General features: G+C 70.0%; 58 protein-coding genes and 2 pseudogenes. 32 read left to right on the top strand and 28 right to left on the bottom strand.

The window, feature by feature from the left end:
- Positions 1-254 precede the first annotated feature (254 nt).
- From ACFY0I_RS38310 to ACFY0I_RS38330, 5 genes are all read left to right on the top strand, one after another.
- Positions 255-1,019 carry an alpha/beta fold hydrolase gene (locus tag ACFY0I_RS38310; RefSeq protein WP_388904328.1) on the top strand — a complete coding sequence of 255 codons (765 nt, stop codon included), beginning with the start codon at positions 255-257 and terminating at the stop codon, positions 1,017-1,019.
- A gap of 219 nt (positions 1,020-1,238) precedes the next feature.
- Positions 1,239-1,394: a hypothetical protein gene (locus ACFY0I_RS38315; protein WP_388904330.1), complete on the top strand. Its 156-nt coding sequence runs from the start codon at positions 1,239-1,241 to the stop codon at positions 1,392-1,394.
- A gap of 38 nt (positions 1,395-1,432) precedes the next feature.
- Positions 1,433-1,633 carry a hypothetical protein gene (locus ACFY0I_RS38320; RefSeq protein WP_388904331.1) on the top strand — a complete coding sequence of 67 codons (201 nt, stop codon included), beginning with the start codon at positions 1,433-1,435 and terminating at the stop codon, positions 1,631-1,633.
- Between the two features lie 658 nt (positions 1,634-2,291).
- Entirely contained in the window at positions 2,292-2,732 is a 441-nt protein-coding gene (locus ACFY0I_RS38325; protein WP_388904333.1) for a hypothetical protein, read from the top strand.
- A 674-nt stretch (positions 2,733-3,406) separates the two neighbouring features.
- A complete protein-coding gene (locus ACFY0I_RS38330; protein ID WP_388904334.1) occupies positions 3,407-3,934 on the top strand; it encodes a DUF6584 family protein in 528 nt (175 codons plus the stop codon).
- A gap of 227 nt (positions 3,935-4,161) precedes the next feature.
- Here ACFY0I_RS38330 and ACFY0I_RS38335 read toward each other — a convergent pair whose 3' ends face one another.
- A complete protein-coding gene (locus ACFY0I_RS38335; protein WP_388904335.1) occupies positions 4,162-4,437 on the bottom strand; it encodes an isoamylase early set domain-containing protein in 276 nt (91 codons plus the stop codon).
- 205 nt (positions 4,438-4,642) lie between these two features.
- On the opposite strand from ACFY0I_RS38335, the gene ACFY0I_RS38340 reads away from it, so the two are divergent.
- From ACFY0I_RS38340 to ACFY0I_RS38350, 3 genes are all read left to right on the top strand, one after another.
- Complete coding sequence (locus tag ACFY0I_RS38340) at positions 4,643-4,837, top strand: hypothetical protein (protein WP_388904337.1); 195 nt, start codon at positions 4,643-4,645, stop codon at positions 4,835-4,837.
- Positions 4,838-5,369: 532 nt separating this feature from the next.
- Complete coding sequence (locus ACFY0I_RS38345; RefSeq protein WP_388904338.1) at positions 5,370-5,789, top strand: hypothetical protein; 420 nt, start codon at positions 5,370-5,372, stop codon at positions 5,787-5,789.
- Positions 5,786-5,998 carry a helix-turn-helix transcriptional regulator gene (locus tag ACFY0I_RS38350; RefSeq protein WP_388904339.1) on the top strand — a complete coding sequence of 71 codons (213 nt, stop codon included), beginning with the start codon at positions 5,786-5,788 and terminating at the stop codon, positions 5,996-5,998. The genes ACFY0I_RS38345 and ACFY0I_RS38350 overlap by 4 nt, the downstream gene beginning before the upstream one ends.
- A gap of 398 nt (positions 5,999-6,396) precedes the next feature.
- Here the strand turns inward: ACFY0I_RS38350 and ACFY0I_RS38355 are convergent, their stop codons facing one another.
- On the bottom strand, positions 6,397-6,942 hold the full coding sequence (locus ACFY0I_RS38355) for a hypothetical protein (protein ID WP_388904341.1): 546 nt from the start codon (positions 6,940-6,942) through the stop codon (positions 6,397-6,399).
- Positions 6,943-7,288: 346 nt separating this feature from the next.
- Here ACFY0I_RS38355 and ACFY0I_RS38360 point away from each other — a divergent pair, with 346 nt between their 5' ends.
- The gene (locus ACFY0I_RS38360; protein WP_388904342.1) at positions 7,289-7,738 is read left to right on the top strand and encodes an SRPBCC family protein; all 450 of its coding nucleotides are present in this window, start codon (positions 7,289-7,291) and stop codon (positions 7,736-7,738) included.
- Between the two features lie 164 nt (positions 7,739-7,902).
- Here the strand turns inward: ACFY0I_RS38360 and ACFY0I_RS38365 are convergent, their stop codons facing one another.
- The 3 genes from ACFY0I_RS38365 to ACFY0I_RS38375 form a co-directional block, all read right to left on the bottom strand.
- The gene (locus ACFY0I_RS38365) at positions 7,903-8,307 is read right to left on the bottom strand and encodes an STAS domain-containing protein (protein WP_388904398.1); all 405 of its coding nucleotides are present in this window, start codon (positions 8,305-8,307) and stop codon (positions 7,903-7,905) included.
- 1,191 nt (positions 8,308-9,498) lie between these two features.
- Positions 9,499-9,834, bottom strand: a complete 336-nt coding sequence (locus ACFY0I_RS38370) for a PRC-barrel domain-containing protein (protein ID WP_388904400.1) — start codon at positions 9,832-9,834, stop codon at positions 9,499-9,501.
- A 35-nt stretch (positions 9,835-9,869) separates the two neighbouring features.
- On the bottom strand, positions 9,870-10,169 hold the full coding sequence (locus ACFY0I_RS38375) for an isoamylase early set domain-containing protein (RefSeq protein ID WP_388904344.1): 300 nt from the start codon (positions 10,167-10,169) through the stop codon (positions 9,870-9,872).
- A 254-nt stretch (positions 10,170-10,423) separates the two neighbouring features.
- Here ACFY0I_RS38375 and ACFY0I_RS38380 point away from each other — a divergent pair, with 254 nt between their 5' ends.
- Positions 10,424-10,735 (top strand): STAS domain-containing protein, encoded by a 312-nt coding sequence (locus tag ACFY0I_RS38380; protein WP_388904345.1) that lies wholly within the window; start codon positions 10,424-10,426, stop codon positions 10,733-10,735.
- 22 nt (positions 10,736-10,757) lie between these two features.
- On the opposite strand, the gene ACFY0I_RS38385 is transcribed toward ACFY0I_RS38380, so the two are convergent.
- Positions 10,758-11,084, bottom strand: a complete 327-nt coding sequence (locus tag ACFY0I_RS38385) for a hypothetical protein (protein WP_388904346.1) — start codon at positions 11,082-11,084, stop codon at positions 10,758-10,760.
- 545 nt (positions 11,085-11,629) lie between these two features.
- Positions 11,630-12,253, bottom strand: a complete 624-nt coding sequence (locus ACFY0I_RS38390; RefSeq protein ID WP_388904348.1) for a flavodoxin family protein — start codon at positions 12,251-12,253, stop codon at positions 11,630-11,632.
- 233 nt (positions 12,254-12,486) lie between these two features.
- Here ACFY0I_RS38390 and ACFY0I_RS38395 point away from each other — a divergent pair, with 233 nt between their 5' ends.
- Positions 12,487-12,813 (top strand): STAS domain-containing protein, encoded by a 327-nt coding sequence (locus tag ACFY0I_RS38395; RefSeq protein ID WP_388904349.1) that lies wholly within the window; start codon positions 12,487-12,489, stop codon positions 12,811-12,813.
- Between the two features lie 249 nt (positions 12,814-13,062).
- On the top strand, positions 13,063-13,455 hold the full coding sequence (locus ACFY0I_RS38400) for an ATP-binding protein (protein ID WP_388904350.1): 393 nt from the start codon (positions 13,063-13,065) through the stop codon (positions 13,453-13,455).
- A gap of 60 nt (positions 13,456-13,515) precedes the next feature.
- On the opposite strand, the gene ACFY0I_RS38405 is transcribed toward ACFY0I_RS38400, so the two are convergent.
- Both ACFY0I_RS38405 and ACFY0I_RS38410 read right to left on the bottom strand, forming a co-directional pair.
- On the bottom strand, positions 13,516-13,848 hold the full coding sequence (locus ACFY0I_RS38405; protein WP_388904352.1) for an STAS domain-containing protein: 333 nt from the start codon (positions 13,846-13,848) through the stop codon (positions 13,516-13,518).
- A 755-nt stretch (positions 13,849-14,603) separates the two neighbouring features.
- The gene (locus tag ACFY0I_RS38410) at positions 14,604-15,254 is read right to left on the bottom strand and encodes a TetR/AcrR family transcriptional regulator (protein ID WP_388904353.1); all 651 of its coding nucleotides are present in this window, start codon (positions 15,252-15,254) and stop codon (positions 14,604-14,606) included.
- Between the two features lie 117 nt (positions 15,255-15,371).
- On the opposite strand from ACFY0I_RS38410, the gene ACFY0I_RS38415 reads away from it, so the two are divergent.
- The 3 genes from ACFY0I_RS38415 (at position 15,372) to ACFY0I_RS38425 (ending at position 18,400) form a co-directional block, all read left to right on the top strand.
- Positions 15,372-16,067 carry a hypothetical protein gene (locus ACFY0I_RS38415; RefSeq protein ID WP_388904354.1) on the top strand — a complete coding sequence of 232 codons (696 nt, stop codon included), beginning with the start codon at positions 15,372-15,374 and terminating at the stop codon, positions 16,065-16,067.
- A gap of 145 nt (positions 16,068-16,212) precedes the next feature.
- Entirely contained in the window at positions 16,213-17,205 is a 993-nt protein-coding gene (locus tag ACFY0I_RS38420; protein ID WP_388904355.1) for a hypothetical protein, read from the top strand.
- 949 nt (positions 17,206-18,154) lie between these two features.
- A complete protein-coding gene (locus tag ACFY0I_RS38425) occupies positions 18,155-18,400 on the top strand; it encodes a hypothetical protein (RefSeq protein WP_388904356.1) in 246 nt (81 codons plus the stop codon).
- 468 nt (positions 18,401-18,868) lie between these two features.
- Here the strand turns inward: ACFY0I_RS38425 and ACFY0I_RS38430 are convergent, their stop codons facing one another.
- Positions 18,869-19,462 (bottom strand): sigma-70 family RNA polymerase sigma factor, encoded by a 594-nt coding sequence (locus ACFY0I_RS38430; RefSeq protein WP_388904357.1) that lies wholly within the window; start codon positions 19,460-19,462, stop codon positions 18,869-18,871.
- Positions 19,463-20,890: 1,428 nt separating this feature from the next.
- Between ACFY0I_RS38430 and ACFY0I_RS38435 the strand changes: the two genes are divergently transcribed.
- Positions 20,891-21,706, top strand: coding sequence for a hypothetical protein (locus ACFY0I_RS38435; RefSeq protein WP_388904358.1), 816 nt, complete (start codon positions 20,891-20,893; stop codon positions 21,704-21,706).
- A 24-nt stretch (positions 21,707-21,730) separates the two neighbouring features.
- Here the strand turns inward: ACFY0I_RS38435 and ACFY0I_RS38440 are convergent.
- Positions 21,731-22,158, bottom strand: a pseudogene (locus tag ACFY0I_RS38440) (transposase); the annotation flags it as partial.
- Between the two features lie 17 nt (positions 22,159-22,175).
- Between ACFY0I_RS38440 and ACFY0I_RS38445 the strand changes: the two are divergent.
- Positions 22,176-22,385, top strand: a pseudogene (locus tag ACFY0I_RS38445) (molybdopterin-binding protein); the annotation flags it as partial.
- Between the two features lie 18 nt (positions 22,386-22,403).
- On the opposite strand, the gene ACFY0I_RS38450 reads toward ACFY0I_RS38445, so the two are convergent.
- Entirely contained in the window at positions 22,404-23,633 is a 1,230-nt protein-coding gene (locus tag ACFY0I_RS38450) for an APC family permease (RefSeq protein WP_388904359.1), read from the bottom strand.
- Positions 23,634-24,288: 655 nt separating this feature from the next.
- On the opposite strand from ACFY0I_RS38450, the gene ACFY0I_RS38455 reads away from it, so the two are divergent.
- Positions 24,289-24,996 (top strand): hypothetical protein, encoded by a 708-nt coding sequence (locus tag ACFY0I_RS38455; RefSeq protein ID WP_388904360.1) that lies wholly within the window; start codon positions 24,289-24,291, stop codon positions 24,994-24,996.
- Between the two features lie 634 nt (positions 24,997-25,630).
- On the opposite strand, the gene ACFY0I_RS38460 is transcribed toward ACFY0I_RS38455, so the two are convergent.
- Complete coding sequence (locus ACFY0I_RS38460; protein ID WP_388904362.1) at positions 25,631-25,936, bottom strand: hypothetical protein; 306 nt, start codon at positions 25,934-25,936, stop codon at positions 25,631-25,633.
- Positions 25,937-26,103: 167 nt separating this feature from the next.
- On the opposite strand from ACFY0I_RS38460, the gene ACFY0I_RS38465 reads away from it, so the two are divergent.
- The gene (locus ACFY0I_RS38465; protein WP_388904363.1) at positions 26,104-27,426 is read left to right on the top strand and encodes a hypothetical protein; all 1,323 of its coding nucleotides are present in this window, start codon (positions 26,104-26,106) and stop codon (positions 27,424-27,426) included.
- Between the two features lie 399 nt (positions 27,427-27,825).
- The gene (locus tag ACFY0I_RS38470; RefSeq protein ID WP_388904365.1) at positions 27,826-27,999 is read left to right on the top strand and encodes a hypothetical protein; all 174 of its coding nucleotides are present in this window, start codon (positions 27,826-27,828) and stop codon (positions 27,997-27,999) included.
- Positions 28,000-28,557: 558 nt separating this feature from the next.
- Here ACFY0I_RS38470 and ACFY0I_RS38475 read toward each other — a convergent pair.
- A protein-coding gene (locus ACFY0I_RS38475) for an IS5 family transposase (protein ID WP_388904401.1) occupies positions 28,558-29,324 on the bottom strand; the annotation gives its coding sequence in 2 pieces (ribosomal slippage) (positions 28,558-29,030 and positions 29,030-29,324; 768 coding nt in all).
- Here ACFY0I_RS38475 and ACFY0I_RS38480 point away from each other — a divergent pair.
- The gene (locus tag ACFY0I_RS38480; RefSeq protein WP_388904367.1) at positions 29,314-30,042 is read left to right on the top strand and encodes an aldo/keto reductase; all 729 of its coding nucleotides are present in this window, start codon (positions 29,314-29,316) and stop codon (positions 30,040-30,042) included. The two genes, ACFY0I_RS38475 and ACFY0I_RS38480, sit on opposite strands and share 11 nt — an antisense overlap.
- On the opposite strand, the gene ACFY0I_RS38485 is transcribed toward ACFY0I_RS38480, so the two are convergent.
- A complete protein-coding gene (locus ACFY0I_RS38485; RefSeq protein WP_388904368.1) occupies positions 30,019-30,861 on the bottom strand; it encodes a helix-turn-helix domain-containing protein in 843 nt (280 codons plus the stop codon). The genes ACFY0I_RS38480 and ACFY0I_RS38485 overlap by 24 nt on opposite strands.
- Before the next feature lie 145 nt (positions 30,862-31,006).
- On the opposite strand from ACFY0I_RS38485, the gene ACFY0I_RS38490 reads away from it, so the two are divergent.
- From ACFY0I_RS38490 to ACFY0I_RS38510, 5 genes are all read left to right on the top strand, one after another.
- Positions 31,007-31,747 carry an SDR family oxidoreductase gene (locus ACFY0I_RS38490; RefSeq protein WP_388904403.1) on the top strand — a complete coding sequence of 247 codons (741 nt, stop codon included), beginning with the start codon at positions 31,007-31,009 and terminating at the stop codon, positions 31,745-31,747.
- Between the two features lie 39 nt (positions 31,748-31,786).
- Positions 31,787-32,143, top strand: coding sequence for a nuclear transport factor 2 family protein (locus tag ACFY0I_RS38495; protein WP_388904369.1), 357 nt, complete (start codon positions 31,787-31,789; stop codon positions 32,141-32,143).
- A gap of 146 nt (positions 32,144-32,289) precedes the next feature.
- A complete protein-coding gene (locus ACFY0I_RS38500; RefSeq protein WP_388904370.1) occupies positions 32,290-33,780 on the top strand; it encodes an FAD-dependent monooxygenase in 1,491 nt (496 codons plus the stop codon).
- A gap of 26 nt (positions 33,781-33,806) precedes the next feature.
- The gene (locus ACFY0I_RS38505; RefSeq protein ID WP_388904371.1) at positions 33,807-35,078 is read left to right on the top strand and encodes an amidohydrolase family protein; all 1,272 of its coding nucleotides are present in this window, start codon (positions 33,807-33,809) and stop codon (positions 35,076-35,078) included.
- Complete coding sequence (locus ACFY0I_RS38510) at positions 35,018-35,590, top strand: VOC family protein (RefSeq protein ID WP_388904372.1); 573 nt, start codon at positions 35,018-35,020, stop codon at positions 35,588-35,590. The genes ACFY0I_RS38505 and ACFY0I_RS38510 overlap by 61 nt, the downstream gene beginning before the upstream one ends.
- A 57-nt stretch (positions 35,591-35,647) precedes the next feature.
- Here the strand turns inward: ACFY0I_RS38510 and ACFY0I_RS38515 are convergent, their stop codons facing one another.
- The 3 genes from ACFY0I_RS38515 to ACFY0I_RS38525 form a co-directional block, all read right to left on the bottom strand.
- Entirely contained in the window at positions 35,648-36,256 is a 609-nt protein-coding gene (locus tag ACFY0I_RS38515; RefSeq protein WP_388904373.1) for a TetR/AcrR family transcriptional regulator, read from the bottom strand.
- A gap of 58 nt (positions 36,257-36,314) precedes the next feature.
- On the bottom strand, positions 36,315-36,608 hold the full coding sequence (locus ACFY0I_RS38520) for a hypothetical protein (protein ID WP_388904375.1): 294 nt from the start codon (positions 36,606-36,608) through the stop codon (positions 36,315-36,317).
- A gap of 72 nt (positions 36,609-36,680) precedes the next feature.
- On the bottom strand, positions 36,681-38,390 hold the full coding sequence (locus tag ACFY0I_RS38525) for an acyl-CoA dehydrogenase (RefSeq protein WP_388904376.1): 1,710 nt from the start codon (positions 38,388-38,390) through the stop codon (positions 36,681-36,683).
- A 162-nt stretch (positions 38,391-38,552) separates the two neighbouring features.
- Between ACFY0I_RS38525 and ACFY0I_RS38530 the strand changes: the two genes are divergently transcribed.
- On the top strand, positions 38,553-38,750 hold the full coding sequence (locus ACFY0I_RS38530) for a hypothetical protein (protein ID WP_388904378.1): 198 nt from the start codon (positions 38,553-38,555) through the stop codon (positions 38,748-38,750).
- A gap of 235 nt (positions 38,751-38,985) precedes the next feature.
- The gene (locus tag ACFY0I_RS38535; RefSeq protein WP_388904379.1) at positions 38,986-39,966 is read left to right on the top strand and encodes an AraC family transcriptional regulator; all 981 of its coding nucleotides are present in this window, start codon (positions 38,986-38,988) and stop codon (positions 39,964-39,966) included.
- Positions 39,967-40,023: 57 nt separating this feature from the next.
- On the opposite strand, the gene ACFY0I_RS38540 is transcribed toward ACFY0I_RS38535, so the two are convergent.
- Entirely contained in the window at positions 40,024-40,257 is a 234-nt protein-coding gene (locus tag ACFY0I_RS38540) for a hypothetical protein (protein WP_388904381.1), read from the bottom strand.
- Between the two features lie 491 nt (positions 40,258-40,748).
- On the opposite strand from ACFY0I_RS38540, the gene ACFY0I_RS38545 reads away from it, so the two are divergent.
- The gene (locus ACFY0I_RS38545) at positions 40,749-43,055 is read left to right on the top strand and encodes a cytochrome P450 (RefSeq protein WP_388904382.1); all 2,307 of its coding nucleotides are present in this window, start codon (positions 40,749-40,751) and stop codon (positions 43,053-43,055) included.
- Between the two features lie 237 nt (positions 43,056-43,292).
- Here the strand turns inward: ACFY0I_RS38545 and ACFY0I_RS38550 are convergent, their stop codons facing one another.
- The 9 genes from ACFY0I_RS38550 to ACFY0I_RS38590 form a co-directional block, all read right to left on the bottom strand.
- Positions 43,293-43,601 carry a hypothetical protein gene (locus ACFY0I_RS38550; RefSeq protein WP_388904383.1) on the bottom strand — a complete coding sequence of 103 codons (309 nt, stop codon included), beginning with the start codon at positions 43,599-43,601 and terminating at the stop codon, positions 43,293-43,295.
- A 52-nt stretch (positions 43,602-43,653) separates the two neighbouring features.
- Entirely contained in the window at positions 43,654-43,998 is a 345-nt protein-coding gene (locus ACFY0I_RS38555; protein WP_388904384.1) for a hypothetical protein, read from the bottom strand.
- A 355-nt stretch (positions 43,999-44,353) separates the two neighbouring features.
- A complete protein-coding gene (locus tag ACFY0I_RS38560; protein WP_388904385.1) occupies positions 44,354-44,782 on the bottom strand; it encodes a hypothetical protein in 429 nt (142 codons plus the stop codon).
- A gap of 136 nt (positions 44,783-44,918) precedes the next feature.
- The gene (locus tag ACFY0I_RS38565; protein WP_388904386.1) at positions 44,919-47,171 is read right to left on the bottom strand and encodes an NAD(P)/FAD-dependent oxidoreductase; all 2,253 of its coding nucleotides are present in this window, start codon (positions 47,169-47,171) and stop codon (positions 44,919-44,921) included.
- A 214-nt stretch (positions 47,172-47,385) separates the two neighbouring features.
- The gene (locus tag ACFY0I_RS38570) at positions 47,386-47,799 is read right to left on the bottom strand and encodes a DUF3052 domain-containing protein (RefSeq protein WP_388904387.1); all 414 of its coding nucleotides are present in this window, start codon (positions 47,797-47,799) and stop codon (positions 47,386-47,388) included.
- A gap of 169 nt (positions 47,800-47,968) precedes the next feature.
- Positions 47,969-48,361: a hypothetical protein gene (locus tag ACFY0I_RS38575; protein WP_388904388.1), complete on the bottom strand. Its 393-nt coding sequence runs from the start codon at positions 48,359-48,361 to the stop codon at positions 47,969-47,971.
- 1,083 nt (positions 48,362-49,444) lie between these two features.
- A complete protein-coding gene (locus ACFY0I_RS38580) occupies positions 49,445-50,233 on the bottom strand; it encodes a hypothetical protein (RefSeq protein ID WP_388904389.1) in 789 nt (262 codons plus the stop codon).
- Complete coding sequence (locus ACFY0I_RS38585; protein ID WP_388904391.1) at positions 50,122-50,781, bottom strand: heavy metal-responsive transcriptional regulator; 660 nt, start codon at positions 50,779-50,781, stop codon at positions 50,122-50,124. The genes ACFY0I_RS38580 and ACFY0I_RS38585 overlap by 112 nt, the downstream gene beginning before the upstream one ends.
- 199 nt (positions 50,782-50,980) lie before the next feature.
- Positions 50,981-51,490 carry a hypothetical protein gene (locus ACFY0I_RS38590; protein WP_388904392.1) on the bottom strand — a complete coding sequence of 170 codons (510 nt, stop codon included), beginning with the start codon at positions 51,488-51,490 and terminating at the stop codon, positions 50,981-50,983.
- 571 nt (positions 51,491-52,061) lie between these two features.
- On the opposite strand from ACFY0I_RS38590, the gene ACFY0I_RS38595 reads away from it, so the two are divergent.
- The 3 genes from ACFY0I_RS38595 to ACFY0I_RS38605 all read left to right on the top strand — a co-directional run bounded on the left by ACFY0I_RS38595 (position 52,062) and on the right by ACFY0I_RS38605 (position 54,553).
- Positions 52,062-53,699 (top strand): PP2C family protein-serine/threonine phosphatase, encoded by a 1,638-nt coding sequence (locus ACFY0I_RS38595; RefSeq protein WP_388904394.1) that lies wholly within the window; start codon positions 52,062-52,064, stop codon positions 53,697-53,699.
- Between the two features lie 78 nt (positions 53,700-53,777).
- The gene (locus ACFY0I_RS38600; protein ID WP_388904395.1) at positions 53,778-54,062 is read left to right on the top strand and encodes a hypothetical protein; all 285 of its coding nucleotides are present in this window, start codon (positions 53,778-53,780) and stop codon (positions 54,060-54,062) included.
- A gap of 224 nt (positions 54,063-54,286) precedes the next feature.
- Entirely contained in the window at positions 54,287-54,553 is a 267-nt protein-coding gene (locus ACFY0I_RS38605) for a hypothetical protein (protein ID WP_388904397.1), read from the top strand.
- Positions 54,554-55,022: the final 469 nt, after the last annotated feature.

Consider the following 55,022-nt stretch of genomic DNA (forward strand, 5'->3'; position numbering starts at 1 on the left):
GAACACCTCCATCAGCCGCTCGGGCAGTTCGTCGGGGGAAAGCGGTCGGCCTGCCGGGGTCTCGTTCACACCATCATCATGACACCTTGGTTGTCGTGATCCCAAAAACATGACACCTTGGTTGTCATGACCGACAACGCGACCACCCCCCCCGCACACCAGTTACCGAGCCCTTCGACACCGTCGAGGCCTTCGAGTCCGCAGACGGCCCGCTCGCCTACCGCGACGCAGGCCCCCGCGACGCCCGCCCCCTGGTGCTGCTCCACACCGGCTTCACCGACCACACCCAGTTCGACAACCTGATCCCCGAACTGTCCCGGCACCACCGGATCATCGCCCCGGACGCCCGCGGCCACGGCTACTCCGCCAACGCAACCGAGCCGTTCCGCCAGACCGACGACCTCGCTGCCCTCCTGGGCCACCTCGACCTTGCCGAACCGGCGGTCCTGGTAGGCATCTCGATGGGCGCCCTGACCGCCATCGACACCGCGCTGGAGCACCCCGAACTGGTCCGCGCCCTGGTCGTCAGCGGCCGCGGCATCGGCGAACCCGACCTCACGGACCCCTGGTCCACCGTGGTCGGTCAGGCCCAGTCCGCCGCCCTCGCGACCGGAGACATACCCGGCTGGCTCGACGCCTTCGCCCAATGGGCCCCCGGACCCCACCGCACCCTCGACGACGTCAACCCCGAAACCGTGCGCCAAGTAAAGGAGATGGCGCTGCGCACGCTCATGAAGCACACTCCCGACGAACAGGACCTCACCGTCGCGGTCGCCGGTGTGGCGGAGCGCGCGAAGAACGAGCTCACCCTCCCGGTCCTCGCCATCAACGGCGCCCTCGACGCCCCCGGCACGGTGGCGACCGCCGATGCCCTGATCCGTTCCGTTTCGAATGGCCGCACCGTCACCCTCGATGGCGTCGCCCACTACACGACCATGGAGGCCCCGGAAGCGTTCACCCGAGCCCTGGAGCAGTTCCTGCACGAGCTCGCCGACGCCGACACAGCCGACGCCCGCTAGGGGCCGACCGACCCTCGACACCGCCACCGTCCCGACCGCCGGATTGATCCGCCAGCCACCCGCCGCCGCCGGATCAAACGGTCACCCGCGCGGGGCGGTGCCACACCGCGCCCCACGTTGGCCGGGGTTCGTGGAGCTGGGCGTGGCGCTCGGGCGCCCGCTTGCGGCTGCCGCCGGGGCCGCCGTCCTCGGCGCGGCAAGGCGGACCGGGACCGGTCCATGCGACGCATGAAGGCGAGCGACGAAGCGAGCGACGCCGATCCGGGCGAGGTGGCGAAGCTCATGCGGCAGGCGCCGCCGATTCTCAATGAGCCTGTCACCGTGATCTTCACCGCCCGGGTTCGGGGTGATGGAGGGGCGGACAACCGCGTGTGAGGCGCGCGTGTGAGGCGGTGAACTCCTACCGTGTTGGGGTGGATCACTTCGCGGGTCGGCGCCGGGGCTGCCGGAACCTGAACGACGTGCAGGTGGAGCTCGCTCGGCGGCTGGCGGTGCGGGCGGAGCGGCTGAGGGCCGAGGCGGTCCTGGACGGCGGGGAGGGGTTGTCGGTGGTGGAGGCGGTGGCCTTGGCGGCGGTCCAGCTTGGTCCGGGCCCGCCCGCACTCACGTCCTGACCTCTGCCCGGCTGCACGTTGGGCTGCCCGGATCTGCTTCTGGTGGTGCGCGTTCACTTGTACGCCGACACGTGGCACTGGGAGGGTCGTATCCGGTGGTCGGGCGGCGGAACCTGTGGCGTGCCGGGTCGTTGAAGGGTTCGGGATGCACACCGCTCTTGCGGGCTCGACCCTGGTTCCCCCCAGGGCCTTCCTGAGTCGGCCCCGGGTTCTGACATTTGACAGTTCCCGCCCCCGCCGGACCTGGCCGGGGGCGGGTTTCACCGCGAGCGGCGGTGTCGGTGTCAGGTGTCAGGACCCGCCCCGACGGGGCGTCGGGCCGGCGCCCGCGCGTCCCGGCCGGGGCCGACTCCGGCGTCACCGCGGATGTCATCGCGAGGGCCTGTGACATCTCCGACCTGGGCGCGGCTGGCCCGGCGGCGTGGATGTCGCCCGGAGCCACCTGGCACGCGGGACGCTCGCCTTCGAGCTCGGGGCCGGGTACGAGAGGAGCGCATTCATCCCTATCCTTGCCGGCGGCACTGGGCGCTCGTACCGGCGTTCGTCCACCGCTTCCTCACCGAAACGGGCGCCACCCGGTGCGGACGCGGGGCTGCCACGCCTTCCCGGCCCGGCGCGTGAGCCGCCACCGCGACGGGCCCCGTGCGATCGTGACCGGATGAGCGAGCCGACCAGTCCACTGCCGGGTTATCTGCGACTGATTTGGGTCGGCGACGCCGACGACAGTGGGCGGCGCAAGATCTTCTCCGACCGCCTCAGCCGCTGCACCTGGACCACCCCCGCCACCTGGGACACCACGGGCCGCCTCCTCGCGCGCGGCGCCCTCGGCCAGGAGGCCCGCGCCACCCCGCCACTGAGCACAGGGGTGATCTCCCGCAACGGCGACGGCAGCGAGACTCTGCGCAGTACCTGCGGCCACCTCCTCTACCTCGACGGCCGCGGCGGAGCCGTAATCGACACCCCCGACGGCATCCGGGACGCCCCCGGCATCAGCGTTTTCTTCATCCACGACCCCCAGCGCACCCCCGGCCGCCGCGTTACCATCCCGCAGCGGTCCACGGTCGAGGAACTGTTCATCGCTCCTGCGGGCGCGCCATGATCTCCGGTGCATCCGCGGGGCGAGAGCACCGCAACGCCTTGACCCTGCCCGCAACGACCCCGGAGCGGCCGGTTCCGTGAGGCACGGGCCTGGGCCGCCAGGGTGATCGGCGGGTGATGTCCTGATGCGGTCCCGTGTGGTGGAGGGCATTGGTGTGGCGCTGCCGTAGCGGTGACCGCCGCGTGTCCCTTCTTGGCAGCCATACCGGAGGTCCGTGACGGTTCCGCTTCCCCCGCCCCGGAGCCCGGCGTTGGTGACGGCAAGCCCGGGGCCGAGGGGCGGTGAGCCGCGGAAACCCTTCCACACCGGCGGAGCACCGTTCACCACTCGGCCGCCGCACCCCAGGACCCGCACTGCGCCCGTCGGTCCGATCGCTCAACCATTGCTGCGAGACCGCTTCGGGACCACATCAGAAGGCAGACAGCCCAGCCTGGGGGTCCAGCTGACCACCCCTTGGCCGCTGCGCCCCGTAGCGTTCAAGGGCGGCGGCGAGGACGCCTCCCCTGGACCACATGGGAGGTGACCGGCGTCATCGGGGCGGATTCGGACTAACAGGGGCTGACCCGTAACTGATGGTGTGTCTCAGTGGGGTTCAGCAGATGCCGTTGAGAGCGAGCGAGTGCTGAGCGAAAAGCAGGTCGACGTAGGTCAGTGCGGTACCCGATCATCCGTTCATGCCCCTGAACGAGACCCTTGCCCGCGTCGATGCAGACCTGGCCGCCGGCCGGGTTCCCGTCGCGCGCCAGCGCTTGCGCGGTCTCATCTCTTCCTTCCCGCACGACCTGGCGCTCCGCCGTCGCCTGGCCGAGGTGTACCGGCTCTTCGGCGACGCCGCCGAGGCCGGACGCTGGATGTACCTGGAAGAGGACCGGAACGCCGACGAGACCGCCGCCTTCGAGGCGCGGTACGGGTCTCCCGGGTGGCGGATGAAGGCCCTTGCCTGGCACGGCCCCGAGGCGAAGGCCGCCACCGCCTTCGCAAAGGGGCAGTTGGTCGCGGTGCGGACCGCCTGCGCTGAGGAGCTGGGGCACCCCGTCGACTGGGACGACCCCGCCTCCTACCGGGACGACCTGGAAGAGGAGTGCCAGGCGCCCTCCGAGCCGTGGACGGTCGGCGGTGTGCTGGCCGGCGTTGGCTTCCTGGTGGCGAGCCTTGTGTTCCTCGCGATCTGGGTGAATGGACTCGTTGCACTCTTCGACTGACTCGGGTCACCGGGCCCGGCGACTCCCGAGGCAGCTCGGAGATCATTTACGGGACAGCTCTTGGTTGGGTGGATCCGCTTCCGCAGGCCTGGGCGGGGACGGCGGCCCCGCGGCCGGGCGAGGTGGCGGGGCCGCCACACGGATACCGGCCCGGGGCGGATGGGCCGGTGGGCACGTGTCGTCCCTCAACGGCCGCGGTCGCTCGTGCGTTACGCCCGTTGGGCCGTTCAGGTGTGCAGGCGGCTGTTGGCGCCGTCCTGTGCCTCGGCGTTTTCGTCGTTGAACCAGTAGTCGCCGGCGGCCAGGTAGCGGAAGGAGTGGGTGCTCGCGGCGGGCAGGGCGACGGTGACAGCCCGGTTGCCGTCCTTGCGGGGGACGAGCTGGTGGACGCCGGGCTGCCAGTCGTTGAAGTCGCCGACGACGCTGACCGGCCCGGGCGGGGTGTCGGCGGGCAGGACGAACGTGACCTCGGTGCGGTCCTTGAGCGGGGTGCGCTCCAGCATGGCGATCGGCTCCTGACGAACGAGAGGGAGTGGGGTTCGCGCTCATCCTCGGCATCGGGACCGCGGCCCGCACTCCGACGCGGCCGCACCCTGCCGAACATCACCACGACAATCCGTAGCCGAAGAAATGCGGAAAGCGAAGACCCGTGGCAGTTTTGGCGGGAGGCGGAGGAATCCGCACCCCACGCATCAAGGAGTGGCCGTCATGGGCGGTAAGCAGGACAAGCGCCAGGAACCGGGCAAGGGCCGCGAAGAGCAGCAGCGTCCGCAGCGGCCCGGGCAGGACCCGGTGCGCCCGGTGCCGGGCACCCCCGCGCGTGGGGGTGAGCGCCCGCAGGAGATGGAGCGGCACCGCGAGGAAGATCTGAGCGACGAGCGTCTGCGCAACAACGCTTTCTGAGTCGCAGCGGTATCCCACGCACGCAGAGCCCGGCCGGGCCCGTAGTCACCAGGCCGGGCTCTGTTCTGCCATGTCGCGAACCGTGCCGGTAAGCCCGCCGCGCGGGTCGGGGGATAGCGCGTCCGGCCCAACCCATGAGCGGCGCAACGTGGCCCCTGGGCAGGACAACCCGGGGGTAACGCTCAGCGGGCCCGCGCCTCGGGTGCTGAGAAAACGCGTGGCCAGCATGCCGGATGCCGCCCCGCGGCGTCGGGCGGCTCGCCGTACGGCCGGCCGTTTGCGAGTCCCGGTAGGTGTATCGGAACTGGCCGTCCGCTGTCGAGGCCGACGACGGGAGGGCCGGCAGGGGCATGAGGGTACTGAAAGTTGCACCTGCCTCAGTCGTGCGGGCCGAGGTGTGGACCGTCTGACTTGTGGATCCGGGTACGGATCTTGAAGCGCTGATGAGGTGGGCGGTCGGCAGCCGTGATCTCCGTCGACTCCTTTGACAAGGACCATTTACATTATGACAAGCTCCCGTTACGTTGACCGTATGGGGAAAACATCGGAGAACCGCCAGAGCCGAAGTGACATGGTCCGCACCCGAGAGTGGTTCGTCGACTGGTTGCCCGCGGCTGTCGCTCTCGGGCTGCTCGCCTTGATCTCGGAGTTCGGCCTGTTCGGCTCGGACGGCTCATGGAAACTGTTCTGGTCGCTGCTGAACATCGTCCCCGGACTGTGGATTGTCCGGGCCGTGCTCAGGAGCCTTCGCCGGGCCGATGAGTACCAACGGCGTTGCCAGCTTGAGGCCCTGGCGATCGGGTTCGGCGTGCTCGTCATGGCGATCTACACCGTCGGGCTGCTCCAGGCCGCCGGCGTCGGTGAACTGCGTCAGCTGGTCCAGATCAGCTTCCTCGGCAGCATCCTGGTCTGGATCGCGGCCCTGCTGTTCAAGACCCCGCGCACCCGGTGAAGAACCGACTCAGGGAACTGCGCGCGGCGCGCCGATGGAGTCAGACCGACCTCGCGGACCGCCTTGAGGTGTCCCGACAAACCGTCTACGCCATCGAGGCGGGCCGCTACGACCCGAGCCTGCCGCTCGCGTTCAAGATCGCTGCCATCTTCGCCGAACCGATCGAGGCCCTCTTCTTCCCCGACGAGAACACCGACAACACACCATGAACTTCGAGGACAACGGGCTGGGCAGGTCGCACCGATGCTGCCCCAGCATCGCCGCCCGGCACTGCGGACCCGGGTCGGACCGTGCTGCTTGAAATGGGTCCTGCCCACCGTAGGAGTCGGTGGGCAGGACCCATTTCCCGTCCACCCGGTGGCTGCCGAGCATCCCGCAAGGTCTTTGAGGCCTTGGGAACCGGCGAGACGACGGACATCCCGTACATGGAACCCGCACCGCGCCGGTAGCCACGTGCTCCGGGGCCTGTCGTGACCGCACCCGCCTGGTACGGCACGGACCACGTTCGAGTGGCTCGGCGCGCGGGCGGATCCCACGAGGGAGAAAGGCCTTGCGTCGCGGGTCCGACGCTCTTCGCCGCCGGAACCCGGGCTTCCGAGGCAGTCGCTCAGGGCTTGATGACGGCGGTCCAGCCGAGGGTGCAGGAGAGTGCGGGGGCGGTGCAGGAGGTTTCGTAGAGGTCGCCGCTGGTGGTGAGGACCTTGACGTGGACGCGTTCGCCGTTGAGCTTGATGCCGACGCTGCAGGTGTTGCGCGGGTATCCGGGGGTGACGGGCAGCGTCAGGTCGCGCCAGGTGTAGGCGCCGGTGAGGCTGGGCCGGTAGCCGACGAAGGTCTTCCCCCGGGTGAGGGCGGCGCTGTACTCGCTACCGGGGGCGACACCGGCTACGACCGCGACGTCGACGCACGGCCCGGCGGGCCCGGCCGGACCGCGATCACCCTTGGGCCCCTTCGCGCCCTGAGGCCCCCGCGGTCCGTCGTCGCCGCGCGACTCGTACGGTCCCTCGGAGGCCTGCGCCGTGCCCGCCCCACCGGTCCCGGCGCCGGGTGCGGCGAGAGCCGGCGCCGCGATCGCGGTCAGGCTCAGAGCCAACGGGACGGCCCAAAGGGCCAGGGGCCGCACGCGCCGAGTGGTCTTCAGAACTTCCTGCATTGCTGCTCCTCGTTGATGGTGATGGCCGAGGGGAGCATGGAGTGCGGTGCGGGTAGCGGGCCGATGACAGGCCGATTGTCGGACCAACGTCAACGGATCGGCGTAGGCGAACGATTCTCACGCCCGCTGTTTCGACGTAGGGATGGCTATCCGCGTCTCCCGCGCAGGGCGGACCGCGTCGTGCTGCCCGTTTCTGAGGTGGCCGCGTTCGGGCCCGGACGGAGGATCGTGCGGCTGTTCGTGGGTCATGGATGCAGGGAACGGGGGCAAGGGCGAGGCCTGGGGAAGACTTCCCCGGGTACGGCCGGGCACCCCCGTCCGGCCGACGCCAAGGAAGGATGTTGTTGTGTCGAAGGTCGAGGAGTCCGTCGAGGTCGACGTCCCCGTGCGCATGGCCTACAACCAGTGGACGCAGTTCGAGTCGTTCCCCCACTTCATGGAGGGCGTGGAGCGAATCGACCAGCTCACCCCCACACTGACGCACTGGGTGACGAAGTTCGGTGGCGTGGACCGGGAGTTCGACGCCCAGATCACCGAGCAGATTCCCGACGAGCGCGTCGCTTGGACCACCGTGGACGGCGAGGTGAAGCAGGCCGGTGTGGTCACCTTCCACCACCTGGCCGACAACAAGTCGAAGGTGATGCTGCAGCTGGACTACGACCCCGAGGGCTTCGCCGAGAACGTCGGCGACAAGCTGGGGTTCGTGAAGCGGCAGATCACCGGGGACCTGAAGCGGTTCAAGGAGTACATCGAGGAGCGCGGTACCGAGACCGGTGCCTGGCGCGGCGAGGTCTGAGAGACCCGCTCTTCGCGACTGAGGCGACGCGGCGTCCCGGCGGTTGCGTCCGGCCGCCGCCGGGGGGACCGCGGGCCGGGATGGAACGGCCCGCGGCACGGTGACCAACGCGCCCACCCCCGGGATGGTCACGGCGGTGGGTGCAGGGTGTTGACGGCCGGCGTTCAGCCGGCCGGTCCGGTCGGTGCCGTCTCGTCGGTTGCGGTGAGGTCGCGGGCCTGGTGGACGCGTTCCTCGAGGAGTCGCCGGAACCCGGGAAGCGTGTAGCGTTCTCCGGTCGCGGCGTGGCGGCCGGGAATCCCGGCAAGGTCGGCCATGACCTGCTGCGGTTGGGCCTGCCAGCCCACCACCAGCACTCGTAGTCCGTGGCATTCCGCCCGGTGGTGCAGGTCCAGCAGGTGCAGGAGCCCCTCCCGGTTCATCAGGGTCACACCGTGCAGGTCCAGCATGAGGACCCGCTCGAAGCCGCCGTCACGCTCCAGTACCCGTCCCAGAGCGGCGCCGCCGCTCTCGTCGAGTTCGCCGCCGACGACGGCCCAGAGGGTGCGGTCCCGGTGCTGGACGTCCACAGTGATCAACGCGTTGCCTCCCGTCACCCGGCAAGCGGGTGCTTGCGGGGCCTCATCCTGGCGTTGAGGCGGCTGCGGCGGGGCCGTGACCCGCCGGCCATACGGCGCCTCGTGTTGACGGCGGTAGGAAGCTCGCCGATGGGGCTTGGTGCGAGGGTGCCGGCCCATCATGTTGTTGGGACGGCCTGCCGGGGGCTTCTCGCCTTCCGGATAACGCCCGGGAGGAGCGGTGGCCCGCGTACTGCCGCGGCCTGCTTCCCGGCCGGTGCCCTGTCCGATCGGTGGCTCCGCTGTCCACGCGTGTGACCCGTCGGAGAATCCACAAACGGGCCTGGGGGATGATTCTTTGGGACTTTTGACCAACGATCAGGACCTGCCACCGCCCAGCCGGCGGCCGAACTCTCGGCAACGGCGCCGGGCCCTGCCGGCGACCCTTCGCACACCTGGAGGTTCTCGTGCCCGCACAAGCGATCGGGCTGACTTTGACCGCGGCCGGCGGCGCCCTCACACTCGCGGGCGCCGCACTGTGCTTCCTCCCCGGCCCTGGCACACCCCTGCTCGCGGCCGGGCTGCTCCTTCTTGTCGCGGGCACCGCCGTGCAGGTGTTTCGCCGAATACGAGGCCGGGACCCCGATCGCCGATGACCCTGGCGGTCCCTGCCGCGTCATGTTGACCTACCGTGCGGGCTTGGAGCTGCGCTCGGGCCATCAGCTCGTTGTTCCTCTCGGCGCCCGGATCGATTGGTGCCCCGCCCTGGGCCGTCTGCTTACGGATGGGACGCTGACGAGCCTGCACAACGTGCGCATTGTCGCGACCTGTCGTCCGTCGGGGTGGTTCCTCGGTTCGTCTCCTGTGCGTCGGGTTCGTGGCCGGGGGTGCGGGGGGTTGGAATGGGCGTGCGGGGAGTGGACCGGACCCTGCTCCCGGCTCCGTGGCGCTGCCGGTCGCGGCTGGCCGGCAGCCGTCACACGCGCCGTACGCCGCCGCGATCGGCAGCATTCATCCGCCGGTTGACCAGGGGGGATTGAGCTTCGCTTGTCGCGGGCGCCGAGCCCTGGTTCGCCGGCCCGTGAACCGCATCAAGGCCCGACGCTCCGGCGACGCCGCTCTCGACGGGCGGGGGCAAGGACGGTGGGACTGCGGCCCCTTTCCTGCGTGGTGGGGGAGCCGCAGCCGTCGGTGGGGTGCTGCCTAGAGGCGGCCGCCGTAGTAGTGGCCGACCTGGTCGCGGTAGCCGGCGTCGCCGCGGTGCTTGTCCTTGTCGTATTCGGGGGAGTCCTTGATCTGGTCCTTGGTGAGGTTGACGTGGATCTTCTCCTCCTTGGCGTCGACGCGAACGATGGTGCCGGCGGGCAGGAGGACTTCCTTGCCGAAGATCCAGGGGCCGGTGTCGACGACGATGTAGGAGGAGCCGACGTCCTCGGTGTGCTCGTCGACCTTCCCGATGTTGCCGTCGGTGGCTTCGACCTTGAAGCCGACCAGCCGGGTGCCGGGCACGTAGTGCGACTCCGGGTTGTAACTCCACATATCGGTCACAGGGGTTCTCCTTCGTGTGATGGTGCTCAGGTGTGCAGGAGGCTGTTGCGGCCGTCGTGGCCGTCGGCCTCCTCCTCGTCGAGCCAGTTGCCGCCGTCGGCGAGGTAGCGGAACCCGTGCCGTTCCCCGGCCGGGAGGGTGACGGCGCGGTTGCCGTCGGGGCGTTCGGCCAGTGGATGCAGGCCGGGTTGCCACTGGTTGAAGTCGCCGACCACGCTGACCTCACCGGCCGGATGGCCGGCGGGCAGGACGAACGTGATCTCGGTCCTCTTCTTACGCCGCGTCCGTTCCAGCACTGTGGGCGACTCCTCACCAACGGGGGACATGACGTGCCATCCCTGCCCCGGGCCACGGGCACGCTCGCGGGCACTACTCCGGGCGCGCCATGGGGATCACCCGCACGGCCCCGAACGCGTGTTGCACGGCCTGTCTGCTGGCGTCCGGTCTGCTGCTGTCGGGAAGGCCCCGTCACGGTCGGATGTGGCCGCCAAGTGTTGATGCGGCGGATTCCGGCGGGGTGGCGATCTTGTGCGGCTGGGTACGGTGAAACCGTCGACAACAGTCCGGACGGGAGGAAGAAATGGGACAGGACCGGCAGGCCGGGACGACGGTGGTCCGGGTGACGGGAGAGACGGACCTCGAAAGCGCCCAGCGGCTGCGGACCGAACTCGAAACCGCGATCGTCCAGGCTCCCGGTGACGTCGTGGTCGACCTCACCGGCCTGGTCTTCTGCGACTCCTCCGGCCTCAACGCCCTGCTCGCCGCCCGCCTGCTGGCCCAGGAGCGAGGCCGCGTGCTGCGTCTGGCGGGTCCGTCCCGGCAGGTGCTGAGGCTGCTGGAGATGACCGGCGCGAAGGACCTGTTCCCCATCGACGCGGCACCACCCGCCTGACGAGCCCCCGTACGGCCCGGTCCTACGGCTTGTCGGTGGTGGAGTCGAGGACGAGGAGCCATTTGTCGTCGCGGGTCTCGATGGTGAAGCCGGCGCCGCGGAGCGCGGCGGCCAGGGCGAGTCCGAAGGCACGGCGCAGGCCGGGCAGGTCGGGTTCCGGTGTCGTGTTGTCGTGGGGGCCGTGTCCGTAGGGCGTGGTGATGTCCCGGGGCATCCAGCCGATCATGACGCCGCGGGCGTGCTCGATGAGGTGGACGCCCTCCGCTCCGGTGGCGATTTCCTCGAATCCCAGCTCGGTCAGTGCCCGCCGCAGTCGGACCAGCAGTACCTCGGCCCCTTGATCACTCATGGCCGCAGCGTAGGGGTCCTGGACCGGAGTGCGACGGCTGGGTGGTATGCCGTTCGCCCACCCCTGGCCGGATACGGAGGCCCGGCACATCCGACGAAGGAATCCGCTGCGTGTCCTGGCTCGCTCTGACGGTCCGGTTCCTGGTCCATGATGTTGCCTTGGCGGGCGGCGTCGCTTGTGCCGCCGACCGCCATCCGACCCTCGCTGTGCCGGTCACGGCGGCCGGGATGGCCACCGCGCTGGCCGTGGCCCGTGGCGGTCTGATCGGTACCCGCCGAGGCAACGAGGCCGGCTTCGGTGCCTGCCGGCCGATCCCGATGCCGTGCGTGCGGCGCTTTGACCGATGGTTCTTCGACCTCAGCGGGTTGATCAGCTCATGGAAGTCGCCCGGACCAGCGGTCTCCGCACGGTCGCCGACGATCTGGGCGCCGCGAAGGCACTGCCCGATCGTAGGTCACGGTGTGAGTAGGAGAGGAGTGTCGGGATCGGGTGCGGCGGTGTGGGCGCCGGCCGGACCTGCACCTCCGGCTCCGGGGTGCTGTGGTTCAGGCGGACGGGTAGACGTTGCGCTTGAGGCGGCGGGCGAGGTGGGCGGTGTTCGCGGCGAGGGTTTTGGTGGTGGCGGCGGTCTTCTCGGGGGTCTTGTCGAGGTCCTGGTAGTCGGTGCCCTGCATGGCTTCGCCGACCCAGTAGGTGACGGCGTTGGGGGCGAGGGTGAACCCGACGTCGTTCAGGCCCTGGAAGAGGTCCGCGCTGACCTTGTGGGCGCCGTCCTCGTTGCCGACGACGCAGACGGCGGCGACCTTGCCGTAGGTGAGCATGCGTCCCTCGTCGTCGGTCTCGGAGATTTCCGCGTTCAGGCGTTCCATGACGCGCTGGCAGATGCTGGAGGGGTGGCCGAGCCAGATCGGGGTCGCGAGGATCAGGATGTCGGTCCCGAGGATGGTTTCCCGGATGTCCGGCCAGGCGTCATCGTCGCCCAGGTCGGTCGCCACACCGGTCTTCACGTCATGATCGGCGATCCGGATGGTCTTGCCGGTCACGCCGTGCTCGGCGAGGGCGTCCAGGGTCTGCTGGGCGAGGAGCTCGGAGCTGGACGCGGCCGGGGAGGGGGACAGGGTGCAGACGAGGGCGACGGCACGCAGCGGAGTGTTCTCAGTGGCTTCCATGACATTCCGACTACCCACGGTCCTCCGGTCAATCCCGGCATTCCCCCACCTGCCACCACCCTGGCGTACGCCCCGTATCCCGATTCCATGTTTCGCCGCTCAGGTCACCGCCGTGTAGCTTCGGAGCCTTCGATCCCGTCGCCGACAGGGGGCACGGGCATCGTGGTCTGGCGTACGGGGACGGGTTTGGGCAGGCTGTGGTTTTCATGTCTGATCGTGCGTGAGGGGTTTCGATGCAGCCGACGGTGACGGTACTGCCCGATCGGGGTGGCGTGCGCGTGGTGACGTGTGCGGGTGAGTTCGACGCGGACACCCAGGGTCTGCTGCGGGCCGCTTGCGAGACGGCCTGCACGGCGCCCGAGGTCGTGCGGCTGGTCCTGGACGTGCGCGGCGTCACCTTCGCCGATTCCTCATTCCTGAACCTGCTCCTGGCCACCCACCAGAAGTCCGATCTGACGTTGATGGGGCCGCCTCCCGCGCAGTTGGCCCGATTGCTTCGGATGACCGGTGCGGATCAGCTCTTCGCCATCGACGACGGACCCGCCCAGGCCGCCGGATAGCGAGAAGCGCAGCCTCGGATCGGCAGGATGTCCGTTTGGTTCTGCCCCGCGGGGTGAGGCCCTGTGAGCGGTCCTTACCCTTGTGGCCGTGCGGATCACTGACTCCTGGCAGGGCGCGAGGAGTTATCTTTCCGGACCCCGCCCGAGCGTATGCGTCGGGCGAGCATCGCTTGGTGGGGGTGGGGAACCGTCGCCGGGGCGGATGACGTGGCTGGGAAGGGGAAGGCGAGAGGTGTGAGAGGAGCGGCGATGCCAGGGACGTCACGTCACGCGGCTGGTCTCAGAGGCGTGGACGCCCGGCGACTCGCTCAGGAGATTTTGACTCCCCACGGTGTGGGTGAGCGGGTCCTGGACGACGTGTTGACGGCGGTCGCCGAGTTGGTGTCCAACGCGATCCGGCATGCGGGCGGAGTGACCGCCTTCGACGTGCGCCACCTTCACGACGAGGTGGCCGTCGAGGTGTCGGACGCCTCCCCGCTCCTGCCCATCTCACCGGGAACACCGGCCACGGTCCCGGGCGGCTTCGGCTGGCTCCTGGTGAACAAGATGGCCACCCGCACCGAAATCCATGCCGGCCACGACGGAAAGACGATCACCGCCTACCTCGCCCTCACCGGCCCGGCGCCCGTCCCCGGCGTGTGAGTCGCACCGTTTCCCCCGCCCAGGGTTCGCTGCCACTCCCGTTGCCGGCGAAACGGCGGGTCACAGGGCGCGTGCGGCCTCGACGCTGTCGACGATTGTGAAGATCTGGTCGGCGGAAGTGAGCTCGAAGAGCCGGGCCAACTGGGGCGGGAGAGGGCCGGCCAGCACCAGCGGGTGACCGGTGCGCCGGATGCGCACCAGCTCGTTGAGCATGGAGGAATCCGCGAAGGCGATGGCGCTCACGTCCAGGACGAGCGCGCGCACCGCCGGGTCGGCGAGAGCCTCGCTGGTGGCCTGCCGGAGCGGCTCCAGGGTGTCCTGGTCGTATTCCCCGGTGCAGGTGATGACTCGGATGCCGTCGATGTCCGGCAGCACGGTCACACGCTGTTCCATGGGAAGCCCCCTGTGGTTGTGTCTCGGGGAGCCAAGGGTTCCCCGGTCGGTCTGCGGTCGTGGTCGGATCGTGCGGGGACGATCAATGTGAAGGTTACGTGCAGACGGCGGGCCATGGGGACGCCGATCCTGTGTGATCGATTGCGCTGGACACAAGCCGATGTCGGCACCGGTCGCGCGGGCCCCGGTTATCAACGCTGTGGGTCGTCGCGCCACCGCCGAGCCGGCATGTGCATGGCCCGCGACGCCTACCGGGCGTGACCATCGCGACAACACGGGGACGGAGGCCGGGCGGCCGCGTCAGCGGGCGTTGCGTCCTCGGCGCATCGACGCCGGCGAATCACCCGCACCGTGGGGTTCGTTGCCGGCGCCGAGGATCTCTTGTGGGGTGCCGGTGTTTCGTGCGAGGGGGGTGCGAACCTGGTTCGTGGGAGTAGTGGGAGGCCCCGGCGATGCGGCGTAGCCCCCAGCCGTCCCGGCGCGCCTCGGTCACGCCCTGGACGAGGGCGTCGGCCAGAAGTGTGTCGCAGGAGTCCCGCAGGCCCGCGACGGTGGTGAGGCGGCTGTGCGGGTCCGCCTGGACGGGGACATGTGGTGGTGATCAGCATGTGGTGGTGATCACCGGCTTGGCGTCAACCACCTCCTGCGCTGCGGCCGCCGCTCGCCGGCCCCCTGGGGGCCGTGGCCGACCTCGACGACGACGAGGAGGTGCCGGCGTCTTGGCGCGGTGAGAGCCATGCGGCAGTGCGTCGGGCTCAGGTCTCGGTGTCGCGGTGCCGGTCGGGGGTGAGGAGGTAGGCGATGGCCATGTCACCGAGTTCGTCGGCGTACCGGTGTCTGGCCGTTTCGTCGGTGGCGGCATCGGGGCGCACCGAGTTGTGGAAGCAGGCGCCGAGAATGGCGCGGGCCGTGGTGTCCAGGGCCGCCTGCCGGTCCGAGCGGCGGATCTGCTCGGTGTAGGGGGCTGCCGCTTCGAGCAGCAGGCGGTGGAGTTCGGTGATGGTGCGGGCCCCGCGCTCCAGGGACCTGGTCCCGCGCCGGCGCAGCAGCTCGGGGAAGACGCTGCTGTCGTCGGCGAAGGATTGCAGCAGGGCATGCGCGTACGCGTCCATGACACCTGGGAGCGAGGGATCGGCCGCGCGCAGTCGCTCGGCCACGTACTCCTCACGGCGTTCCAGCATCCGCTCGGTCAGGGCGCTGATCAGCTGGTCCTTGTCCTGGAAGCGGCGGTAGATCGTGCCGACCGCGACGCTGGCGCGCTTGGCGACGCCGGCGATCGTCATCGCCTCCAAGCCTGAGGTGGAGGCGATCTCCTCGGCCGCCCGAAGCACACGTGCCAGGGTCGCGACGCTGCGGGCCTGCTGGGGCTCCCGGTGGGCCGCCGGGCGCTGCGGCTCTTCGGTCATGCCCCGCATGCTATCCGCGGCGCTCTCAACAGGATCTTTTGACAACTGGTGCACTCCTCGGCGTACCCTCACGATGTGAACGTGAATTCACATTCACATATTATCGGAGGTTCGACCATGACCGACAACCAGAAGACTCCGTCCGTCACCGTGACGCTGGAGTCCGGGCCCGCCGGAGCCGGAAGCATCGACGACTTCGAGCTCTTCTACGCCCGCCGCGCGCTGAACCGCTTCCGGACGCTGCTGGGCCGCCAAGGTCTCCTCGACCTCCTGGCCGCGGACATCGAGGCGGGCAATGCCTTCCTGCGCGAGAGCGCCCGCACCTCCGACGGCGCCTTCAAGGCGGGCACCACCGTGCTCCAGGCGAAGGGTCTGACCTCGAGTGAGTTCCTGGCCTGGATGGACAAGGCCTTCACGGGCGACGAGAAGCCGCTCCTCGCCGCGCACCCCGAGCACTACGTGATGGGCTCCGACGAGACCGGCGCGCGCGTGGTGGAGAACATCGGCCCCCACGTCGCCGACTTCTACATGGGCGGCTGGGGCACCGACGCCCTGGACTGGGCCAAGGACGCGGCCGAGCTTCTCCCGGAGTCGCAGTTCCCGCGCAAGATGTCCTCGAACCTGTTCCTGGCCGACGGCACCGTCATCGGGCGGGCGCTCATCCAGTTCGGCGACACCGCCGACGGCTTCACCGCGAACCTGACCGTCTACTTCCCCGTCACCTGCCCGGACGAGGTCCTGGACCACCACCTGCGGCACTACGCCGTCGAGTTCCGCAACTGGATCGTCGCCGCCGCGGCAGCCCGCGTCTGACACTCCTGCCGGACGCCGAGGCTGCCCCGGCGTCCGGCGGCCGCCGCATCCGGCCCGCACAAGCAGACGGCCCGCCTCCCGTGACACGACGGAAACGGCAGAGCCCTCTACGCACCCTGCGAAGAGCAGAAACGAAAGACCCACGATGTCGAACCACACTCTGCCCGCCACGAGACGCAAGCTGACCCTGGTCGTCCTCGGCCTGGCAGCCCTGATCATCACCATGCTGTGCGCCTTCGCGCTGCCCTCGCTCCACAGCGGCCCGCACCGCGTTCCCATCGGCGTCACCGGCACGGAGGAGGCCACAAAGGCCCTCCGACAGAACGCCGACACCGACGCCTGGGACATCCGCGTCTACCCCACAACCGCAGCCCTCCACAATGCGGTCAAGGACCGGGACATAGCCGGCGGCCTTGCCGTCACCGCGCACCGCGTCGACGTCTACACGGCCACCGCGGGCGGCCCCTCCGCCACCGGCGCCCTCACCGCCCTGGGCGAAAACGTCGCCGCACAACAGACAACCAGGGCCACCGTCCACGACCTGGTCCCCTTCACCACGAACGACCCCCGCGGCGCCGGAATGACCGCCGCACTCCTGCCCATGATCTTCGGCGGAATCTTCCCCGCCCTCATCCTCGGCAACGTCTTCCCCGGACACCGCGGACTGCGCACCCGCATCACAGGAGCCCTCCTGTTCTCCCTCGTGGTAGGCGCCGCCATCGCGGCCGTCCTCCAGTTCGCCACCCACTCCGTCGACGGACGGTACTGGCTCACCGCCCTTGGCCTCATCCTCGGCACGGCCGCCCTGTCCACCACCCTCTTGGGCCTCCAAGCCCTCCTCGGCATGCCCGGCTTCGCCCTCGGCGGCGCGCTGATGATGCTCCTGGGCAACCCACTCTCGGGACTCGCCACCGGCCCTCACTGGCTCCCCACCGGATGGGCCACCCTTGGCCAGCTCCTCCCCCCGGGAGCCTCCGGCAGCCTCCTGCGCGCCAACGCCTTCTTCGACGGCCAAGGCGCCGCCCTCCCCGCCCTGACCCTCACCGTCTGGGCCGGCATTGGAATCGCCCTTGCCTTCCTCGCCGACCAACGCGGCAGGCGGCTCGCCCCCACTCGACCTCAACCAGCCGCCATCTGAGCGCTGCTCCTGGCGCACACCAATGTCATGCGGGGGACAAGGGATACCGGTCCGCCGGACAATCGCGGGCACGGTCACCGGTTCACCCCGTCGGGAGCGGCGGTCGTGCGGGACGGTGGGGCGGAAGCCGGCGAATGGAACCCCCCGCCCAGCGGTTGCGGACCGAACTGGCTGGTGTTCCCGGCGATGGTGTCGGGCAGGGCCTCACCGCCGGGGGCCGCACGGGCTACGGGGGAGCGCCCGTGCGGCAGCGGGGCAACCGCGTAGAACACCGGATGGTCACGGTCGGCCCGTGGTCCTGTTGACGCTTTGTGGCCGCGGGTCCGGCGATGGTCTCGCGGGGCCGGTCACCGGTTCGCCCCGTCGGGAGCGCGCACTGGGCGATCGTGTGGGACGGTGCGGTGGGAACCAGTTGGATGGCAGCCCCGCAGGCAGGACCCGGCCGGTGCCCGTAGTCACATCGGCCGGGTCCTTTGCCATGGGCGGCCCGCAGTGGAGGCCTCCCCGGCCGGGACACCGCAACTCGTGGCCACGATGCCCGGGCGCGGCCGGCAGCATGCGGGAACGCCGTCGTGGATCAGTGCGATCCGGGCCGGCTTTGTTCACAAGCCGCACGTTCGGCGCTGTTCGTCGTTGGGTCAACGTGACTGACGCGACTCTTCCCACCGGCAAAGTCAGGCCGTTACGGCCGGCGAAGGCTGCTCCCGTCTGCGATCTGTGCCAGGCCGACGACCCGTCCCCGCCCGATCCGACGTTCACCGTCGTCCTTCGACCCGCGGTCGGCCTGGCCCATTGTGTGAGTTTGTGTGGGCACTGCCGCTCGGGCAGGCCCGGTCGGCGACACGATGAACTCGGCCCGGCCGATCAGGCTTGGCGGGCCCTGGACCATGACGCCTCCCGCTTGCTCGCCGCCCATGAGAAGGGCCTTTGGGTTCCGTCGGGCGGGGAGATGGAATTCGCTGCGGGCTTGGCGCGGATGGTGTGGACGGAGGAGTCGATGCGTACGGCCGTGCGCGAGGCCGACAACCTTGTCTACGCCGGTCGCCTGCTGAGAGCCTTGGACAACAACGCGATCATCGTCCTGCGCCACGTCCCCGCGGACGACCTGGCGCTGCACTCGCTGCGCGGCTTGATCGATGTCCTGGCCACCGGCGGGGAGCCGGGTTGGGGAGGCTACCCGCCGGGCGCCGCCTGACCTCGAGACCATCATCGCCACCGCGGTGGAGGGGGTGGGGTGGTGGTTGGTGGGTGAAGAGGTCGTCCGGAGACCAAGGCCAGGCGAGAAGCCTGGTCGAGGTCACCGCCCGCTCCAATCGACAGAAGGCAGACCAGGAACCCCGCCCAACGGCCAACGTCGCGGGGTGCTCGCAGATGACTCGCGAGGACCTCGTCGAAGTGCTGACCTCCCGGATTCACACCCTCGACCCGGTAGGGCCCGCGCGCGGGTGGGCGGGGCCGCTGGGACCGGCCCGGCGCCGTTTCACAAACCCCCAGGCCCGGCAGAACAGGCTGCTGCGCCGTTCTGCCGGATTGCTCGGGTGGCGTCTGGCCATGTGGTGGAGGCGGAGCCGGTGAGTGGGGACTGCGAGCAGGCCGGGTCAACCCGCAGGTGGACAGCCGGGCGTTATGGGTTCGTACAGGCCGCCGTCCGCGCTGCGGGTCGTCATTCCTGCGGGGTGGCGGAGTGTTGACTTCGCATTGGAGGGTGGCGGAGGTGGGTCAGTCCCTGCTTGATCCGGTGGGCGCACAGGGTGGGGGATTCCTGTTGCAGGGCGGCGACCTCCTGGAGGGTCTTGCCCTGGTAGAAGGCGAGCTGGAGGGCGGTTCGCTCGGGGGCGGGGAGGTGTTCGAGAGCCCGTTCCGTGGCTGCCTGTTCGCCGTGTTTTTCGGGATGCGTGCGGGCTGTGGAGCCAGCCCTCTCGCCGGATCGATCCTTCGTCCGGTCGGATGTGGGGGAGTGGGAGCGGATTCGTTCGACGGCGCGCCGGTGGGCGAGGGCGCACACCCAGGCTGCAGGCGATGCCTTGGAGGGGTCGTGGTGGCCCGCGGTGGTCCATACCTCCGTCCAGGTCGCGACGGTGGTCTCTTCGGTGGCTGCGGTGTTCTCACCGAGTATGCGGGACACCATTCCGTAGACGGTGGCGCCGAGTGCGTCGTACAGGTCGGCGAACGCGGCCCGATCGCCTGCGCAGGTCCGCGCCATCAGATCCTCTAGGTCGCCCCGCTCTGCTCCGGGGTCGGTGGAGGTGTCATTCACGGCTGTCATCCTGCCGGATCTGCGGAGCCTGCGGACGGGCCCGGCCGGGCCCGCGGCGCGTCTTCGGATCCTTCCCGCCCCTTTCCGTGGCTGCTGGCCCGTCTTCGCCGGGCTGCGGCTGCGCGCGCGGATAGTGCCCGAAGTTGTTCGGATTTGCCGCTGGAGGCGCCCTCATTGTGGGTTGGAAGGCGAATAAGTGGACAGCTCAGAGATATGGGACGAAAGGCATATTCCGTGAGGGGGGATCCTCGGGCCGGTACGCAGTACCGGGCTGGCCGCGCAGCTGCCGCGATCACGCTCGGGCTCACCGCGCTCCTGCTGTGCCTGGCATTGGTGTTCTGCCTCACCTACGGCTGTGTTGGCCTGTTCACGCACGACTGGGCGTAGGAGTCGGCCGCTGCCGACCTCCCGAACTGAGGCGGCTCAGCAGGCCACCAGCCTGAACAGCGAACCTAACGCAGGGTGCCGCCCCGTCCTGCGCCCTGCTCGCGCCGCCCGCCCTCCGCGCTCCCTCCGCCCGCGCGCTGCGCTGGCTGCCCGGCCGCCCCGCCCCGCGTTCTGCGCCCCGTCCGCGGTGCTGCCGGGGTGGTCTGCGTTGGCCCGGGTTGCCGTTGTGACGGTTCGACGATGTGCCGTCGATAGCTCTGTGACCTGTGGTTTGTTGTGTGCTGGCGGTGCTCCTGGTGGTGCTCGTCCTCCTGGCCGTGCTGGCTGTCTGCTCCGCGCGGTCGACGTGGCCGTGTTCGGCCGGCCTGTCCTGCGCCCCGCCCGCGCCTCCGCCCTGCCCCCGCCTCCGCCCGGCATCATGATCGCAAACTGTGTGCAGATGACTACGCAAAGTGCACGATGAGTCGTCGGCTGCTCTTGGCATCGGCGAGGGCGTCGACGAGTTCGTCGTGGTGCATGCCGGGGCGGCTGCGGATGTCGGCCTTCGTCGCCTCTTGTAACAGCTCGGCCTTGGTCAGAGACGCAGGCACCCTTCGCGTGGGGAGCAACCTCGGCCTGGTCGGCGGCGGCCCGGACGCCGATCACTGCAACGTGGCGGCTGCACCGCCCCTGTCGGCTGCGAGTCCTGATGGCCGATCCGATCGCCCCGGACCGCATGCCCAGGGTGCGGGCCGGACTCGGGGCGATAGACGGCATCGAGAAGCTCGACCTCCGAGCACACCTGGCTGCCGGGGGGCGACGTTTCATAGGTGGTCCCCTGCGCAACACGCCGTCCACCTGACGCCCCCGCAGGTCGTCGTGTTTCACGAGTCGTTTCGTTCTGCATGTCTGTTGAAACAGACCCGTACAACAGTCCGGGTGAGTTCTAAGCTTGTGCTTTAAGGGTCGGGCCGCGCCGGTGGCGACGTGTGGCAGCAGAACGCCAACTGCCGCGAGTAAATCCGATGGCACTGGCAGCCTTCCGGCGACAAGACTGCACCGGTGAACACCCTGCCACCGCCGCCCGACCCGCTCCTCCTGCCGGTGCGGGACCCGCGCGTCCGCGATCTTGTTCTCGACTACACGGACATGCACGCCCTGGTTGCCGACCTGGTTCTGCCCGGCGGCGCGTCGATGTACGTCATGAGCGCGATGGAAACCTCTCGCGAGCTCATCCGGCACTCGTACTACCGGTACGAGTTCGCCACCGTCGCCGTTACGCATTCCCTGTTCGCCCTGGAGCACGTCCTCTCTGAGCGTCTGGCCGCGAACGAACCGCTCCACGTGCTCATCGAGCGGGCCGCCGACGCAGGACTCATCACGGCCGGACTCGCCGCTGAACTCGACCGCAGCCGACTGCTCCGCGACAAGCTCACACAGGGTGCCCAGTCAAGTGCCGCCCTCCGTCCGCTCGGGGCCGTCGCCCTGGTGCGGGCCGTCTTCGATGCCATCTCCCTGCTCCTTCGCCCACCGCCCGCGGCGAAGGCGGCAGCCGCCGGTCTGGGCGGAGACCAGCCCGAAGGCGGACTCGCCCAACTGTGTGAGGACCACCTGCGCGCGCTGTTCCCCGACGGCTTCCGCGGCATCGACTTCGACGGTGTGGACCTGGTCCTCCTTGACGCGGACGTCGCCGGCCTCGTGCAGAGAGAGCTGAAGGGCGGACTCGACGACGGTGGCATCGCCTACCTCTGGGGCTGCATCGCCGACCTCGACAAGATCATTCCCCTGATCAACGAGGAGTACTGCGCCTTCTACTTCACGAAACTTCGGACAATGGCCCAGGAAGCAGCAGCGCCCTATATACCCACTGCGACCTGACCGCCGAGGTCTCCCAAGTCCTCGTCAGGGGCTGGCTCGGTCGCGTTCGATGATGGTCTCGGGTCGTCTGGCGGTTTTGCCCACGTCGTAGCGGGTGGCGGGCCCCTTGTTCTTCGAGCCGAGGGGTCTGCCGGTGCCGGGCCGCGATGGTTTCGGCGCACGGGCCGGACAGGGCAAGGCCGGACGGAGGTTCCTGAACCCCCGGCGGACCCGGGCCGGGGTGAGCCTGTTCGGTTGGGCCAGCAGTTCCCAGGGCCGCCGGACGTCTTCGGCGAGTGGCCGGGCAAGCCGCAACTGGGTGTGCGCGACGATGATCAGCCACGTCCACAGGTCTGCGGCTTGTGGGGTTCGGAGCTTGGGCCGGGTCCAGCCGAGCGTCTCTTGATCATCCGGAAGGTGTGTTCCAGGTCGAAACGCCGCAGGAACGCCTGCCAGCGCAGATCCACGTCGGAGCCGGTCGGTCATACCGGTGGCGGAGGACCCGGCCCGCAACGCGATGCCGGGCATCGTCACCCGGGTGGTCCTCGACGATGTCACCGCGCAGGCGGAGATCCAGGCCGGCCCCCACCGCGTGGTCTCCCTACTGACCCACGAGGCCGTCGAGGAGCTCGGGCTGGCGCCCGGCGTTGAGGCCACCGCCCGGGTCAAGTCCACCGACGTCCACATCGATGTCGGCTGACCTCCTGCCCAACCGGGACTACTTGGTGGCGGTGGCCCTGCGCAGACCGTAGACGCCCGCGCCGACGGAGAGGACCGCGGCCCCGGCGACCACGCTGCTCAGGGGCAGTGCGAACCCGAGGACCGCGCAGCCGGCCAACCCGATGACGGGCACGAGCCGGTTGGGCCGGCCCTCTCCCGGGGTGAGGGTCCGGGCGGAGGCGTTGGCGATGGCGTAGTAGGCCAGGACGCCGAAGGATGAGAAGCCGATCGCGCCTCGTACGTCGGTGGTCGCCGCGAGCAGCGCGACGACGGCTCCCACGGCCAGTGCGGCACGGTGCGGAACATCGAAGCGGGGGTGGACCGTCGCCATGGCGTGCGGCAGGTGCCGGTCCCGGGCCATCGCCAGGGTCGTGCGTGAGACCCCCAGGATCAGCGCGAGGAGCGAGCCGAGCGCGGCGACCGCGCCGCCCACCCGGACGACGGGCACCAGCCAGTCGGCGCCTGCGGCCCGTGCGGCGTCCGACAGTGGGGCGGTGGCCTGTGCCAACCCGTCCGTCCCCAGCACCATCAGGACGGCGATGGCGACGAGGGTGTAGACGGCGAGGGTGATGCCGAGCGCGATCGGGATCGCGCGCGGGATGGTGCGGGCCGGGTCGCGGACCTCCTCCCCGAGGGTGGCGATGCGGGCGTAGCCGGCGAAGGCGAAGAACAGCAGGCCCGCGGCCTGGAGGATGCCGCCGACGGTGGCGTCCGTGCCGATGTCCAACCGCGCGGCGTCCGCATCGGTGGAGGTCACGGAAGTGACGACCACGGCGGCGAGGACAGCCAGGACGACCGCGACGATGACTCGGGTCAGGAGTGCGGACTTCCGTACCCCCGCGTAGTTCACCGCGGTCAGCGCCACGACCGCGGCGACGGCCACCGCGTGAGCCTGGCCGGGCCACAGGTAGGCACCGGCGGTCAGGGCCATGGCCGCGCAGGAGGCGGTCTTGCCGACGATGAACGCCCAGCCCGCCAGGTAGCCCCACAACTCGCCCAGCCGCTCACGCCCGTAGACGTAGGTGCCGCCGGACTGCGGATACAGAGCGGCCAGCCGTGCCGAGGACGTCGCGTTGCAGTAGGCGACGACGGCCGCCAGGGCCAGCGCGATCAGTAGCCCGGAACCGGCAGCTCCCGCCGCCGGGCCGAGCGCGGCGAAGATGCCCGCCCCGATCATGGACCCCAGGCCGATCACCACCGCGTCCTGCACGCCCAAACGGCGCTTCATCACGCCTGCGTCCTCTGGATCCGCCACCGTCTTCACCGCCGACTTCCTCTCGCACGGGTCTTCGAACCGGGGCACCGTAGCCGACGAACGTGTCCGACCGGGGTGGGCGTACGACACAGGTCCGCACGAGAAGGCCGCCGGCCGGTACCCGACGCGCCGCCACCACCAAGAGGTCGGCTGCCGTGCGTGGTCGGTGACCAGCCCCTCCCACCGTGAACGGGTGGTCGGGACATCACTAACATGGGGATGGCATGTAGGTGGGCTGCTGCTGTCATGGGCTGGTCGCTCCTCGGCGAAGCCCTGGAGACCGGGGATCAGGCGACAGCCTAGGGGCTGACCTGTCCTGTCGGCGGGATGATGACCTTTGCCGGCGCAGACCTGCGCCGCGAGGAGGAAAGCGCTGTCTGGCGACCGGCGGGGTCGCCGCCGGACACCCTTCGGCGCTCGCCCCCCGCTGGCACGTCTTCGCACTTCGGCTGCGCAACACCGAGCCGGCCATCGCGGGTTGGGGTGGACGACCCACCACCCACGCTTCGTTGCTGGGTATCGGCCCTTTCGACGTGGGCTCGCCGCCTTTCAGGGAATCGAAAGGACGGTTCGTAACCGTGGACATCTCCACCGTGGCTGATCACGTGGATCGAGCTATGCTTTTCTAATGCAGCTCGGTGGCAGTGGTCCAGAGACGCGAGCATTCGCATGGGCGGACGCAGAGTACCGGCGGCGCAACGGCGGGACGCCGATCCCGGCTTATCGCACCTCGGGGCCGCCCTACTGGAGCATCGGTCGCCTGGACTCGCAGGTCGGCGAGATCGATGCTTTCACCTATGAGGAGGCATCCGCACTCCTCAACGAGGCAATGAAGGCCGCCCATCTCCCCAAGCCGCCACCAGGACTCTTTGTCCTGGTGCCCTCGGCCCGAAACCGGCGAGATAAGGCAGCCAGCGTTCCTTGGTGGAAGCGCATCTTCGACGACTCGGCCGCAGGGCCACCGCCAGTAACTGTGCCAATCGCCGACATTTACCCGCGAGCCGTGCCGATCTGGCGTGACCCGGCCAGGGACACCGCTCCTGTCTACGAGAAGCCGATCCAGACCCTTGCCGACCTAGTGGCACTCCAACCGACTTCTCTACCGGCGCAGACGGTATCCGGTGGTGGCGCCTACGGTGAGATCCGCAACCAAATGCTGCACCTGGGAAACGAATACGCTATCGCATTGAGATCGGGCTTTCAGCCTCAAGTCGCGCTGAACATCGCTATCCAGGCGCGCAATGGCGTGATTAGGGACGGTGGCTCCAAGGTCCTCATCGGGGCCTGGAACGAGGAGATCCGCCAGTTGCTGTGGCTGACACGCCGTATGCCCTGACTGGCTGACCAGATTGAAGTTCGGATGTCGGTGGGGCGGGCCACACGCCGGGCCGTGCCCACACCTTCTGTCCGTCGCCGGCTTTCGGGGGTGAACAAACCGGTGAGGTCAGGTCCGCGGGGGCGGCGTGTGCTGCGGGCGGGGAGACCGGTGACGCTCCGAACGTAGACCACCTCTGGTGCTGGAAGCGTTGGGCGTGGTGAAAATCGCGACGGCCCGGGCAGCTGGGTGATTTGACGTACACAGGGACCACGGACGTGGCGACGGTGCGGGGTGGGTGCAAGGACCTGGAGGCTGCCGTCATCGCCGCAGCGACCGTGGCCGCCCCGCTGGTGGCCGTTCTGATCGCGGTCCACGTGCGCCGTCGCTGACGGTGCGGGCGCTGGCCCTGGGAGTGCTGGACACAGCGCCCCCACACGGCACGACAGGTGGCCGACCGGCGCGGGCCGCTTCCACCAACGGCCCGCGCCGCCGCGCGTGCGGCACCACCGTGCCGATGTTCATACGTACGGGTGAAAGATGATGTGCGCGCATTTGACGCCGTTCGATCTCGCGGGGCCGTCACCACTTCACGGTGACGGCCCCGCCGTGTTGCACCCCCGAGCCCGGCCTTGCTGGCCCGTCCGTCAGGCGTTCATCGGGTGTCGGTGGAAGTGCTCACGTTCGGCTCGTGGTTCTCGTCCGGGGTGTTGGAGTCGGTGGGTTCCGAGGTCGCGGTGCCGACGTCGGTGGTGTTGTCGTGGGGCTGCGGGACGTTGTGCCGGCGGTCGGCGCCGCGGCGGCTGTTCCAGGCGCCGTAGAGCTGGGTGAGCCCGACGGCGACGATGATGAGGGAGGCGGCGGGGACGCCGAACGCGAGGAGAACGGCGCCGAGGACGAGAACGGCGATGAAGGCGATTAGGTCGAGCCGGTCGTGGTGACGGGTGGTCGGAATGGGCATGACTTCCTCCGGGAGCCGGGGCCGGTCCGTGTGACGGGCTGCGACGCTTGCTCCAGTGCAAGGCAGGTGGGGGTGTTGCCGGGAGGGCCGCAACGTTGACGTCGCAGGTGGCAGCGTTGTTGCCGGCCACGCAACGCCCACCGAGGGGTCGCAGGAGGGGGACATCAATGTCGGTGGGACGTGGGGGAGCGGGAGACCTGAACCCGCTGAAGGAGGAACTGCCCGAGCCGGTCAAGGCGTTCGCGAGCGAGCTGCGGGTGCTGTTCCAGGGGCTTCCCGACACGAGCCTGCGCTCCTACGCCTCCAGGCACAATCTGGACGCCTCCACCGTCTCGCGCTACCTCTCCGGGGAACGGATCCCCCAGTGGCGATTCGTCGTCAGGCTGCTGGAGCAGAACGCGACCGCCCGCCACAGCGACATCCAGGACGGCGTGCTGGAACACCTGCGCACGCTCTACGACGCGGCGGCCAAGTTCATCAGGAGCGGCAAGGACGTACACCTCCTGCGTGACGCGTTCGCCGCTGCGGAGGCCGAGCGCGAAGCGGCCCGGGTACACGAAAAGGTCCTGATCGAGGCCCTGCGCCGACGCGAGGAGAGAATCTGCGAGCTGACCGGCAGACTGGTCCTGGAACAAGCCCAACACCAACAGGATCGCCTCGCACACAAGAGCGAACTGGAGGCCAGGGACCAGGAGATCCACTCCCTACGCGCCACCGTCACCCAACTGCGCTCGGAGATCGCCCTCCTCAACACCAGACTCGCGCAGGCCCGCAGCCGGATTGCCGAAGCCGAGCAGCACACCGAAGACGTCGAGGAAGCGCTCACCAAGGCCGAGGAAACATACGAACGCTCACCCGAGGCCCAGAACCCGCCCGGGACCATCGCTGTCCTCGACCCGGCGCCCCCGTCACCCCCGGCGCGCACGGCGGAGCAGATGCAGACGCTGCAGGCCGGCCTGCGGGCCATAGACGACCTCATCGACAAGGCGAACGCAACCGAGCGGATGGATCACCGGACGGGCGTCGCCCGCTCCAGTCTGACCGCGCTCCTGGAGCGTCCGGTCCAGGACCCCGCCCCGGACGAGGACCTGGACCGCCTGATCGAGCTCCTTCTGAAGGCGATGGGTCCGGAGGAGGAGGCGACCTCCAAGAGCTACCGCTTGTCCGGCTTGGTGGGCCGGCGCCCCTACCCAGCGGCTCAGGCGGATTTCAACGCTTCCGCCTTCTGTCTGATGCTGGCCGAGCTGTATAGAGCACGAGGCCACCGCGACGAGCGGCAGAAGCTGCTCGTCAGGGCGCAGGAACACTTCAGCCGCGGCTACCCCTCCTTCATGGGGAAACCGTCCGCGACGGGCAGAACCCACTACCGGACAGGAACCGTCAGCTACGTCAGCTCCGAGGACAAGACGCGCCACGCGCTCCAGGTCGAGAGAGTGAAGGACGCCTTCAACGCCTGCCAACAACACCTCAGGGCACTCCCACGAAGCTGACCCACCTCCAACGGCCCGCCGACGGGGCCGGACGGGAAGGCCCTACGGGTGTCTCCCACCACCCGGCGCCTACCGGCGCCGACCCGACGTGGACCTACCCGGCAAGTCGTAGCCATGCCGTGACGGTGCCCGGGCCGCCCCGACACGGACTTGGACGTCGGCCCGCTCCTTTCGAACGCTCCGGGGCCAGTACGACCGGACCGCACCTCGGCCCCGCCGAAATATTGAATGAGCTCCCGTCGGGTGATCAGGTGCTGACGTCCCGCAGCGACTTGCGGGGCCAACCCACCCCCGTCGCCACCTGCTGCCGACCCCGGGACGCAAGCCCCCCCGGCCGGTCCACTTTCCACCCTCACCGCATGCCGGGCCCCGGCATGCCAGACGAAGCGAACCGCCCCCGTGTCCTCGCTCGCTGTGGCAGTCCTGCGGCTCCTGGTCCTCGTGACGCCGCTCCTGGCGGGTGGTATCGGTTACGTCGTTCACCGTCACGCGACCCTGAAGGTGCCGATCACTGCGGCCGGGCTGGCCGTCGCCCTGGTCGTCGCCTGCCCGGGTCTCATCGGTGCCCTCTAAACGGAGCTTGCCCACCCTCTGTGTTGACGGGCTGTAGCGACGCCGCGAGCCGAGCCCATCAAGGTCGGTTGAGGGGGAACGCGCTTATGCCTCCGTTGCTCGGAATCGGCAGGCGGGCAACCCTTGCCGGGTTAGGCAGGCCTCCGCGCATCCCGCAGGCTGGTTTGCCCAGCCGGCTCGTGGCCGCGGCGTGGATGACGCACCGGCCGTGTGTATCACGAGGTCCGGCCGGGAGGCCGGGATGGGTTCCGCGGGAGCTGCGTCGTCGGTGAGGCGGGCGCGGGTGTGAGGGGATAGGAGCCGGTCGGGGTGTATTGACCGAATGCCTCACTCGGAAGCCGTGTGTACGTGCTTGGGAGAGGGGTGGGCTTGCGGCTGCCGACGTGTGCTCGGTTCGAGTGCTGGTGCCGGGACTTGCAGGTCCCCGAAAGTCGGCTGGTCGAGGAACTCAAAAAACCCTTCGCTCTTTCGGACAGCTGAGCGATACCGCCTCCCTGGGGGTGGAGGGTCTTCTTCCTCGTTGGGCCCCTGAAGGCCCCCGGACACTAACTGATCGTTTCAGAATGAGGTTCGGAGTCGGCGTAAGCAGATGATGCTGCAGGCGAGTTGGAGGAGACCGAGGTGGAGGTCGGCTCGTATCTCGTAACGGATCCGGAGCCGCCGTTTGAACTGGTGGAGCCAGGCGAAGGTTCGCTCGACGACCCAGCGGGTCTTGGCCAGGCCGGATCCGTGAGGTTTGCCTCGGCGTGCAATCTTGGGTGTGATCCCTCGGGTCCGGATCTGACGCCGGTACTTGTCGAAGTCGTAGCCGCGGTCCGCGAAGAGTCGGCGGGGCCGGTGCCGCGGTCGTCCTCGAAGCCCGCGGATGCGGGGCATCGCGTCGAGCAGAGGCATGAGCTGGGTGACATCGTGCCTGTTTCCGCTGGTCAGGGAGACGACGAGCGGGGTTCCGTGGCGGTCGACGATGAGGTGGTGCTTGCTCCCCGGGCGGGCCCGGTCGACCGGCGAAGGTCCGGTGTGAGCCCCCCTTTGAGAGCTCTGACGTGCGAGGCATCGATCGAAGCGTCATCCATGTCCAGCAGCCCGGCGGCCCGCAGCTCGGCCAGGAGGACTTCGTGGAGGCGGGCTCCGGAGCATCCCCCCGCACCGCGGCCACCGCGTGCGAGAGGCCAAGACCCGGTGGCGGACCCGGAACGCCGGCCACCACAGAAACGATCAGGCAACCCCCGGGTCACCCGAGACCGCCCCCCTTTTTTCTCCGCTCTGCCTGCGGGATGCTCCGAGCGGCCGGGAGACAGCGGCCCCCACGTAGGCGTGCGGCTGATCTTCCCCCGTCTGGGCTTCGGCTCACCGCCGGCTCCGCGGCAGGCACTGCTTCCGCCCCCGGTCCGGCGGCCGCCACCCGGCCGTCTACCACCAGCAGGCCGCGCTCACACGGAAGTCGGGCCGGGGCAGTCGAACACGCCCGCGTGGTGGGTGGCGCAGGCCGCGACGACCGCCGGGCTGCGGGGCTGGGAATGCGTGGCCGCGCTCCAGGTGGAGTACTCGTTGCTGGCCCGTACCGTGGAGGGCGAGCAGTTCGGCGCCGCCCGTGCGTTCGGGCTGGGCGTCACCTCCTGGAGCCCGCTCGCCTCGGGAGTCCTGTCGGGGAAGTACTCCCGCACTCGCACCACCGCCCCGGGCTCCGGGCGCGCCGGCTACGCGGCCCCGCTGCTGACCGAGGACACGTTCGTACTCCTGGACGTGCTGGAACGCATCGCACAGGACCTGGGTTCGACGGTCGCGGCCGTCGCCCTGGCGTGGGTGCGCCAGCAGGACCCCGTCACCTCGGTGCTGGTCGGAGCTCGGACCCTCGACCAATTGGAGAACAACCTGGCATCGGCGGCCGTGACCCTGGACCCTCCCCAACTCGCCGAGTTGGGTGCACTGACCACGCCGGAACTCAACTATCCGCACCCGTTCACCGAAGGGGTCGGGGTCGGCTTCCTGCAAGGTGACGCCACGGTCAATGGTGTCACGTCAGTGGCGTTCCGCCGGTCCTGATGCAAGCGCCGCCATCGAGGAGCCGAGGAGGGCGAGGGTGTCGGCGTCCGTGCTGCCCGGCTCGGCAGTGCCGATCAAGAGGTGCTGACCGGGCGTGCTCTCGACGTCGAAGGACTGGTACGTGAGGGTGAACCGGCCCACCGCGGGGTGGTTGAAAGTCTTGGGCCTGAGGCCGAATGAACTGACGCCGTGACTTCGCCACATCTGCTCGAACTCGTCGCTGCTACTGCGCAGTTCCTTGATCGTGGCGGCCATCCGGGAATCGTCCGGATGGTGTCCGGCAGCCAGGCGCAGGGCTTCGACCGAGCATTTCGCGACGCTGTGCCAGTTCGCGTAGAGCCCTCGGGCCGCGGGGTCCAGGAAGAGGGAACGCAGTACTTGGCGGCGGTCGGCGAGTGGCGAGAGGAGGGCATCGGCCAGGGCATTGGCCGCGAGCACTTCGAGGCGGCGGTTGATGACGTAGGCGACCGCGGTGGGGAAGGACTCCATGAGCTGGAGCAGAGCCGGGTCCACTTCGTCCGACTCGTCGGCGGCCTCGGCCGCCGGCAGGAGGCCGGCGAGGCGGTAGGCGTGCCAGTGGGCGTCGGCGTTCAGGCGCAGTGCCCGCGAGAGGGCGTCGATGACCTGGCCGGAGGGTTTGCGTTCGCGCCCCTGCTCGAGCCGCGTGTAGTAGTCGGCGCTGACTCCGGCCAGCACGGCGACCTCCTCGCGCCGGAGCCCCGCGACCCTGCGGTGCCCGTAGGTCGCAAGGCCCACTTCTGCGGGCTTCAGACGGGAGCGCCGCGCTTGCAGGAATTCGCCGAGTTCGTACCCGCTCATGGCTCGATCGTACGCGGCGCCTTCCTGGGAGTGGCGCACCCAGGAAGCTCCGCCCTGCCTGCCCCGGGCGATCACCTCCAGGATCAGAGCCTGGGTGGACGAGCACCCGGTCCGGCCCTCCGCCGGCTTCATCGAAGGGGTTCTCATGACCGTCCCGTCCATTTCTGCAGGCAAGGTCGTACTGATCACCGGGGCGAGCAGCGGTATCGGTGAGGCGACGGCCCGGCGGCTGGCCGCGTCGGGGCACCGGGTGATGCTGGGAGCCCGACGTACGGACCGTATCGGCGCCCTCGCCGAGGACATCCGCGACAGCGGCGGGCAGGCCGACCACCAGGAACTGGACGTGACCAGCCTGGCCAGCATGCAGGCCTTCGCCGAGGCCGCGCAGGACCGGTTCGGACGGGTGGAGGTCCTGGTCAACAACGCGGGCGTGATGCCGCTCTCCCCGCTGGCCGCGCTCAAGGTCGACGAGTGGAACCGCATGATCGACGTGAACGTACGCGGTGTGCTGCACGGCATCGCCGCCGTGCTCCCCGTCATGCGCGCACAGGCCTCCGGCCACATCGTGAACATCGCCTCCGTCTCGGGGCACCGCGTCGACCCGACAGCCGCCGTCTACAGCGCGACCAAGTTCGCGGTCCGGGCCCTGTCCGAGGGTCTGCGGCAGGAGAGCCGCGACCTGAGGGTGACCGTGATCAGCCCCGGGCTGACCAGGAGCGAGCTGGCCGAGGGCATCACCGACACGGCGGTGCGCGAGGCCACCAAGGACATGCTGAAGATCGCGATGCCGGCTGACGCCATCGGCGCGGCGATCGACTACGCGATCAGCCAGCCCGTCGAGGTCGACGTCAGCGAGATCATCGTGCGACCCACCGCCCAGGGCTGAGCCGACGGACCACAGAGACACGTCGTACGGAGACACGTCATGGTGACGAAGCAGCAGGTGGATGCGTGGGTCGAGGGGTACGTGCGGGCCTGGACCTCCAACAGCCGCAAGGACATCGTCGCCCTCTTCACCCCGGAGGCCGAGTACCACGAGTGGCCGTACGAGACGCACTGGATCGGCCGTGAGGCGATCGTCGAGGGGTGGCGCGGCCGCGCCGGCTGGCAGGAAGGGGGCTGGGAATTCGAGTGGTCCCTCCTCGCGGTCAACGGGGACACCGCGGCCATCGAGGGCACCGGGCGCTATACGGAGCTGGGGACCTTCGCCAACCTGTGGACCGTCACCTTCGACAGCCACGGCAAGTGTGCGGTGTTCCGCATGTGGAACAACGAGGTCTGACACCCACCACGCCAAACGGAAACGTACGTTTGCGTCACACCTCCTCCGGTGCTAGCTTCATGGTGAAACGAAAGCGATCGTTTCTCTTTGATGTGGCGGGTCTTCCTGCGGATGTCGCGGGGAATCCCGCACGACGAGGAGGCGTCATGCCTGCGTCGCCCAGCCCCACTCCCCTCCCGCCGCACACGGACGTCCTGATCGTCGGCGCGGGTCCCGTGGGGCTGACCCTGGCCGCGAGCCTGCGGCAGCTGGGCGTGGACCACGTCCTCATCGACCGCGCCACCGGCGTGCAGACCGGCAGCAGAGCGGCAGCGCTCCAGCCCCGCGCACTCGAATACCTGGAGCGGATCGGCGTCACGGCAGAAATCGTGGCGGCGGGCGAGCGCGGGCGCGGCTTTCGCGTCCACGACCGGGAGCACACTCTGCTGCACGCTTCCTACGGCGAGCTGGACACGCCCTACCCCTACGTCCTGCTCGCCTCCCAGCAGACGACGGAGGAACATCTGCTCCGGCGCCTGGGCGAGCTGGGTGGCGGGGTGCAACGCGGTCACAGGTTCCTCGGCTTCACGCCCGACTTTCCCGGGGTCTCCGCCGTGATCGCCGATCCGGACGGCCTATTGCGATCGGTCTCCGCGCACTATCTGGTGGGCTGCGACGGTCTGCACAGCGCCGTGCGGACGGCTGCCGGGATCGGTTTTCCCGGAGAGGCGCCGGAGCAGTTGTTCACCCTGGCCGACGTCCGCCTGGACGCCGGTGCGAGTGGCCTGGGGGAGGACGACACCACCTTCTTCCTCTCCTCCGCCGGGATGCTGCTCCTCTCTCCGTTCGCCGACGGGCAGCACCGCATCGTGACTCCCGCCGCGCCGGGGTCGGCCGCACCCCGCGCCGTAGACATCGAGCGGCTGATCTCCGAACGCGGGCCTCGGGCGGGGCGCATCCGCGTGGCGGAGGTGCTGAACACGTCCGCGTACCGCGTCCAGGAACGGGTCGCCGAGCGGTTCCGGGCCGGTCCGGTCTTCCTGGCCGGGGACGCCGCGCACACCCATAGCCCGGCCGGCGGGCAGGGCATGAACACCGGCATCCAGGACGCCGGGAACCTCGCCTGGAAGCTGCACGCCGTCCTGACCGGCGCGGCCCCCGCCGAACTGCTGGACAGCTACCACGACGAGCGGCACCCGGTCGCATCCGAACTGGTCGCCTTCACCAGCCAGTTCGCCAAGATCGCCACCCTCCGGGACCCGGCCGCCGGGCAGCGCCGCAACAACCTCCTCGCCGCAGCCGCGGCCACCTCGGGGATCGTCGACTGGGTCGCCGCCAAACTCGCCCAGCTCGACATCAGTTACGCGCGGGAACCCAACCACGACTCCCCGCAGGTGGGGGACCGGGTCTCGCCCCTGGCAGTCCCGCAGGCGGGCCTGCGCTGGACGCTTGCCCTGCCCGGCCGGAGCGATCCGAACGACGGGCGGCAGCGGGAGGGCGTCCTGTCCGTGTGCCACGTACCCGAACTGCGCACCCCCTTGCTGGTCCGCCCCGACGGCTACCTCGCCGCCCACGGAGTACCGGCCGAACCAGCCGAGGTACTCAGCCAACTGGCCCAGCACCTGCCGCTGCCCCTGCCCGTTCCGTCCACCCGATGACCCGGCTGTTCAAAGGAGACAAGGACATGTCGACTTCTGCTTCCGCCCCCACCCTCATCCGCAACGTCGCCGTCTTCGACGGCACCAAGCTCCACACACCCCGGGACGTCCTCATCGACGGCCCCGTGATCACCGCCGTCGGCCCCGCCCTCGGCACACCGTCCGGAGCAACCGTCGTCGACGGCAGCGGCCGCACCCTGCTGCCCGGGCTGATCGACGCCCACACCCACACCAGCGACACCGAACAGCTGCGGCGGGCACTCCTCTTCGGGATCACCACCGAACTCGACATGGGCGGCACGCCCTCGGTCGCCCGCGCGGTACGGGACGCCGCGCGCGAGCGCGACGACCTGGCCGACCTGCGCATCGCGACCACCGGAGCCACCACCCCCGGCGGCCACCCCAGCCAGCTGGTCGAACTCGGCCTGATGGCCCCCTTCCCCACGGTCACCGGCCCCAAGGACGCCGACGCGTTCGTCGCGGCACGCGTGGCCGACGGGGCGGACCACCTCAAGATCTTCATCGAGGACGGCACCGCGATCGGGACACCGATGCCCGTCCTGTCCCCCGAGACGATCCGCGCGTTGGTCCGGGCCGCACACGAACGCGGGCTGCGCACCGCCGCCCACACCCTCACCCGCCAGGCAGCCCGCCTCGCGATCGACAGCGGCGTCGACGGCCTCGCCCACGCCCCCGCCGACGGTCCCTCCGACGACGCCCTCGTCGAAGACGCCGCTGCCCGGGGCATGTTCGTCGTCCCCACACTGACCTCGCTGACCGGCACCACCGACAGCCCGGCCGAGTACGCCCTCATCGACGACCCCCGGTTGCGGCCCTACGCCGACCCCCAGTGGCTCAAGGAGATCGAGCGCATGCGGACCGAAGGCCCGGGCGAAGGCGAGGTGCGGGTGGGACCGGTCTCGGTCGACGCCCGGTACGCAGCCGACGTCGCAGTGCGGATGTTCCGGGCCGGGGTGCCCCTGCTGGCCGGCACCGACGGCACGGGCGGCGCCGGCCACCCCACCACGCACGGCATCAGCTACCACGGCGAGCTCGCCCTCCTCGTCGCGGCCGGACTCACCCCGGCCCAGGCCCTCACGGCCGCAACCGCCGCCCCCGCCGACGCCTTCGGCCTCCACGACCGCGGGCGCGTCGCCGCCGGGCTCCGCGCCGACCTCCTGCTGGTCGAGGGCAACCCCCTCACCGACATCACCGCGGTACGGGACATCGCCGCCCTGTGGCGGCGCGGCGTCCCCGTCGACCGCGAGGCCGCGCTCCTCGCAGACGGGCTGGTCTGACCATTAGCACCCTGACGACCACGCCGAAGGCACCGGCCCACCAGGGCCTCCACCACCTTAAGCTGTGCGTCAGCGACCTGGAGCGCAGCGCCCTCTGGTACGGCGCCGTCCTGGGCGCCCACCGCGTGGCCGAGCTGGACCACCGCCGCCCCGACGGCACCCTGTTCTCCGTCGCCCTCGACGTCCCCCACCTGCCCTGCCGGCTGGAACTGCGCCTAGACCCGGCGACGGCCCGCGCCCTGGACGGGAACGAGCTCCTCACCCTGGCCGTCGAGGACCGCGCCGCCGTGGACGAATGGATCGCGTACCTGGACGGCCTGGGGGTCCGCCACTCACCGCCGGTCGTCGCGATGGTGGGCTGGGTGCTGGTCGTACCCGATCCGGACGGGCTGCGCCTGCGGCTCTACACGACCGAGCCGCACGGGCTCGACCGCTCGCGCGTCGAGTACGACTCCCCCTGGCTGAGCACCGGACCCTCCGACGGCGCGGCCACGGAACGACCGAGCCCCTGAGCTGGGCACGGCACGTGCTGGTCGGGTGCCCCCGAACAGGGGCGCCCCACCAGCACGTCAGCCGCTCCAGGAGGCCGATCCGAGGGAGGACAGGCCCGCGATGAGGTGCTCGGCGGACACGGGTGCCACCAGGTGGCGGCCGACGAGGAGACCCGGCATGAGGGTCATCAGCACCGTCGCGATCCCCCGGGGATCGGCATCCGCGGGGACCTGGCCCTCCTCGCACCAGCGCCGGGCCAGCTCCTCCAGCTGTCCGTGCACGCCGAGGTAGAAGTCCCGGGTGCGTTCCTCCAGGCCCGGCCTGCGCAGGGCCTCCCCCCACGACTGGATGGCGATCCGCGTGAGGTCGTACTCCGACTGGGCGTCCCGGCCTTGGACCTCACCCACCATCGCGGCAATCACCTGCGCCGGTGACGCGGTGGGACGCCGGGCCAGCAGTCCGACGAACAGGCTCCGCACGAGGGCCATGGCCTCGTCCGCGGCGGCGTCGATGAGGTCGTCCTTGCTGCGGAAGTACCGGTAGACGGCGCTGGAGGACATGCCGGTCGCGGCGATCACGTCGTCCATGGACGTGGCGTGGAAGCCGTTGGCGGAGAAGCAGGTCCAGGCGCTGGTGAGGATGTGACGGCGCCGCTCTTCCCGGCGCTCGTCCGTCAGGCGAGGCATCCCCCCACCCTAAACGAGAACGATGGTTTCCGTTCTGGGCGCGCACCGAGCTAGAGAGCTACGGGGCGCACAGTTCGCCCAGTTCGTTGACGTCCCGCTGGAGAGCCTGGGTGCCGGGGCTGCCCCAGGGGTGGCTGTTGAGGAAGCGCTGGGCTGCTGCGCGCACCTCCTGCCAGCCGTTGGCGTTCGTCGGGGCACCGGCGTTGTTCAGGTCCGCCTTGGTCCGGGCCACCACCTCGCGGCAGGTGGCCAGAGGGGCCGCACCGGCCGGGGTGGACGCTCCGAGGAGCGTGGTGACGCCGAGGGTGGCGGTCACCAGGGCAGCCGAGACGACGGGCTTGAAGGACTTCATGACTTTCGGCTTCCTGTTGGGGCGAATTGCGGGGCGGAGAGCTTGCTCCGCCCTGCCTGTACTGGATGTGGTTCAGGGGTGCATCGCGTACGTTCCGGCGATCGCCTCGATGCCCTGCCACAGGTCGTGGGTCCGTTCGGTGTCGTGGGCGGGGGTGCGCAGGCAGGCGAGGGCGTGGTTGCGCTGCTGGTCCGTGGTGCCGGGCTTGCCGTGGAGTTCGGTGAGCGGGCCGGCGAAGTCCCTGATGAGCAGGGCGAAGATCTGGTCGAGGACGCCCCGGTCCAGGTCGGTCAGCCGGGCCTGCTCCAGGATGAGGTGGCCGTAGACGACGGTCATGAAGAGCCGGCCGACAGGGAGCATGAAGTCGAGGTCCTCCTGCTGGTCGGCGTCCGGGCCGCAGGTGGTCAGCAGCTCGCGGAATTCTTCGACCTGTTCCCGGAACCGGGCCACGTTGGCCACGTCCTCGAAGTGGTCGAAGGCGGGGCGCCAGTCGTGGAAGCGGACCTCGCCGAGCCGGCCGGAGGCCCCCTGCCGGAACAGGAAGCCGTCGTCGCGGTCGTCCGTCCGGGAGGGCACCGGGTCGTAGGGGGCGTCGCCGAGCAGGTAGTTGCGCAGGAACTTCAGGATCAGCGTGATGTTGACGTGGACGGTCCCCTCCAGCCGCGGCAGGCCGGGCAGGTCACGTGCGACCCAGTTGAAGTGGGTGTCGGCTTCGAAACCCTTGGCGGCGATGGCGTCCCAGAGGAGGGTGACGACCTGCTCCGCTTCCGTGGTCACCTTCGTCTTGGACATGGCCGTGAAGAGGATGTAGCGGCGATCGTCCTCCTGCGCGGACCTCACGTAGTCGACGGCGCGGTTCGTGAACATCTTCATGGCGAGCAGGCGAAGGTAGGCGTCGCTGAAGATCCGACGGATGTGCGGGAAGTCCGTGACGCGCCGCCCGTAGAGCATGCGGGTGTGCGCGTGATTGAGGGACTCGTGGAAGGCGTGCTCGCAGGCGCCGATCCCGGCGGTGCCGAGGTTGAACTTGCCGATGTTGACGGTGTTCAGGGCGACGTCGAGGGCCGCCTTGCCGGTGTGGAGGATGTCGTCGGCGGTGACGGGGTACTCGTCGAAGCTGATCTCGGCGACGTAGAGGTGGTCGTTGGCGACGTTGCGGACGGCCGTGTAGTTCGGGTGGCGGCTGTCGGCCAGGAAGAACACGTAGCCGTCCGGGCCTTCGACGTCGGTGCGGCGCCCGAAGGCGGTGACGATGCCGGCCACGTTCCCGTTGCCGATGTAGTACTTCGAGCCGCTCGCGCGGAACCCGCCATCAGCCGTGGGGGTCAGGAGGAGGTCCGTCGCGTAGATGTCGGCGCCGTGGGTCTTCTCCGACAGCGCGAAGGCGGCCGAGTGGCCCTGCCTGAGGAGTTCGACCGTACGGCGGCGGGCCGTCGCGTTGCCGCTCTGCCACACGGGGGCAAGACCGAGCATGGTGACGTGCCATGTGTACCAGCCGTTGATGCCGTAGAAGGCGAGCACCTCGTTGAAAGCGGTGTTGCGGGCGGTGTCCCAGCGCCCACTGCCTCCGTCGGCGGCCGAGGGGATCAGGCAGTGCGCGAAGATGCCCTGTTCTCCGGCGAAGGCGAGGAATTCGGCGAACCACGACGCGTAGCTTTCGACCAGCCGCTTCTTCCCCCGCCCTTCGAACCAGTCGATCACCGCTCTCAGTAGCCGTCGGGTCTCCGGGTCGAACTCGGCGGGATCGTAGGACAGCGGGTTGAAGATCACCGGCTGGAGCATGTGGGACCACCTGTTTCCTTGCGTGGCCGGAGCCCCCGGCCGTTCTGGACTCTCGCGCACCCTTTGCGGACGCTCGAATGTTCACGCCTGCTACCCCTCCTGCCTACGGTGATGAGGCAGGACATCAGCACCCAACTCGGGGATTCACAGGCAGGAGTAGTGATGATGCGCAAGCAACTGATCGCAGCCGCAATGACCGCGCTTTCCGTGGCTGGCGGGCTGGCGGCGGCGCCGAGCAGCTTCGCCGTGCCGTCCGCATCACCGGCCGCCACCACGCACGTTGCGTCGACCGGCCGGACCTTCCACCCCACGTCCCTCGACACCTACGTACCGCTCGTCTGCTCCAGGGCCTGCCACTGACCTGCTTTGAAGGTGGCCGGCGGCAGCGCTACTCCGTCCGGGTGGAGCGTGGCGCGGCCCCGGAATTCGCCGGTGAGCACGACCTCCTGACGCTGAGACACCGGCCGCACGGCCGACGGCGGCGGCGTTTCGGGGCAAGACCCCGCCCGGGGAAGCACCCCGCCACTCATCGTGAGGGGTGATCGACAGCATGTGAATGCTTGCCCGTCCGTACGACTTGCGCGAGAGTCCGCCCATGGCCGCACCGCTGTCCGCAACGCCGTCTGTACACCTCCCCGCGTCTGCGACCTGGGGAGATCCCATCATCGAGGCCCTCGAACTCACCGGCGCACGCTGCGCCTTGTCCCGCGGCCTCATCGCCGCCGGGGACTGGGCACTGGCCTTTCCGGCGCCGGGTCGACTCAAGATCCAGGCCGTGACGCGTGGTGTCGTCTGGCTGGTGATAGAGGGCGTCGAACACCCCGTCCGCCTGGAGGCCGGCGACATCGCCGTCTTCGCCGGCGACCGCCGGTACACCCTGGCGAGTGACCCGGCCGTGCCGCCGATCGACGCGCTGCCCGTGCTCCGGGCGACCACGAAGACCTTCTTCCATGCAGGGGACGAAGGGCGGGACGCGGTCACGATCGGCGGCCACATCGACCTCAACACCACCGGCAAGGACCTGCTGCTGAGCGCCCTTCCACCGCTGATGCACGTCAGTGCCGCCACGGCCGAGGCACCCGCGGCCTGCTGGCTCATGGACCAGACGCTCCACGAAATGCGGTCGGCCGCCCCGGGTGCCGCCTTCGCCGCCGAACACCTCGCGCAACTGCTCTTCGTACAGGTCCTGCGGGTCTTCCTGGCCAACGCGAACTCCGACGCATACCCGGTGGGCTGGCTGCGCGCCCTCGCCGACGAACGCGTCGCCCCCGCCCTGCGCCTGATGCACGGAGACCCGGCCCGCGCCTGGACCCTCACCGAGCTCGCCCGCGCGGCGGCCATGTCCCGCACCAGTTTCGCCCAGCGCTTCAAGGAGGTCGCGGGCGTCCCGCCCCTCACCTACCTGTGCACCTGGCGGATGCGCCTGGCCCAGCACACCCTGTGCCGGGAGGACACCCCCGTGGCGGCCATCGCCTCCGCCCTGGGCTACGGCTCCGAGAGCGCCTTCAGCAATGCCTTCAAACGCACCACGGGAGTGGCCCCGCGGCGCTACCGGGAGGCCGCGCGGGCGAGCTGAGCCGACCGTCGCGCCGGTACCGCCTTCGAACAGCGACGTCGGCTCGCCCCGTGATTCCTAGCCCCCGTGCGGGCCGGGGTCACGGGGCGGCCAGGAGACCTCGCGCAGCGCCGCGACCGCCTCGAGCGTCCCGTCCGTGCGGCCCGCCAGCAGGCCCCGGGGAGTAAGAACGCTCCACAGGGTGTCCGCACACGGTTCGGCCCGGCCCAGGGGTAGCGGATGAGTGATGTCCGTGACGTCCTGGATGGCGACCTCGCCGTCGGCCCGTGCCGCGCTGTAGCTGCGACCCATGCACTTGAAGTGCGTAGGCCTTGAGGTGACCTCAGCAAGCCCCAGGGCAGGAGCTCCCCGCTCGAAACCCATACCGGACACTGGACCGAGCATGACGCCTCCGTTACAGCACGCGACCGATCAAACGCTCATGGTAGCCATGAGGCGGCAGCGGTCCTGCGGCCTGACAGCTTCGCCCGTCCGCGATACCTGCGCGAGAGTCCAGGACCGACGGACGAGAGACGGCCGGGGCGGCGACGAGCGGTTGACCATGCCCGGCAGTCCGTCATGACCGCCCGGGAGCCCGGTCACGGCCCACCCCACGCTGCGGACTCTCGCGCAGGAAGCCCGGACGGTTGCGCATTCCGTCCTGATAGCGGGCAAACCTAGCCTGGCTCTCGGCGGGCATCGGAAGCCGGCCAACGGGCCGCCGGAGTGCCCGCCCGCCCGCAACCACCGCGCCGGCGCCTTCGAACCGCTGCGGGAAACGCGCAACCCCCGAGGACGAGAACGTGACAACGGACGCCCCCGCCTACCTGCCGCCCCGAACGGTCGCCACCGCTCCCGGGTGCCTGCCCCTGGTGGGGCACTCACTAGCCCTGCTGCGCGACCCGATCGGCGTACTGCAGTCGATCCGCCCCCTGGGCGACCTGGTGGAGATCCGGCTCGGCACCCTGTCCGTGTACGCCGTGAACTCGCCCGCGCTCCTGCGGGAGATGCTCGTCACCGACGCGGTCTCCTACGAGAAGGGCCGCTACTTCCAGAAGTCCCGCCCCTTCCTCGGCAACGGACTGCCCAACTCCGAGGGCGACTTCCACCGCCGGCAACGCCGCTTGATGATCCCCGCCTTCCACCGCGAGAAGCTCAACTCCTACACCGGCGTCATGCGCCTGAGCGCCACCACCTACTCCGAGGCCTGGACACCGGACAGCACGATCGACGTGGCCTCCGAGATGTACGCGATCGGCAGCGAGGCCGTGGCCAAGGCCCTCTTCGGCAGCGCCCTCGGCAACGAGGAGGTACGCCTCATCCGGCGCTGGCTGCCCACCTACGTCCACGAACTGATGCGCCGTGTCGTCTCGCCCGTCGACTGGCTGGACCGCCTCCCCACCCCCGGCAACCGCCGCTTCCGGGAATCGGGCACCCAGTTGCGCAAGGTCGTCGACCGGCTCATCCGCGAGCGCCTCGACGACGGAGAACCCCGCGCGGACCTCCTCGGCATGCTGATGGCCGCCCGCGACGCCGACACCGGCGAACCGATGAGCCCCGACCAGCTCCACGACGAGGTCATGACCGTCATGGCCGCCGGCATCGAGACCGCCTCGACCAGCCTGACCTGGCTCTTCCACGAGGTCGGCTCCCGCCCCGACATCGAGCGCAGGCTCCACGCCGAACTCGACGAGGTCCTCGGATCGAGGCCGGTCACCTTCGAAGACCTGCCGAAGCTGGTCTTCACCCAGAACCTGGTCCGGGAGACGCTCCGGCTGCGCAGCCCGGCCTGGATCCTGATGCGCCAGCCCGCCCGCCCCGGCGTCGTCCTCGGCGGAGTGGAGATCCCCGCGGGAACCGAGCTCCTGTTCAGCCCGCTCACCATCCACCGCGACCCCGGCCTCTACCCGAACCCCATGGAGTTCGACCCGGACCGGTGGCTGACCGCCGACCCGCGCGGCTGGGCGTTCCTGCCCTTCGGCGCAGGCCCCCGCAAGTGCATCGGCGATCACTTCGCCCTCACCGAGATGGCCACCGTCGTCGCCACCGTCGCCGCCCGCTGGCGGCTGGCCCCGCTCTCCGAGCAGCCGCCCCGCGAGGTGCCCGGCGCCGTACTGGTACCGAGCCTGCTCCAGATGTCCCCGCAGCCCCGCGCCGCGCAGACCCGCAGCGGCGGCACGCGGAGCGACGCCGGCCTCCACCTCCCGTTCCCCGCACGGATCAGCCCCGACGCCGCACGCGCGGCCGCCGAACACCTACAGTGGCCGCGGTCCTTCGGCCTGCTCCCCACCGACACAGCCGCCGAACGCCACGCCCGCGCCCACTACGCCGAACTAGCGGCCCGATTCCACCCGACCGCGACCGGGGCGGACCTCGCCCTGGGCGTCGACCAGATGAGCTGGTTCTTCTGCTTCGACGACGCCTTCGACGGCCCGGCCGGCGACGACCCCGGACAAGCCCGCACGGTGGTCGACGCTGTCGCCGACGCCCTGGACCAGCCCCCCGCCCCCGACGCACCACCACTCGCCCGCTCCTTCCACGACCTCTGGCTGCGCAGCCGCGAGGGCATGTCACCGACCTGGCGAGAGCGGGCCGCCACACACTGGCAGGCGTACCTGCACGGGCACGTCCAAGAAGCCGCCAACCGGCAATCCGGAACCCTGCTCACCGTGGACGAGTACCTGCGGCTGCGCCGCGACACCATCGGCGTACAGCCCACGCTCGACCTCGCCGAGCGCATCGGCCACTACGAACTGCCCGCCGACCTCTTCGCCTCGGAGACCGTGACCGCTCTGCGCACCCTGGCTGCCGAGATCGACTCCCTCCACAACGACCTCTACTCGCTTTCCAAGGAGGAATCCGGTGCGGACCCGCACAACCTCCTGCTGATCCTCCAGCGCACGGACGGAGCGGACCGCGACGACGCCTCCACCAGCGTGCTCGGCATGCTCCACGCACGCATCGCACGCTTCCGCAGCCTCGAAAGCGAACTGCGCACCCCCGACGGCAATGCCCTGCACCGCTACCTCCGCGACGCCCTGCACACGGTCATGCGCGGCCCCTACGACTGGGCACCACGATCCGGGCGATACAGCACCGACCATCTGTGATCACCGGGACTTGAAGCCCGCAGGCGCGGCAAGCACCAAGATCCGGACCATTTCCGGACCAGTCGCCTCCAACGAGCCGTGCGCGCCACAGCTTTCGCTGGTCAGCGCGAGTGTGACGGCTGTACCACCAGCAGACGAGGAACCTCCTCGTCAGGGGTCCGGGCCGGTCCCCGCGGGTCTGCTGTTCAGGGCGCCGGGCGCCGGGCGGGAGTGTGCCGGTCGGACCGGGCGTGGCGGTCAGGCCAGGGTGTATCCGAGGACACCGCCGTGGATCTGGCCTTCGCAGTTGGCCTGGATGGAGTCGAAGATCTGACGGTTCTCGTTCCGCAGGCAGCGCTGGAGCTGGACGGTAGCGACCCTGGGCTGCGGGCTGGTGTGGATCCAGCCGAGAAGGGTCACGTACTGCTGGCCCTCGCAGTTGACGTCCGTGCTGCTGAAGTGATCGCCCCTGACCTGGCAGAGGTAGAGCGGCGTGGTGCCTGGGGCCGCATAGCCCAAAGCCTCCTGGTCGTGGTGCGGGGCCGGGCGTGTGCTGGTCCCGGCCACCGTGTCCGCTGCCTGCCGTTCTGAGGTCCAGCGGGCCCGATGTGCTCTGAGGTCAGGGCTGGGTGATGGCGAGCTGGACGGGTAGGGAGGGCTTGCTGATGTTTCCGGCGCGGTCGGTGATGGTGTAGTGGAAGTCGGTGGTGCCTTCGCCTGCAGTGAGGATGGCTGCCTCGGGGACGACCAGGGTGATCGGCTTGTCACCTTCGTCCTCGCGGACGGTGTACGGGGCGGTGGCGCTGTCACCGTTCCAGTACACCTGGACCTGGTCGCCGGCACAGAAGTCGGCGTAGGCGGGGATGACGACGTTCACCCCGCCTTCCGCGTCGGCGGGGTCGAGGACACCACCTGGGGCTTCGTTGACGGTGGGCGCGGGCAGGGACAGGTTGGTGTCGCTCACAAGGGTCTCCTTCTGGTTGTGTGGTGCGCCGATCGACGCCCGCCATGATCTTCCCGATTCGAAGCGGCTGGTGAGGTGCAAACCGTCCAATTGCCCTCGTCCCGAGCCCCGGGAGGAAAACCCTGGCCTCTACGGCAGTGCCGCCGCGGCAGGCTGCTGACATCTGCCGCACCGCGGACGAACACCGTCGTGGACCATCCGACGACCGCCCCGCGTCGGTGCAACGCGGTCCCCGGTTCAGGGTGGCGCGGCAGACAGACCGGCCAGGTCCGGAAGGTGGGGCTGGCGGGTGCTCAGGTGTGTCTGAGCGCGGTCCTTTGGCCGGGTACCGCGCTCAGACGGGTGTGTTTCCCGGTTAGCGGAGGTAGTCCAGGAGCCAGGAGCCGAGTTCCTTGGTGATGAGCGGGCCTCCGGGGTTCGCGGCGCCGTTCTTGGTTTCCGCGAAGCCTTCGTCGTCCAGGGTGCTGGTGAAGTCGGCGCTGACCAGCTTGAGGTTCAGGGGCCTGACGGGCCAGCCGCCCAGGGCTTCGAGCTCTTTGCCTTCCTCGCCGGCGGGCGCGGTGCCGTTGTAGGAGAAGAAGATCGCAGTCGCGTGTTCCTCGCTGCTGCGCTCCGCCTGCAAGAGGGCGTGGCCGGCTGCCAGGGCACCCCTGCCGATGCCGCCCACGACCAGCTCCGTGTTGCCGAGCCGTTCGGCGATCGTCCGGCGGATCGCCTCCTTGAGGACTGAGGCCTGCGGATGAGCTGCGGGCCGAGGCGCTGAAGCTGTCAGGGAAGGCGGCAAGCGCGGACGGCAAGGTGCAGGAGGAAGCCAAGAAGGCTGCGGAGAGGGCCAAGAAGGCGAAGGCCCAGGGAGAGGAGCAGGAAGGCTCCGACCAGCAAGGGGCCTAGCCCCCTTCGGGGACCGGCCCCGGCTGTCGTCAGCAGCCCGTTCCGGGCCCTGCCCGGCTGCTGGCGTCTGCGGGAGCGGGCTGGTCCTGGAGGCGGATCTGGAAGGTCCCGGGGTGGGGGAGCGGAGCGGCCCCACCCCGACGGGCCGCAGACCCGGACCCTTTCACAGGTTCACCCAGCCCCGCGGAGCGGACCCCGCAACCCCGTCCGGAGCGACGCGCAGCACATCGGTCCGAAAGGCCTGCCCTGGACCGGTGCAGGCGGCTACACGCCGAGCGGTGCGTGGCGGCCTCTGCCCTGTGCGCGCTGCCCGTGGGTGGGTGCTGGCTTGGTTGTGGCTGTGGTGGCGGCGTGTAATCGCCGGTTAGGCGGTCGGTCTGGTGGGGGAGGTGGTTCGGGTACAAGTCGTACGCAAGGGGAGGGAGAGCGGCATGGCGGACGAAGAGGATGTCAAGGGCGGGGCTGACCGGACTGAGACCCAGGGAACGGTGGGACATCAGAAGCTGGAGAGTAAGACAGTGACGGGCCAGGTCATCACGCACACGATCGTCAAGCCGTCGGAGGACGGGGGAGACTGCGACTCCCCCCGGTAGGAGTTCCGGTCCCTCTCCGCGAAACCGTGCCGGAGGCCATCGCCCGGCTGCTTTCCGCTTGGTGGAGGCCCGCGCTCGCGGGCTTGTCCTGCAGGTGAGGCCGGGGCGACCAGGGCAGCAAGGGAAGAGGCGGCCGGTGTCCGGTGCCTGCTTCCGCACCGCCGGCCGCCCTGGGTGGCAGGTCAGGCACCGGCTCGGTCGTTGCGGGCCATGTGGGCGGCGGCGATGTCTGCGAGGGCGGGGCCGGTTTCCTCGTAGGCGAGGGGTGCGAGGTCGGGGGGGCGGGATGTAGCCGTCGGGCATGGCCGCGTACGCGGTCTCCATGCGGGCGGCGTAGGCGTCGGCGAGCGCGCGGGGCCACGTGCCGGTCAGCGGGGGCCGCATCCGGGCCTCCGCGGCAAGGGCCGCGTGATGAGCGGCGGCCTCGGCGGCGGCTTCCTTCACCGTGAGGTCGGTGATCAGTTCCCGGCACGGCGCGAACGCGGCCAGCGGGTCCGGCAGTCGGCCGAGCGGGCCGGCCGGGCTCGCGCGTGAGAGAAGGGCTTCGGTGAGGAGGGTGGCGATCAGCGGGGAGGCGTGCAGGCCGTCGCGGTGCGTGCCCGATGCCACCCACAGGCCCTCCCGGAGGGTGGGGCCGATGACGGGCTGGCCGTCCAGCGACAGGGGCCGGTTCCCGTGGTGGGTGCCGGTGATGCCGGCGCCGGCGAGGCGGTGGTCGAGCTGGGAGAGCGCCGCGTCGAGGAGGAATCGCATGGCCCCGGCGGTCGGCTGGGTGGTGGGGATCAGGGCGGGGTGGGCACTGGCGCCGAGGTAGAGGGAGCCGTCGGCCTGCGGGACGGCGTGCAGGCCGCACGCGTAAGCCCGGTTGGGGGTGCGGATGACGGCGGGCCACGGACCGGGGCCGGTGACGGTCACCGCGGTCCCGGCCGCCGCCAGGACGGGCACGACCGGCAAATCAGGGTCAAGGGCATCAAGGATGGGAGTGGTCCAGGCGCCGGCCGCGACCACCGCGCGCGGGGCGCGGAAGACGCCTGCCGGGGTGGTGAGGAGGTAGCCGCCGCCGGGGGCCGCGGTGAGCGATCCCGGTGGGGCGCAGGTCACGTGGGGCAGGTTGGCGAGGGCGGCATCCAGGGTGGTGAGCCAGGCCCTCGCGTCCAGGAACTGCTCGAAGGGCAGGTGCCAGGCGCGCAGCGCGCGGTCGTTGTCCAGCGCCCGGTAGCCGGGGATGTCCCCGGGGCTGATGTCGTGGCAGGGCAGATCGTGTTCGGCGGCCGCGCGGGCGACAGCGGTGAACGAGGCGTCGTCCAGGGCCGAGGAGACCGCGTTCAGGATCATGAACGTCCCGGTGCCGTACCCGTCCCGCTCCGGCGCGTTGATGTCGGCGCGGGCCCGGACCCGCTCCCGCCAGACCGGCCACCGCCGCGCGGCCGCGACCGCCAGCTCGATACGCAACCTGCCATACCGGGTCCGCATCCCGAGGTCGGTGACCTCGCCCAGCGCGCCGAGCATCGCCCCCGCCGCAGCCGACGCACCCACACCACCTCCGGCCTTACCGGCGGAGGCAGAGGTGGTGGTGCCGGCGTCGCCGGACAGCACCACCCGGACCGACGGATCACGCTCGGCGAGCGCGAACGCCAGCGAACGGCCCACCACTCCCGCACCGACCACCAGCACATCAACGCCCCGCACCACCACAACCACTCCTCACATCCAAGGGACCGCTCCCCGGCCAGCGCCAGGCAGCAGAACACCTTTCGCCCCGGAGCACGGCCGCCACACCCGCCCGCCCTCCGACAGCAACTTGACCCCGCCCGGTTTTGGCCCCTTGCCCACGGCGCCCGGGCCGGGCGGGTCGCCCCGGCCGGCGGCCCGCCCGGCGGGGCAGCGCCGGCCGCCCCGTCGCCTACTTCGCCCTGGGGGAAACCATCCGGTTTCCGGACCAGTCCGCGCCGACGCCGAGGGAGGTGGTCCGGGCAAGCCCGGTGGCCGTCGCGGCCTCGCCGATGTCGTTCGCCTCGACGTAGCCGGCCCGACCGGACTTCGGGGTGCACACCCAGACCACGCCGTTGTCGGCCAGACCCGGAAGGAGACTCGTCAGGGCGGCGGTGAGGTCACCGTCGTCCTCGCGGAACCACAGCACGACCACATCGGCCACATCCTCGTGGTCCTCGTCCACCAGGGCGCTGCCGGTGACCTCCTCGATACCCGCCCGCAGATCCAGGTCCACGTCATCGGCGTAGCCGAGCTCCCGGACCACCTGACCCGGCTTGATCCCCATCCGGCCCGCCGCGGTGGCCTGCTCATCCGTGGTCGTCATCGCAACTCCTCGAAAGTCCCCGGACACGCCAGTCGTGCCCGAGAGTATCCAATCGGATACCCAGAGTGATGGGAGTGAGGCAGTCCGGTCACTCCCGTCCCGCTGACCGCCTCGACACCCGGGCGGTCAGCGGTTCCGCCGGCGGCCGGGGCGCTCCCCGGAGCCCGCGTCAGAGAACGGCGACGGTGAACGGGATGTCCGCCAGGTCGTTGTTGTGGTTGGTCGTCACGATCGTGATGGTGCGGGTCTGGCCGTTGCAGTTGCTGTTCGGAATGGCGGTGATCATGGCCGGGTAGTTGTTGACCGTGGCGAGCACGGCCGCGTCGCGCAGGTTGATGGTGGGGTCGGACACCGCGACGCAGTAGTAGCCCACGGGCTGCCCGTTGAACCGTGCCACCGAGGAGACGTTCTTCGTCGCCAGGAGCGTTCCGTCCGCGCCCACGCGGGCGGCGGCACGGGCGTACGGCGCTTCCAGGTCCCTCGGGGCAGCCGAAGCCGTAGCGGTCAGGACCGGAACCGACACCAGTGCCGCAGCGGTGAGGGCAAGGATTCGAGTGCGCACCGTCGTGCCTTTCTCGGCCGCGTCCGACATGCAGCGCGGCCCGGGGAGTGAGACATGCCTGTGCAGGAAGCGGCGGGCGCAACGGCGCCGGAGGGCTGCTGCTGTGCCGGTGACAACGACGCCGCGGGAGACACCCCTGCATGACCCGCCTCGACCTGCCGAAACACGACTCTTGGCGGTCAGGTGTCATTCCACGGCGACCAATCCGATCTTGAACGACCAGGTAACCGCCACAAACAACCGAAAACGGCCAAGCCTTCATATCGGCGCAAAACACACCCTCCCGGCTAAAAGGGTTGTCACCCACACAGTCCCACCAGGCCGTACAAGCCCACCGCTCCGGCCGTAACCCCCCGAGGGGGCTCGGCGGAGCCGGAACACGGCGATACGGTGGCTGCCTCGGCAGGGGGCATGGGTAGCCGGCTCTCCGCTGGCATCCGGGTGACGGGATCCGCTCCGTCAGCGTGGCGGGGTGCCGGGGCGACGGCACCCCATGTGTCCTGGAGCGGCCTGGCCGCCCCGGGAAGGGCGGCTACGGCCCACGCCCCCGCCCCCGGGCCTGACCGTCACGTCGCCGGCCCGGGGGCGGGAGAGCGACTCCTCCACACGGCAGATGAGTTCCACGCCGCGCCGCACAGCAGCCGGGACACGGTCTGACGGCGCGTCAAGCCCGCCTCCCCGGCAGCCGTTCCGCTCCGGTGGCCAGGATGTCGACCAAGCGGCGCAGCGAGTGCAGTGCGAGGTCGCCGGCGGCCGTCCCCGCGGGGTCGGACGAAACCACCACCTCGGAATAGGGCCGAAGCCTGACGCCAGCGCGTCGACGTGCACCCCTTCCACCGCCAGGGCAGCGACCACTCGGGCTGAGGAACCGGCCCGAGCCAGGACTACCCGACCGGCCACGATCGCCGCCCGTGATCGCCCCGCCCTCCGGCCCGCTCGGCGCCGGGGCTGTCGGGGGTCCCGCCGGCTGTCGCGTGGGTGCCGCTGTACGTCGCCGTGCGGGGGTGTTGCGCAGTCTGCGGTCGTCCGCCCGCGGGTGCGGGTGCGGGCAGTAGAGGCGCTCCAGCTTGTCGGCGTCGGGGCTCAGGTGGTGCGTCGGTTCCCGTCGGCGTCGCAGGGCAGTTCGGAGGCCGGGTGGTTGGCCGTGAAGTCGCGCTCGGCCTCGGCGATCGCGGTGGGGGAGATGTTGATGATGCCGCCGAAGGGGCGGTCCACGTCGCGGATGATGACCAGGGCCGTGGTCAGCAGGGCGGTGATCACGACGAGCGTGATGATCTGCCCCCGGTTGTTCCTGCGGGGCAGGCAGATCCCCAAGGCGGCCACCGTGATGCCAAGGGTGGTGAGCAGGAACCAGAAGATGGTGCTGGGGATGCTGGAAGTCGCCTGGGTCAGGCGTTCCTCGCGTTCGTCGGAGCGCTTGTTGTCGGCGGCCACCAGCATCCCGAAGGCCGGCTTCCCCTCCAGGGTCTCGAAGATCTCCCGGAACGAGGTCGACCACACACTCGGGGCCGGCGAGCCGCTCCCATCGGCCATCTCAGGCCACTCCTGGGCACGCACCGCCCGGGCGTAGCAGACCGCGTCGGCCTGGATGCGGCCTCGCTGCAGCGCGGGGGCGTATTCGGCGGTCTCCACGAGCTGGTCCAGAGCGCGGGCCTCACCCCGCGCGGCGCCCTCGGCCTTCCCGTAGGAGCCGTTGGCCGTGACCAGGACGAAGGACAAAAGCAGGACGGTCATCGTCAGCAGCGGGCCGACCAGGTCCTTCACCGCCATACCCTCGTCGTCGTTGGCGCTGACCAGATGCGGCCGGAGCCAGCGGTTCGCGGCCAGACCGGCGAGCAGCGCGAGGACGGCGACGACGATGACGAGGGCCACAGGAGCCACCTCACCGCCCGTGCCGAGGCGACATGCGCCGTCGTGGAGTCGCGGACATCAACCGCTGTCCGACGCGGCACTTCGACTTCCACCGCGGCCGGCTCACCCCGGCGGCCGGACCGCGCCGGCGGACGCTGCGCAGGGCTGATCCCCGGCCGTGGCGAGGATCGTGCAGATGTCGTCCTCGGTGCAGGAGGCCGGGTCGGTGCGGGCCGCTCGCCGGGCCAGACCGCGCAGGGCCTCGCGCGTCGCGGCCAGCTCGCCCAGGCGGCGTTCGATGTCGGCAGGCGCTGGTCGATCAGCCCGGTGACGTGCTCGCAGGGCGCCTGACCGCCGTCGCGCAGGGTGAGGACGGAGCGGATCTCGGCGAGCGTGAGGCCGGCGCCCCGGGCCTCGCGGATGAAGGCGAGCCGGGCAGGCGTCTGCGGCGGGTAGTCGCGGTAGCCGCCGGGGGTGCGCGGCGGGGCGGGCAGCAGACCGGCCTGCTCGTAGAAGCGGATGGTCTTCGTGGTCAGCTTGACGGCCGTCGCGAGGTCACCGACGCGCACGCCCCAAGGCTACGCCTTGACCTTCCAGTGCACTGGAAGGTCTACGAGCCTTCGACAGCCCACCGCTTCGGAGCGGACCGCGTCGTGGGTGTGGCAGGAAGGCTTTCCCGCACCCACGACGCGGCCGTCCCCGTGATCGTGGTGTCGCCGACCGCTTCAGGGTCTGGCGCAGGAGCTCGTACTGCGTGGGGGCGCGCGGTCAGGCCGTCTTGATGTTGAAGGCGTACTCGAACTCCGCGAGCGCCTTGCCCCCGTCCTCGTGGAGCTCCGCCTTGGCGGTGTAGCTCCCGCGGTTCAGCATCCCGCTGGGTGCATCCTCCCAGCCGTGCCGGGGGAAGGTCACCGACTGCGGCTTCTCCTGCTTCGGGAACGAACCCAGCATCAGCTCGTCCCGGGCAACCCTGACACCCTTGCGGTACACCTTGTTGGTGTACACGACCCCGGCCACGGTCGCATCGTCCACACGGAAGTCGACCGTGATCCGGTAGTGGCAGCCCTCAGGCAGAACAAACTCGTCCGTCTTGATCGCGGCGAGCGCCTCCGCGCTGTCCAACTGCCGCACCACCGCAGGCCGGCGTGCATCCTCGTATTCCACCCTGAACGTGAGCAGGTGCAGGGTGCCCCCGCTTCCCTCCAGTCGCTTCTTCTGCTGGACCTGGGCCTTGAAGTAGGCCTCGTCATACTCCGGAACGTCCACGCTTTCGGACATGCCGTCTCCTCACCGCTCGCCATCACCGACGTACCGGCCGACGGACACCGCCGACCACAGGAGGAAGATCACCATGCTCGGAACGGCCCGCCGGACAGAACACCACCCCGCGAAACGCCCACATCCCACCAGCAGCCGGAATCCGCGATCCCACTCTCACACGTACGGGCCCCGCGCCCCCTGCCCACGTGTTGACGGGCAAGCCCGGCTGGGCCCGCTCACTTGCTCCGACCAGCGTCTCTCCGGCTCGGCCTCGCCCGCGGACCGCACGCTCGAAGAGCGCTGCGCGCCGCGGACCGAGCATCTCCCCATCACTACCTCGGGGAGTCGCGGCCCGCATGGTGATCACATCGCCCCGGCCTGCGCGATCGCCGATACGAGGCCCCTGGGCCCTCCTGCGGAGGTGATGATCACGGTCCCTGCAAGTTACGGCAGTGAATCCGACGAGGAAGTGTCGGAAAAGACGCAGCCACGCGCGGGTTGCTGCCTGTTCGCGTCGAGAGTTCAGGAACCCGCTCGCTTCCGCCGGCTGAGCTGCCGATGCACTCGGGTGTGGGGGGCTGGTCGTCACATGGGCCGGCTCGACGCCAAGGGCATCGACGTCGCCCGGATCATCGTGGACGCGCACGCCGCCGAAGTGGGCGTCCACCAGGCCGTCGCCGGCGTCACCATCGCGGCCGCCGCCCACGCACCCGCGCCCACCCCGGCGGCGGCTGCCGCTCCCGCTCCGGCTTCGGCTGGCGCCCGAGTCCCCGCACCCGCCCCCGCCCCCGCTCCGGACACCGCGCCCGTTGCCGCGGCGCCGGTGCGAGAGGCCATCGACCCGTGGGCGCCGCCCGCCCCGCCCATGCCCCGCCGCCGGGAGGCCGCGACACATTTTGCGGGGGAGGCTGTTTCCATGAGGTCACATCCTCGCTCGCCTGTGCGGCCGGGATCGTTCTCCCGACCAGGAGCGGGTGGTCACGGCGAGGTCCTGTTCACGCCGGCGCGGTGTGCGCCCTTCGTCATCGCGCTCGGCGTGCTGGGCATCGAGCTCTCGCCCGCACATGATCTGGTCACCGGTCCCATCCTCACCACGACGCCGGCGCTGGCCGCGTTGACGATGGGCCCGATCGGCACGTTGTCCGCGGCGGCCCTCGCCGCGGGTGTGAACGCGGCGTCGGCGACCTACAACCAGTCGTGGGGGACCCAGACCCCGCTGATCATCGGCAACTTCCTGGGGATCATCGTGGTGTCCGTGGCCGGTGTCATCCTGAGTAACGGGATGCGCACGCGCAGGCAGAGCGAGCCCGATCAAGTCCGCCGGATCGCCGTGACGGCTCAGGAGATCGTCCTGCGGCCTGTCCCCGAGCTCATGGGCCCGATACGGGCGGCCAGCCTGTGCCTCGCGGCCGGGACAGGGGCACAGGTCGGCGGCGATCTGTACACGGCCGTGCAGACACGCTACGGCGTCCGCCTGATCGTGGGGGACGTCCGGGGGAAAGGGCTGTCCGCCATACGCACGGTCGCGGTGGCATTGGGCGCGTTCCGGGAGGCCGTCCACTACGAGAACGAGGCGCAGGAGGTCATGAACCATTGCGCGGCCGCTCTGCGGCGAGAGGCCACCGCACCGGGTACCTACTCCCAGGCAGAACTTCCCGAAGTCCTCATGGAGGGATTCACCACCGCGCTCATCGCCCAGGTACCGGACGAACATGTGGTGCACCTGGTCAACCGCGGCCACCCGCCTCCGCTGGTGCTGCACGAAGGCCAGGTTTTGGCACTGATGCCCGCGTCCCCAATGCCGCCGCTCGGTCTCGAAGACCTGGTCAACGGCCTACCCACCAAGCCCGAGCGCTACCCGCTTCTACCCGGTGACCGGCTGCTGCTCTACACCGACGGCGTGATCGAAGCCCGCAACCGTGAAAATGACTTCCTCCCTCTGCCGGAGACCGCCACCTACGCCTCCCTGGCGGCGTTGTCCAGACCAGGGCAGGACGTGTGTGGTCCGGTCGGTGCCGTGGTGACCCCTACGACACTCCGACCGATCAGGTCTGCAGAAAGACCGGTGGCGCTGTGGTGCCGGCCGGTCCTCGCACGTTCTGCCCCCACGAGCCCGTCGAGTTCGAGAACCTTGATGGATGAGCTGCCGCACGGTGACGCGTTACTCCGGAACCGTGGGCTCTTCGATGCGTCCATCGCATTTCGCCCTCCTGCCGCAACTGGGTGATCACTGAGGACTCGGCTCATGACAGGCTGTCTGTCCGAGTGCTGAGAGGAAGTTATGGCCGAAGTTGGTGGATGGATCTTGGAGCGCAACCTGCGGTCGTTCCTGGAGTTGCTGTCGCACTACGTGGGCTATGACTTCGAGGCCACCGACTGGGAGACCGTGACACGGGCGATTGTGAAGACCGACGAGGAGCAGCCCGGCGGCTGGTACTTGTACCCCTTGATCGGCGACACGCACGGAGTCGAGGTTCGGCTTGCCCGCTCGGTCGGCGGCGAGGAAGTCTCCGTGACCGTGAACGGACCCATGACGACCGAACTGGAGGTCCGGGCAGACACCCTGCTGTCCGCATTCGCGACTTGTTGAGCTCACGCAGGGCAAGGTCAACTTGACCCGCTAGCTGCATGAGGTGTCTTTGTACGCGTCAGCCGCACAAAGAGGCTGATCCGGTAGGACCGGCCGGGGCGGCCCGCCCTGCGGCGGAGCCCTCCTCCCATCACGCGTCCGCCGGAGGTCGCTCAGGAACCAGTCCTGGTCCCGTTGTTCTCAACGGGACCCACTGGAACGGGCCGAGGTGGGAGCGTGGCGGGATGGAACGTGAGATGGAGCCGCGGGTGTACGGGTGGGAGCCGGGGGAGCCGGCGGGGCCGACGGCCGGGCACGAGTACGCCGAACCGGTGGGCGGCCCCCTCGATGGTCAGCTCCTCGACGTGACCGGCTGGACGGCGGCGGATCGGGCGGGAGGTGCGCTCCTGATCACTGATCTCGGCCTGTACGGACCGGGCGGCCGCGCCGACTACGCGCCCGACGACGATGACGCCGGCGGCCCGTTCCGGTGGCGCGGCGACACGGCCTGAACCCCCGGCCCCTCCCTCGACGGAGGGGGAAACACCGGGGGAACCATGAGGGGAACCTAGAGGGGGAAGCATGGGGGGAAGCCGACTTCGGGGAGGTTCCGCGTTGTGGCTGCTCAGGTGCCGTTCTGCGGCCGGTGACTTTCCGGACTTTCTCTTTGTAGGTGCTTGTAGGTAGTTGATTGGTTGTTGGTTTCTGGTTGTTGGGTTGCTCGTGGGTGTTGGTCGGGTTGTCTGGTTCTCGGGTTGGTGTTCGGTCATGCCTGCCGGCTGTGTTGGAGTTCCTGCCGTTGCTGCCCGTGGGTGATCTCTTGGCGGTCTTGAGTTCCTGAGTCCTTGAGTCTCTGGCGGTTGTCCGCAGGTGGCCGTGTGACGGGGTCTCTGGCGGTTGTTGTCTGGGTAGGGTCGGGTTGAGTCCGTGCCGACATGGGTGTGCGGGTCAGGACCGGTGCCCAGAGCGCTCTGGGGCAGT

It is taken from the genome of Streptomyces sp. NPDC001568 (genome assembly GCF_042893755.1).
Classification (GTDB): Bacteria; Actinomycetota; Actinomycetes; order Streptomycetales; family Streptomycetaceae; genus Streptomyces.

Coding starts and splice junctions, on each gene's coding strand:
- ACFY0I_RS38315 (WP_388904330.1), top strand. CDS start 1,239: ATGCGACGCATGAAGGCGAGCGACGAAGCGAGCGACGCCGATCCGGGC.
- ACFY0I_RS38325 (WP_388904333.1), top strand. CDS start 2,292: ATGAGCGAGCCGACCAGTCCACTGCCGGGTTATCTGCGACTGATTTGG.
- ACFY0I_RS38330 (WP_388904334.1), top strand. CDS start 3,407: ATGCCCCTGAACGAGACCCTTGCCCGCGTCGATGCAGACCTGGCCGCC.
- ACFY0I_RS38335 (WP_388904335.1), bottom strand. CDS start 4,437: ATGCTGGAGCGCACCCCGCTCAAGGACCGCACCGAGGTCACGTTCGTC.
- ACFY0I_RS38340 (WP_388904337.1), top strand. CDS start 4,643: ATGGGCGGTAAGCAGGACAAGCGCCAGGAACCGGGCAAGGGCCGCGAA.
- ACFY0I_RS38345 (WP_388904338.1), top strand. CDS start 5,370: ATGGGGAAAACATCGGAGAACCGCCAGAGCCGAAGTGACATGGTCCGC.
- ACFY0I_RS38355 (WP_388904341.1), bottom strand. CDS start 6,942: ATGCAGGAAGTTCTGAAGACCACTCGGCGCGTGCGGCCCCTGGCCCTT.
- ACFY0I_RS38370 (WP_388904400.1), bottom strand. CDS start 9,834: ATGTGGAGTTACAACCCGGAGTCGCACTACGTGCCCGGCACCCGGCTG.
- ACFY0I_RS38375 (WP_388904344.1), bottom strand. CDS start 10,169: ATGTCCCCCGTTGGTGAGGAGTCGCCCACAGTGCTGGAACGGACGCGG.
- ACFY0I_RS38380 (WP_388904345.1), top strand. CDS start 10,424: ATGGGACAGGACCGGCAGGCCGGGACGACGGTGGTCCGGGTGACGGGA.
- ACFY0I_RS38385 (WP_388904346.1), bottom strand. CDS start 11,084: ATGAGTGATCAAGGGGCCGAGGTACTGCTGGTCCGACTGCGGCGGGCA.
- ACFY0I_RS38390 (WP_388904348.1), bottom strand. CDS start 12,253: ATGGAAGCCACTGAGAACACTCCGCTGCGTGCCGTCGCCCTCGTCTGC.
- ACFY0I_RS38395 (WP_388904349.1), top strand. CDS start 12,487: ATGCAGCCGACGGTGACGGTACTGCCCGATCGGGGTGGCGTGCGCGTG.
- ACFY0I_RS38400 (WP_388904350.1), top strand. CDS start 13,063: ATGCCAGGGACGTCACGTCACGCGGCTGGTCTCAGAGGCGTGGACGCC.
- ACFY0I_RS38405 (WP_388904352.1), bottom strand. CDS start 13,848: ATGGAACAGCGTGTGACCGTGCTGCCGGACATCGACGGCATCCGAGTC.
- ACFY0I_RS38410 (WP_388904353.1), bottom strand. CDS start 15,254: ATGACCGAAGAGCCGCAGCGCCCGGCGGCCCACCGGGAGCCCCAGCAG.
- ACFY0I_RS38415 (WP_388904354.1), top strand. CDS start 15,372: ATGACCGACAACCAGAAGACTCCGTCCGTCACCGTGACGCTGGAGTCC.
- ACFY0I_RS38420 (WP_388904355.1), top strand. CDS start 16,213: ATGTCGAACCACACTCTGCCCGCCACGAGACGCAAGCTGACCCTGGTC.
- ACFY0I_RS38425 (WP_388904356.1), top strand. CDS start 18,155: ATGGAATTCGCTGCGGGCTTGGCGCGGATGGTGTGGACGGAGGAGTCG.
- ACFY0I_RS38450 (WP_388904359.1), bottom strand. CDS start 23,633: ATGAAGCGCCGTTTGGGCGTGCAGGACGCGGTGGTGATCGGCCTGGGG.
- ACFY0I_RS38455 (WP_388904360.1), top strand. CDS start 24,289: ATGCAGCTCGGTGGCAGTGGTCCAGAGACGCGAGCATTCGCATGGGCG.
- ACFY0I_RS38460 (WP_388904362.1), bottom strand. CDS start 25,936: ATGCCCATTCCGACCACCCGTCACCACGACCGGCTCGACCTAATCGCC.
- ACFY0I_RS38465 (WP_388904363.1), top strand. CDS start 26,104: ATGTCGGTGGGACGTGGGGGAGCGGGAGACCTGAACCCGCTGAAGGAG.
- ACFY0I_RS38485 (WP_388904368.1), bottom strand. CDS start 30,861: ATGAGCGGGTACGAACTCGGCGAATTCCTGCAAGCGCGGCGCTCCCGT.
- ACFY0I_RS38490 (WP_388904403.1), top strand. CDS start 31,007: ATGACCGTCCCGTCCATTTCTGCAGGCAAGGTCGTACTGATCACCGGG.
- ACFY0I_RS38495 (WP_388904369.1), top strand. CDS start 31,787: ATGGTGACGAAGCAGCAGGTGGATGCGTGGGTCGAGGGGTACGTGCGG.
- ACFY0I_RS38500 (WP_388904370.1), top strand. CDS start 32,290: ATGCCTGCGTCGCCCAGCCCCACTCCCCTCCCGCCGCACACGGACGTC.
- ACFY0I_RS38505 (WP_388904371.1), top strand. CDS start 33,807: ATGTCGACTTCTGCTTCCGCCCCCACCCTCATCCGCAACGTCGCCGTC.
- ACFY0I_RS38515 (WP_388904373.1), bottom strand. CDS start 36,256: ATGCCTCGCCTGACGGACGAGCGCCGGGAAGAGCGGCGCCGTCACATC.
- ACFY0I_RS38520 (WP_388904375.1), bottom strand. CDS start 36,608: ATGAAGTCCTTCAAGCCCGTCGTCTCGGCTGCCCTGGTGACCGCCACC.
- ACFY0I_RS38525 (WP_388904376.1), bottom strand. CDS start 38,390: ATGCTCCAGCCGGTGATCTTCAACCCGCTGTCCTACGATCCCGCCGAG.
- ACFY0I_RS38530 (WP_388904378.1), top strand. CDS start 38,553: ATGATGCGCAAGCAACTGATCGCAGCCGCAATGACCGCGCTTTCCGTG.
- ACFY0I_RS38535 (WP_388904379.1), top strand. CDS start 38,986: ATGGCCGCACCGCTGTCCGCAACGCCGTCTGTACACCTCCCCGCGTCT.
- ACFY0I_RS38540 (WP_388904381.1), bottom strand. CDS start 40,257: ATGGGTCGCAGCTACAGCGCGGCACGGGCCGACGGCGAGGTCGCCATC.
- ACFY0I_RS38570 (WP_388904387.1), bottom strand. CDS start 47,799: ATGACGACCACGGATGAGCAGGCCACCGCGGCGGGCCGGATGGGGATC.
- ACFY0I_RS38590 (WP_388904392.1), bottom strand. CDS start 51,490: ATGTCCGAAAGCGTGGACGTTCCGGAGTATGACGAGGCCTACTTCAAG.
- ACFY0I_RS38595 (WP_388904394.1), top strand. CDS start 52,062: ATGGGCCGGCTCGACGCCAAGGGCATCGACGTCGCCCGGATCATCGTG.
- ACFY0I_RS38605 (WP_388904397.1), top strand. CDS start 54,287: ATGGAACGTGAGATGGAGCCGCGGGTGTACGGGTGGGAGCCGGGGGAG.